This window comes from Paenibacillus aceris (assembly GCF_017874035.1).
Lineage (GTDB): Bacteria > Bacillota > Bacilli > Paenibacillales > NBRC-103111 > Paenibacillus_E > Paenibacillus_E aceris.
This window is the reverse complement of sequence record NZ_JAGGKV010000004.1, coordinates 346,030-403,700: the sequence shown is the minus strand read 5'-3', so window position 1 is coordinate 403,700 and position 57,671 is coordinate 346,030. Positions and strand designations below refer to the sequence as shown.

Annotated in this window: 47 protein-coding genes (2 of these 47 only partly in view); 38 read left to right on the top strand and 9 right to left on the bottom strand. The window is 44.5% G+C overall.

The window, feature by feature from the left end; genetic code table 11:
- From J2Z65_RS10670 to J2Z65_RS10655, 4 genes are all read left to right on the top strand, one after another.
- Positions 1-191 carry the 3' portion of an MFS transporter gene (locus J2Z65_RS10670; protein WP_167065396.1) on the top strand. 1,315 nt of this gene lie to the left of the window's left edge, so only the last 191 of its 1,506 coding nucleotides appear in the window; its start codon lies off the left edge, out of view; its stop codon occupies positions 189-191.
- A gap of 121 nt (positions 192-312) precedes the next feature.
- Positions 313-906: a DUF2238 domain-containing protein gene (locus J2Z65_RS10665; RefSeq protein ID WP_167065394.1), complete on the top strand. Its 594-nt coding sequence runs from the start codon at positions 313-315 to the stop codon at positions 904-906.
- A 706-nt stretch (positions 907-1,612) separates the two neighbouring features.
- Complete coding sequence (locus J2Z65_RS10660) at positions 1,613-2,491, top strand: oxidoreductase (protein WP_167065391.1); 879 nt, start codon at positions 1,613-1,615, stop codon at positions 2,489-2,491.
- Positions 2,492-2,591: 100 nt separating this feature from the next.
- Positions 2,592-2,927: an antibiotic biosynthesis monooxygenase family protein gene (locus tag J2Z65_RS10655; protein WP_167065388.1), complete on the top strand. Its 336-nt coding sequence runs from the start codon at positions 2,592-2,594 to the stop codon at positions 2,925-2,927.
- Between the two features lie 77 nt (positions 2,928-3,004).
- Here the strand turns inward: J2Z65_RS10655 and J2Z65_RS10650 are convergent, their stop codons facing one another.
- Together J2Z65_RS10650 and J2Z65_RS10645 are read right to left on the bottom strand one after the other, a co-directional pair.
- Positions 3,005-6,325 (bottom strand): discoidin domain-containing protein, encoded by a 3,321-nt coding sequence (locus J2Z65_RS10650; RefSeq protein ID WP_167065385.1) that lies wholly within the window; start codon positions 6,323-6,325, stop codon positions 3,005-3,007.
- 230 nt (positions 6,326-6,555) lie between these two features.
- A complete protein-coding gene (locus J2Z65_RS10645) occupies positions 6,556-6,936 on the bottom strand; it encodes a DnaJ family domain-containing protein (protein WP_167065382.1) in 381 nt (126 codons plus the stop codon).
- Positions 6,937-7,068: 132 nt separating this feature from the next.
- On the opposite strand from J2Z65_RS10645, the gene J2Z65_RS10640 reads away from it, so the two are divergent.
- Genes J2Z65_RS10640 through J2Z65_RS10630 form a run of 3 tightly spaced genes read left to right on the top strand, consistent with a single transcriptional unit; the run spans position 7,069 to position 8,486 of the window.
- The gene (locus J2Z65_RS10640) at positions 7,069-7,347 is read left to right on the top strand and encodes a hypothetical protein (protein WP_167065380.1); all 279 of its coding nucleotides are present in this window, start codon (positions 7,069-7,071) and stop codon (positions 7,345-7,347) included.
- A 24-nt stretch (positions 7,348-7,371) separates the two neighbouring features.
- Positions 7,372-7,869 (top strand): DUF3189 family protein, encoded by a 498-nt coding sequence (locus tag J2Z65_RS10635; protein ID WP_167065377.1) that lies wholly within the window; start codon positions 7,372-7,374, stop codon positions 7,867-7,869.
- A 26-nt stretch (positions 7,870-7,895) separates the two neighbouring features.
- Positions 7,896-8,486, top strand: coding sequence for a CBO0543 family protein (locus J2Z65_RS10630; RefSeq protein ID WP_167065374.1), 591 nt, complete (start codon positions 7,896-7,898; stop codon positions 8,484-8,486).
- 108 nt (positions 8,487-8,594) lie between these two features.
- On the opposite strand, the gene J2Z65_RS10625 is transcribed toward J2Z65_RS10630, so the two are convergent.
- Positions 8,595-8,993, bottom strand: coding sequence for a DoxX family protein (locus tag J2Z65_RS10625; protein WP_167065371.1), 399 nt, complete (start codon positions 8,991-8,993; stop codon positions 8,595-8,597).
- A gap of 23 nt (positions 8,994-9,016) precedes the next feature.
- The gene (locus tag J2Z65_RS10620; RefSeq protein ID WP_167065368.1) at positions 9,017-9,499 is read right to left on the bottom strand and encodes an SRPBCC family protein; all 483 of its coding nucleotides are present in this window, start codon (positions 9,497-9,499) and stop codon (positions 9,017-9,019) included.
- A 240-nt stretch (positions 9,500-9,739) separates the two neighbouring features.
- Between J2Z65_RS10620 and J2Z65_RS10615 the strand changes: the two genes are divergently transcribed.
- The 24 genes from J2Z65_RS10615 to J2Z65_RS10500 all read left to right on the top strand — a co-directional run bounded on the left by J2Z65_RS10615 (position 9,740) and on the right by J2Z65_RS10500 (position 43,920).
- Positions 9,740-9,967, top strand: a complete 228-nt coding sequence (locus tag J2Z65_RS10615) for an aspartyl-phosphate phosphatase Spo0E family protein (protein ID WP_167065365.1) — start codon at positions 9,740-9,742, stop codon at positions 9,965-9,967.
- Between the two features lie 362 nt (positions 9,968-10,329).
- Positions 10,330-15,714: a glycoside hydrolase family 2 TIM barrel-domain containing protein gene (locus J2Z65_RS10610; RefSeq protein WP_167065362.1), complete on the top strand. Its 5,385-nt coding sequence runs from the start codon at positions 10,330-10,332 to the stop codon at positions 15,712-15,714.
- A gap of 1,491 nt (positions 15,715-17,205) precedes the next feature.
- Positions 17,206-18,171 (top strand): prenyltransferase/squalene oxidase repeat-containing protein, encoded by a 966-nt coding sequence (locus tag J2Z65_RS10605; protein ID WP_205301066.1) that lies wholly within the window; start codon positions 17,206-17,208, stop codon positions 18,169-18,171.
- Positions 18,172-18,377: 206 nt separating this feature from the next.
- A complete protein-coding gene (locus J2Z65_RS10600; protein WP_167065359.1) occupies positions 18,378-19,217 on the top strand; it encodes a hypothetical protein in 840 nt (279 codons plus the stop codon).
- A gap of 132 nt (positions 19,218-19,349) precedes the next feature.
- A complete protein-coding gene (locus J2Z65_RS10595) occupies positions 19,350-20,333 on the top strand; it encodes a hypothetical protein (protein WP_167065356.1) in 984 nt (327 codons plus the stop codon).
- Positions 20,334-20,910: 577 nt separating this feature from the next.
- A complete protein-coding gene (locus tag J2Z65_RS10590; protein ID WP_167065353.1) occupies positions 20,911-22,572 on the top strand; it encodes a sensor histidine kinase in 1,662 nt (553 codons plus the stop codon).
- 47 nt (positions 22,573-22,619) lie between these two features.
- Positions 22,620-23,240 (top strand): response regulator, encoded by a 621-nt coding sequence (locus tag J2Z65_RS10585; RefSeq protein ID WP_167065351.1) that lies wholly within the window; start codon positions 22,620-22,622, stop codon positions 23,238-23,240.
- Between the two features lie 390 nt (positions 23,241-23,630).
- Positions 23,631-24,374 (top strand): YveK family protein, encoded by a 744-nt coding sequence (locus J2Z65_RS10580; protein WP_167065349.1) that lies wholly within the window; start codon positions 23,631-23,633, stop codon positions 24,372-24,374.
- Positions 24,358-24,999, top strand: coding sequence for a CpsD/CapB family tyrosine-protein kinase (locus J2Z65_RS10575; RefSeq protein WP_167065347.1), 642 nt, complete (start codon positions 24,358-24,360; stop codon positions 24,997-24,999). The genes J2Z65_RS10580 and J2Z65_RS10575 overlap by 17 nt, the downstream gene beginning before the upstream one ends.
- A gap of 31 nt (positions 25,000-25,030) precedes the next feature.
- Entirely contained in the window at positions 25,031-25,969 is a 939-nt protein-coding gene (galU, locus tag J2Z65_RS10570) for a UTP--glucose-1-phosphate uridylyltransferase GalU (protein ID WP_167065345.1), read from the top strand.
- Entirely contained in the window at positions 25,938-26,654 is a 717-nt protein-coding gene (locus J2Z65_RS10565) for a sugar transferase (RefSeq protein WP_167065343.1), read from the top strand. The genes galU and J2Z65_RS10565 overlap by 32 nt, the downstream gene beginning before the upstream one ends.
- A gap of 25 nt (positions 26,655-26,679) precedes the next feature.
- Positions 26,680-27,615, top strand: a complete 936-nt coding sequence (locus J2Z65_RS10560) for a glycosyltransferase (protein ID WP_167065341.1) — start codon at positions 26,680-26,682, stop codon at positions 27,613-27,615.
- 8 nt (positions 27,616-27,623) lie between these two features.
- Positions 27,624-28,961, top strand: coding sequence for an O-antigen ligase family protein (locus tag J2Z65_RS10555; RefSeq protein ID WP_167065339.1), 1,338 nt, complete (start codon positions 27,624-27,626; stop codon positions 28,959-28,961).
- Positions 28,961-29,746 carry a WecB/TagA/CpsF family glycosyltransferase gene (locus J2Z65_RS10550; RefSeq protein ID WP_167065336.1) on the top strand — a complete coding sequence of 262 codons (786 nt, stop codon included), beginning with the start codon at positions 28,961-28,963 and terminating at the stop codon, positions 29,744-29,746. Before J2Z65_RS10555 ends, J2Z65_RS10550 begins: the two co-directional genes overlap by 1 nt.
- Before the next feature lie 10 nt (positions 29,747-29,756).
- The gene (locus tag J2Z65_RS10545; protein WP_240159954.1) at positions 29,757-31,250 is read left to right on the top strand and encodes an O-antigen ligase family protein; all 1,494 of its coding nucleotides are present in this window, start codon (positions 29,757-29,759) and stop codon (positions 31,248-31,250) included.
- On the top strand, positions 31,192-32,559 hold the full coding sequence (locus tag J2Z65_RS10540; RefSeq protein WP_167065333.1) for a lipopolysaccharide biosynthesis protein: 1,368 nt from the start codon (positions 31,192-31,194) through the stop codon (positions 32,557-32,559). Before J2Z65_RS10545 ends, J2Z65_RS10540 begins: the two co-directional genes overlap by 59 nt.
- Before the next feature lie 27 nt (positions 32,560-32,586).
- Complete coding sequence (locus J2Z65_RS10535) at positions 32,587-33,423, top strand: glycosyltransferase family 2 protein (RefSeq protein WP_167065330.1); 837 nt, start codon at positions 32,587-32,589, stop codon at positions 33,421-33,423.
- The gene (locus tag J2Z65_RS10530) at positions 33,407-34,669 is read left to right on the top strand and encodes a glycosyltransferase family 4 protein (RefSeq protein ID WP_240159953.1); all 1,263 of its coding nucleotides are present in this window, start codon (positions 33,407-33,409) and stop codon (positions 34,667-34,669) included. Before J2Z65_RS10535 ends, J2Z65_RS10530 begins: the two co-directional genes overlap by 17 nt.
- Positions 34,638-35,783: a glycosyltransferase family 4 protein gene (locus J2Z65_RS10525; protein WP_167065327.1), complete on the top strand. Its 1,146-nt coding sequence runs from the start codon at positions 34,638-34,640 to the stop codon at positions 35,781-35,783. The genes J2Z65_RS10530 and J2Z65_RS10525 overlap by 32 nt, the downstream gene beginning before the upstream one ends.
- Before the next feature lie 30 nt (positions 35,784-35,813).
- Entirely contained in the window at positions 35,814-36,914 is a 1,101-nt protein-coding gene (locus J2Z65_RS10520) for a glycosyltransferase (RefSeq protein WP_167065324.1), read from the top strand.
- A gap of 4 nt (positions 36,915-36,918) precedes the next feature.
- On the top strand, positions 36,919-38,250 hold the full coding sequence (locus J2Z65_RS10515; protein WP_167065320.1) for a UDP-glucose dehydrogenase family protein: 1,332 nt from the start codon (positions 36,919-36,921) through the stop codon (positions 38,248-38,250).
- A 41-nt stretch (positions 38,251-38,291) separates the two neighbouring features.
- Positions 38,292-39,662, top strand: coding sequence for a sugar phosphate nucleotidyltransferase (locus J2Z65_RS10510; RefSeq protein ID WP_167065316.1), 1,371 nt, complete (start codon positions 38,292-38,294; stop codon positions 39,660-39,662).
- Between the two features lie 186 nt (positions 39,663-39,848).
- A complete protein-coding gene (locus J2Z65_RS10505; RefSeq protein ID WP_240159952.1) occupies positions 39,849-41,291 on the top strand; it encodes a glycosyl hydrolase in 1,443 nt (480 codons plus the stop codon).
- Between the two features lie 19 nt (positions 41,292-41,310).
- Positions 41,311-43,920, top strand: a complete 2,610-nt coding sequence (locus J2Z65_RS10500; RefSeq protein WP_167065310.1) for a discoidin domain-containing protein — start codon at positions 41,311-41,313, stop codon at positions 43,918-43,920.
- Between the two features lie 72 nt (positions 43,921-43,992).
- Here J2Z65_RS10500 and J2Z65_RS10495 read toward each other — a convergent pair whose 3' ends face one another.
- On the bottom strand, positions 43,993-44,676 hold the full coding sequence (locus J2Z65_RS10495) for an MBL fold metallo-hydrolase (protein ID WP_240159951.1): 684 nt from the start codon (positions 44,674-44,676) through the stop codon (positions 43,993-43,995).
- 362 nt (positions 44,677-45,038) lie between these two features.
- Here J2Z65_RS10495 and J2Z65_RS10490 point away from each other — a divergent pair, with 362 nt between their 5' ends.
- The 3 genes from J2Z65_RS10490 (at position 45,039) to J2Z65_RS10480 (ending at position 50,701) form a co-directional block, all read left to right on the top strand.
- Complete coding sequence (locus J2Z65_RS10490; protein ID WP_167065307.1) at positions 45,039-46,208, top strand: asparaginase; 1,170 nt, start codon at positions 45,039-45,041, stop codon at positions 46,206-46,208.
- 21 nt (positions 46,209-46,229) lie between these two features.
- A complete protein-coding gene (locus J2Z65_RS10485) occupies positions 46,230-48,797 on the top strand; it encodes an asparaginase domain-containing protein (RefSeq protein WP_167065304.1) in 2,568 nt (855 codons plus the stop codon).
- Positions 48,798-49,072: 275 nt separating this feature from the next.
- Positions 49,073-50,701: an ATP-binding protein gene (locus J2Z65_RS10480; protein ID WP_167065301.1), complete on the top strand. Its 1,629-nt coding sequence runs from the start codon at positions 49,073-49,075 to the stop codon at positions 50,699-50,701.
- A 33-nt stretch (positions 50,702-50,734) separates the two neighbouring features.
- Here the strand turns inward: J2Z65_RS10480 and J2Z65_RS10475 are convergent, their stop codons facing one another.
- Both J2Z65_RS10475 and J2Z65_RS10470 read right to left on the bottom strand, forming a co-directional pair.
- On the bottom strand, positions 50,735-51,157 hold the full coding sequence (locus tag J2Z65_RS10475) for an SRPBCC family protein (RefSeq protein ID WP_167065298.1): 423 nt from the start codon (positions 51,155-51,157) through the stop codon (positions 50,735-50,737).
- A 104-nt stretch (positions 51,158-51,261) separates the two neighbouring features.
- Positions 51,262-52,131: a LysR family transcriptional regulator gene (locus J2Z65_RS10470; protein ID WP_167065295.1), complete on the bottom strand. Its 870-nt coding sequence runs from the start codon at positions 52,129-52,131 to the stop codon at positions 51,262-51,264.
- Between the two features lie 152 nt (positions 52,132-52,283).
- Between J2Z65_RS10470 and J2Z65_RS10465 the strand changes: the two genes are divergently transcribed.
- On the top strand, positions 52,284-53,159 hold the full coding sequence (locus tag J2Z65_RS10465; RefSeq protein WP_167065292.1) for an EamA family transporter: 876 nt from the start codon (positions 52,284-52,286) through the stop codon (positions 53,157-53,159).
- A 61-nt stretch (positions 53,160-53,220) separates the two neighbouring features.
- On the opposite strand, the gene J2Z65_RS10460 is transcribed toward J2Z65_RS10465, so the two are convergent.
- Positions 53,221-54,114: a cation diffusion facilitator family transporter gene (locus J2Z65_RS10460; RefSeq protein WP_167065289.1), complete on the bottom strand. Its 894-nt coding sequence runs from the start codon at positions 54,112-54,114 to the stop codon at positions 53,221-53,223.
- 236 nt (positions 54,115-54,350) lie between these two features.
- Entirely contained in the window at positions 54,351-54,929 is a 579-nt protein-coding gene (locus J2Z65_RS10455; RefSeq protein WP_167065286.1) for a TetR/AcrR family transcriptional regulator, read from the bottom strand.
- A gap of 294 nt (positions 54,930-55,223) precedes the next feature.
- Between J2Z65_RS10455 and J2Z65_RS10450 the strand changes: the two genes are divergently transcribed.
- The 3 genes in view from J2Z65_RS10450 to J2Z65_RS10440 are tightly spaced (at most 20 nt apart) and all read left to right on the top strand, a layout consistent with a single transcriptional unit that may run on beyond the window.
- Positions 55,224-55,883: an HlyD family secretion protein gene (locus tag J2Z65_RS10450; protein ID WP_167065283.1), complete on the top strand. Its 660-nt coding sequence runs from the start codon at positions 55,224-55,226 to the stop codon at positions 55,881-55,883.
- 20 nt (positions 55,884-55,903) lie between these two features.
- Complete coding sequence (locus tag J2Z65_RS10445) at positions 55,904-57,220, top strand: efflux RND transporter periplasmic adaptor subunit (protein WP_167065280.1); 1,317 nt, start codon at positions 55,904-55,906, stop codon at positions 57,218-57,220.
- A gap of 11 nt (positions 57,221-57,231) precedes the next feature.
- Positions 57,232-57,671 carry the 5' end (the start) of a DHA2 family efflux MFS transporter permease subunit gene (locus J2Z65_RS10440; RefSeq protein ID WP_167065277.1) on the top strand. It continues 1,126 nt past the right edge of the window, so 440 of the gene's 1,566 nt are visible here — the first part of the coding sequence; it begins with the start codon at positions 57,232-57,234; its stop codon lies off the right edge, out of view.

Below are 57,671 nucleotides of genomic sequence, written 5' to 3'. Positions count from 1 at the left end.
CATCTGCGCTATTTAAGTTAAATATGTCGTCTCACAAAGTTCTCGTCAATGAAATCGAACGTCTCAAAAGCGGGGGCTCGATGAAGGATGTCACGCCGGAATCTCGTGCAGTGTTCGAAAAGTTAACTGGCTTTGACTATGAAAAATGCTGGGGAAACAACCGCATTGGGTATAAAAGCAAGCTTCAATAGAGTCTAAAGCAAAATGTGGCTCGAGATTATTGCAAAGGAGCGCATGATGTTTACATTTATGTCCACAATATGAAAATCAGCTTATTCGGTTTTCATTGTTGCTTGAAGAGAGGTGGACTTTATGCTTAAGCAATTGCAAGTCATACTCTTTGTGTTTGCCGTGTATTGGGGCATTTTGGCGATCTCGCCGACCGATCGGATGCAGTGGCTGATGGAGAACCTGCTGCTCATTGCCGTCGTGATACTTCTTGTATGCACATTCCGGAGATTCCAATTCTCCATGCTTTCCTATTGGCTTATCTTCGTGTTTCTTTGCTTCCATGCCTATGGAGCTCACTATACGTATCAAGGCACGCCGTTTGATGTTTGGTTGAAAGGGGCCTTGCATACGCACAGAAGCTATTACGACAGAGTCGTGCATTTCTTGTTCGGCTTGCTCTGGACCTATCCGGCACGCGAGTGGTTGACCCGTGTAACAGCTGTGCGGCGGGGAATCTGGTCATACGTTTTGCCCGTGGCAATCGTCTTCGGCTTCAGCGCGTTGTTCGAAATTATTGAAATGGGGGCGGCATTAGTTGCCGGACAAGCGGGGGAGGAGTACGTAGGCATGCAGGGCGACCCTTTCGACTCGGAAAAGGATATGGGACTCGGTCTGGCCGGAGCCGTCACAAGCATGTGTATGCTGGACTGGAAGCAGCGCCTGGAATCGAAGTAGCATTAGCTTCTTTGCGCCTACAGCCCCTTTGTGAAAAGATCGGTGTAAATAAAAAAGTCTGCTGCCGAAAAAGGCTGCAGGCTTTTTTTTGTGGTATTGACGCCGATCCCATTCCCTAATCATCCATAATTACCCTCAAATTTATATGCTACATGTAGAAGTCGCTATTTGTCTTATCAGTGTCACAAAAAAAGGAGGTATTAAGTTAGAAATTTTTTGTGGAGGAAATCAAAACAATTTTTCGATTATGTGATGAGTCATATCTCGGATTTCAACAGGGATGGTACCTGGAGATTATCAGCCAGCCGATACTAATTAATAGTTTCCTTGGAATAGTCATGTAAAAAACCCTTTGGAATTCAAGAGTCCTAAAGGGCTTTTTTTATTGTAATTGTTCAATGTGGCATCGGCTTTTCTTTCGCTTTCTTTAATTAACGAATCGGAATTTTAGAATATACGTTCCGAAACCGCTGTGTTCAGTAATGCATTTATGGAATGAATTTTCCAGAATCATGATATTCCGACTATCTAATGTCTTCTTAATACTGTGTGTTTAAACTGAATAATACAAAAAGTCTTCTTGGGAAATAGATTTGTAATATTTGCGCGGAATAAACATTCCAAAATCCATTGACTTAAAGGAGGTGTGGGACTATACTTATTTTGGAGTAAACATTCCAAACAAATATCGAGGAGGCAAATATAGATGTCAAAAGTTTGGTTAATTACAGGAAGTTCCCGAGGTTTTGGCCGCAGTCTTGCAGAAGCGGTACTGGCTAAAGGAGATCAACTAGTTGCAACGGCCCGAAAAACAGAGCAGATTGCTGATCTTACAGAACGCTATGGCAGCCAGGTTCGCATCGTCCAGTTGGATGTAAACCGGTTCGAGCAGACTGAAGCAGCTATCAAAGTCGCTTTCGAAGCGTTCGGACGCTTGGATGTCCTTGTGAATAATGCAGGGTACGGCAACGTCTCCTCTATTGAAGAAACTTCGATGGAAGATTTTCGTGCTCAAGTGGAAACGAACCTTTGGGGCGTCATTAACGTAACGAAAGCCGCGCTGCCTATGATGAGAGAACAAGGCAGTGGTCATATTGTTCAGTTTTCATCCATCGGCGGGCGTACAGGCGCTCCAGGTCTTGGGCCGTACCAAACGGCAAAATGGGCAGTGGAAGGATTCTCCGAGGTACTGTCCAAAGAAGTCGGCCCTCTAGGCCTCAAAGTCACTTTAATAGAACCGGGCGGCTTCCGTACCGATTGGGCAGGTTCCTCTATGCAGCATATCGAGCCTCGAGACGAGTACAAAGAAACGGTCGGGGGCCTGCTAAAGCATCTGCGAGACGTAACCGGCAAAGAGAACGGCGATCCGGATAAAGCCGCGCAAGCGATCATAACGATGGTCAATGAAGAAAACCCGCCGCTTCGCTTGCTTCTCGGAAGCGATGCCGTTGCAATCGCAAACGCGGTGGACTCTGGCAAGTTAGCGGAAACGAAGCGTTGGGAGAAGCTTAGCCTCTCCACCGACTTTGAAGCAAGAGAGTTGGACCCGGCAGTAACACGCATGTACGACGAGTTTGAAGAATAATAACTTGCACGTATAGAACGATGACAAGAATGATAAAGCTATACAAAGCAAAAATATCCCGTAGCAGGAGTTGGGGTATATGAAATGAGGAGCTAACTTTATGACTCAAATATCAATGGATCGCGTACTTACATTTATTAACGTGTTCACAGTTGATCCCGAAAATCAAGGTCGTTTAGTTGAGTTACTTACCAGTGCAACAGATGTCTCCGTTCGTTACGCTCCTGGATTTATTTCATCTAGCCTTCATCGAAGTTTAGATGGGACTAAGGTCACCATGTATGCTCAATGGAGAAGTGAGGAACATTATCAAGCTATGCGAAATGATCCTAAACCTCTTCCGTATCTTCAGGAAGCATTGGCTATAGCAAAGTTTGAACCTTGTATGTATGAAGTCGTCAAAATATTTGAACCATCGGAGGAAACTGAAAGTTAAAATAGGAAATGCAAAAAGAGTGGGGATTTTCCCCGCTCTTTTTGCATTTTAACTTTTTACCCTATTTACGAAGGTTATTATTGCAAAATACGTTGTGCAACAGCAGCTAAGTCTGCTAGATCTACCTTGCCATCTCTGTTAGAGTCGGCTCGTTTATACATTGCCCAATCTGCATCTGAAGAGGTTTTGCCATATGCCGCTGCCACAATAGCTAAATCGCCTACCGTGAATTGTCCGTCATTATTCAGGTCTGCTGGATCAGTTGTGTTGACGGAAGACGAGAATGATTGAAGGGCTGCAGTCAGTGCCGTAATCGCTCCTGCGACTTCTAGCTTCGTTGCATCTGAATTATTTGCTACATTATAGGCTGAAGTAATTGCGGCTTGCAGTGTTGCTTTCGAGCCAGCAGGGTATTGACCGGTACCAGAACCTTCTGTGGCTGCATCATGCTTCGTTTGTGCATCATTAATCAGCGTTCTCAGTTCAGTTAGATCTACAATGGCTTTTACGAGAACGACTTTCGAACTTCCATCCAGATTGGTTTCCGTTTGTAAATCTGCCAACACAAGACTGGAAAGAGCTATTGTGGTGCTGACATTATCATTTGTTTCTTTCGCTTTCCAATGCAGCGTCAATAATGAACCGTTCACATTGCCGCCGCCAATATTCGCAGTCAACAATCGCAAACGACCTCCAGCATTGGAATGAGCCGCAATAACGACCTTAGGCTGTAAGGATTCCGCCGAAATGAACTCCACCACGTTAGGATCGTAAGTGATAGTAATATCTTGGGCATATACATTTGACACCACACTGTCCAAATCAACGGTGGCATCAAAGTTTTGTCCGCTGGTCACTTTCGCGGGGACAGTTAAGGCAGCTGAAGCTGCTGTCAAGCCATATACTCTTAGCTCCCGAACTGACCACCAGTTCGAGACTTTACCCGTTTGGATGACTTTGAAATACCGGACAGTTTGAGGTTCAAAGTTGACAGTAACGATCGGACCGGAGACAGGAGTACCCGTTGCAATTGGACTGCCCCAGTTTACGCCGTCATTTGAAACATAGAGCTCATAACCTCGAGCATAGTCCGTATTGCTGCCTGTTGAATCCATCTCGATACTAGTGATAGCCGTTGGAACTTTCATATCGATAGTGAAGGATTGCTCCGGACTTGGCGCCATAGGTTTCCCCATACTAAATCGAGTGTTCATGTTACCATCCAAAAGATTCATTGGACCGTCTGTGCTTGTTGAGGTCGAAGTTGCCGTCCAGCCCGTTCGATCTAACGGTTTCTTTGGTGTAGTCACAGTTGCGGTATTACTAACGGCCGAAACGTTGTTGGCGCCATCTTTCGCTGTAACTGTGTAGCTGTAGGCTGTTCCAGGTTTCGTACTGGTGTCGCTATATGAGCTCGATGTTGTGTTTCCAATAAGACTGCCGTTGCGGTAAATGTCATAGCTCGCTACCGATACGTTATCAGTCGATGCTGTCCAAGTCAGATTAACTTGGTTATACGTCGTTGCAGTCGCTGCTAAATTCGTAGGAGCACTAGGTGGTACCGAATCACCAACATCCGTACCGACGAATTCATTAAGCGTTTGTCTCATCGCTGTACCTGAACTGCCGTAGACACGACCGCCAAGATTGTTAACGATGTGCGTGATTTCACTGCCTGGCGTTCCATTTAACCAAATGGACGTTGCGTGATGAATTTTGACCCCTGCGGTATTGGGTGCTTCAATTGCGCTATCCAGCTTCACAGCAGCATCCCTGAAGTAAGAATAAACGCCAAGCCCCCAAGCCTCATGTGTGGTTACGGAGTCCGCCACTTTATAGGACGCGTAGCCTTTCTTGCTTCCGTTCATCCAAGCCGCTTGATTTGGAACATCATACGGAATTTCGGATTGATAGAAATACAACCGACCGCCGTTCCCATTCCATATCGTCTGATACTCATTGTGATGCTCGTTGAATAATCCGTAAATTGTGACATCGGTTCCATTTACAATTAGTCCATTCGTCGATACATTACTGGTCCAACCTGCACCAGCACCATGGTCAGCGCGCCACATCCAGAAATGATCCCCGATGACGTTATTGCTGTTGATTTTCATTTGTGATGTGTTTGTCCCAGCTACGGCTCCACCTGTTCGGAAGAATAAATCGTGTAACGAGGTTGGATTCGTTGCGTGATTGTTTGTGCTTCCTGTAGGTCCAATTTCCAATAGAGTCGAGGTTGCATTTGGACCAGCCTCATAAAGCAGACCTGCTAATTTCACTCCGTCCACATCAGCAACCGTCATCGCCGGTTTATCTGTAGTTGGTATTAACGTTGGCATCCCTATTCCAAGTACAACTGTATTTGCATTATTGATACGAATTGTATCATCCAAACGATAGATTCCCGGCGTAAAGAGCAAATTCTTCCCAGCTGCTAATGCAGCATTGATGCTTGCAGCACTCGATGTACTAGGTTGATCGGAACGAACAATGTAGAATTGGTCGATCCCTATGGACTGACCTGGTGTTGCTCCCGTAGCCCAGCTTGCCCCTTGCGTATCCTGTGAGAGCGATGGAACAAACACTTGATATTGATTCGTATTGTCGATATATAAATAAGGCTTCTCCCGGATGACCGGCGTGTTGGGAACAACTGTATACGGCTGATCTGGGAATGTCCCCGCTGGTGTATTCTTGTCACCTACGAATAGCATGTTCCAGACCCCATTGGACCAATTCGACCACTGGCTGTTTCGAGAGAACCATTGCTGCTGGGAAGCTGGCGTTATCTGGCCATCGACAATGGAATCTGCTAGAAAGCCTCCGCTTGCCCATCCAGCATTCCAATTCGAATCAAAGTCAAACAAATTCAATTTACCTTTAATGTGTAACCGTCGGAGAGGTGCCGCCTGTGAAACGGCGATTTGCGTTGTCCCAGAAGAAATATGCGCTGGAGCAGGAATTGTGAGTGTCGGATTAATACTCAGGTTTTCAATACCGCGCCAGAAGTTACGCGTTGCATTCCCGTTATCCCAATCTGCATTCACATTGAGTCCACCGTTTATCAACACATCATCCGGATTTTGTCCCAAACCAGATACCTGCGTATTGAAGCCTACATAGAAATTAACATTATAGCTTCCTGGTTTAAACAAGAGGGCATCTCTTTCTGTACCAAACTCATTATTTTCCTGTCTGCCAAATATGGAACTAGCGGTGCTTTGAATATCAGCAGCTGGCATATCCGGGCTAAACACATAGACATTAGGGCCAAAAATCGTTGAATTCGCATCCGTAATCGGAGTTGCTGCTTGTGAAATTCCTGCAGGACTCCATAAACTGAGGACAATCGCCATCATGGATACGGATGAAACTATTTTCTTAAAACTACGCATTCGTAAACCTCCCTTAGATTAGAAAAGAAACCTCATGCATGATGCCATTAGGTAAGCGATTACATTTCTCTAGTGCCGATCACCCTCTCTTCTTTAAAGTAGTAGGATGCTGTCTCGTAGTTGGTATTTTTAGCATAGAATAATGCCACGTTCATTAAAAGAGGTAAACTTAAGAAGAAAGGGAGATTAATTTAAGGTATTGGTATTGGTATTGGTTTAGGTTCATTTTCCTAATCTCTCTCGGTCAGCTTTATGTTAATTTGACGTTCGTACTCGGTGAAAGCTTCTGATTCGATCCAACCGCGGTCTGACATCAGTGATTGATAGCGGAACCGCTTGATTGATAATTCACGTTGAAGTTTTTGGCGTTCAGCGCCGTCTCGGCAGACGGCTAGTAGATCACCTAGCGATAACATGTCTTTGCGAATCTGCATCTCTTCGGGAATCAGCCCTGCATTTTTTAGCAGCTTGAAACCTATTCGCAGTTCTTCTGGGACATTCTCCAAGTGGTCAGGGGGAAGTGGCTTGCCAGCACCGGGAAGATTGTCTAATTCTCCACGGCGTATAGCCTCCTGGATTCTATCTTCTGCCATCGTACGCATAAATTCCATTCGTTGATCAACTCCTCAAGATACCATTCTAACATACGACAGCCAGGTGAATAAACGCATACATGGTTTCCATCATATTGGACATAATACCCTGAAAACAGCAGTAACTGCCCTTACTAGGAGTTGGTAAAAATGTGGCATAACACATGCCGGGGCTCTACTTTTACCAATATAACAGGAAATCTATATATTGATTTGTTGATTATTATGTTGATTGGTTTGCTATTTATTGGTTTTAGTTTTTCTGGCGTCTATTCAGAGTATAAGGATGTCAAGCAGGAAGAGAAACGACTGTTGAAAATACTAGGGGCATTGTTAATGACGCTCTCTCCTCAGATTGGAGCATTTGCTTTTGGCTGTTTACTGTTCATAGTTCCGATTATAAGTATGATTTCAGAACTAACGTGCTAGCTACATGAAAAATGGGGGTTAATTATGATTTATATTTATAATGATTTCGGGGGAACGCATACTACAGCTTTGGCTGCTGCTTATCACCTGAAGAAACTGGATGAAACTCACGAGCCCACGAAAAATGAAATACTGAATACGCATAATTTCAATAAATTGGTGTACAAGGACAGAGGAAAGCTATACTTCCACGGGAAAGATGAGGATGGTAATAAGGTATATACAATGGGGAGAGGCAGGTCTAAGATTCTAGTTCCGGGCATTTATAATTTAATCGATATGTTGATTAAAGAAGAGGTTCTCGCCGAAAAAATTATTTTATCGAATACGTCTCCGACCGTGCCTTTTTCGATGACATGTGGTGGGATGCTGTCACGATGGCTAAAGATTGATTTTATAGGGGTACCTTTATTGGTTATAGGGGCGAAACAAGCGTACCAAGACATTGTCAATCTCGTTCATCATACAAAACAAGTCGCAAATACCTCGAATTCACAATTAATTATGCTAAACAATAAATAATTCAAATAAAGGGAATGATGCCAGATATGCCAAACGAAATCGAAGAATTAAACATAAAAGAGAACCGAATGGAGCTCGACTGGTGGCTGCATCATGACATCTTTTCGTTCCAGTGGTGGATCATCGTCATTACCAATGTGCTATTTGTTGTGCTGCTGCTCATCTATATGGATCGAAAGAGAACACTCAGCACAGCACTTGCCTTCATGACCAGTTTCATGATCGTCGGAACGACCGACCAACTTGGCAAGTTTTTCGACTTGTGGCGATACCCGCATCAGCTAGTTCCATTTACTGAAAACCTTAATACCGTCGACTTTTTTGTTGTTCCTTGCATTTATGCATACATATATCAGAAGTTTTCTGCCTGGAAATCTTTTTTAATTGCTGGTTTAGTGGCTTCGCTAGTCATATCGTTCGTCGGTGAGCCGTTATTCGTGTATCTTGACATGTATGACCTTGTGAGATGGTCCTATTGGAAGTCATTCTTATTATTGGTTCCCATTGCGGTTCTTGTTAAAGGATTCGTTGACTTAGCTGATGGCAAAATGGTCCATTTCGATATGAACCGCGAAATGGTTATAAATGTTAATCATAGAAAAAAGAAAATAAGATAAATCATATGGAGAGCTGCCGGTAGAGATTCCGGGAATATTTTAGAGGTGAGAAAAGAGCCCTAGCCATTTTCACGACTTTGGGGCCCCCACGGTTCAAACCTCTTGATTTCACGTCAGCCCAATACCTCTATCCGTTGATATGGCTAGTTTTGTTTTTTTATTGGCATAGATATATGAGCCGGCAATCAAAATGAAACCAATCGGAAATGTCATCCAATTACTTACCGGATCTCCGACCGCAATACTGGAATAAATAGCACCTGCCAAATCAAAGACAAATCCGGCATATGCCCATTCTTTCAAGCGCGGGAAGCCTGGCGTGACAATCGCGAGAACGCCTAATAGTTTAGCGATACCGAGGAAAGGAAGGAGATAGGCTGGATAGCCTAGGTGGTCAAATAAATCAACGGCAGATTGGACCGATAAAATATCTGGAATCGACCCCATGACCATAAGAACTGCCAACAATCCTGTGAAAATCCAGTACAGAACGAGTGTTTTTTTCATATCCGTTCATACGCCTCCTTAATTTACAGTTTCGCTAATTCTTCTGCCAGACGATCAAGTGTTTGTTTCGCGCCCTCAACAGCTCCGTAATTTTTCACGACATATTCCAAGTATTCAGCTGATTTAAACAAGGATCTCATCGTAAGTTCCGTTTGATTGCCACGATCCGCAAATGTAACATTGACTCGGAATTGTTCGTCTTCCTCAGCATCGCCATGTGAATACACAAGTGTCTCGGGGCGGTTAACCTCGATGTAGGAAATTTTATTCTCATAATCGGTTCCGTCTGGACCGTGCATCGTGTAGCGCCATACGCCGCCCGGTTTTACATCAATAGCATGAATCGTCAGCGTAAAGCCTTGAGGTCCCCACCAGTGCACCAAATGTTCGGGATCCGTCCATGTTTTGAATACGAGTTCACGCGGTGCGGATAAAGTACGAGTAACAATAAGTTCCGGGCCATTAATGGTTGCGGTCGTGTTGTTCGTTGCATCGTTATTAGTCATGTATTCATTACCTCCAATGTGGAATTAGGGTTGATTATTTCTAAGGCTTAATATACCTGATTGGGAATATTCCTGTCAAGGAATATTGTGAGCGAAATCACTAAGCAAAAACGAGAGATCAACGGTCTTTGCGTTTAGCGGTTTTTATTTCCAGGATTCCTTACAAAATCCTCAAACTTTCCTAAAATCAGTTTAATATACTCTCTGAGACAACTTGATAATGGCAGGGGGAACTTAGAGATGGGAATGAAAAAGCAATTGCTGTTAGAAGAGATTGAGCGATTACGGCATAAATTATTACGCGATCCAATGAAGAATAATTTCGACTTTCAAGAAAATCAAATATACCAGCTAAGTCGGAGACTTGATGATTTACTTGTCCAGTTTATTCGAGAAGAAGTACCAGAAAATTTATTTAAGGTGATAAGCTGCGACGGAGTACCAAGTGCTTCAGATATGATTAACTAGAGTATAAATAATTCTTGTCAGCGTAGCGCTATTGGAGAAACCCAGTTGCGCTTTTTTCGCGCTTATTACGTGAAGAAAAATCAAAATGTAGAAAGAAAATATGAGGATTTTCAAGTTTTTATAGGAGTATTCTTAAGTAGAATCTGGATATTATTGTGTTATTATTGAGATGTTAGGTATTATGTTTAATTTAACAATTATGTACTGGAGGGGGGATCCCCAGGTGAAAAAATAGATTATGTCCACGGAGATACATCTCGTATCATGATGCTGTTTGTAAACGCTGTCAATTTCTTAGACAACATAAGTGAATTGCTTGATGAGTCGGATATAACCTAGTGAAATCGATTTGGAGGGCATTTATGAATTGGAAAAAGAAAATATCGTTGACTCTTATGCTCCTTATGACGGTCAACAGCTTTAGCGCTTTAGGGGCATCGGCTGCCCCTGCAAACGGGTATCCGGAATGGAATAACAATCCCGATGTTTTCCAGGTGAACCGGGAGCCTGCACATGCCTCCTTTATTCCTTATGGTGATGTGCCCTCTGCCTTGCAGGGAGCCGACATGATATCTGCGATGACGGAGCATCTGTCCCCTTTTTACGAATCTCTCAACGGTCAATGGAAATTTAACTTCGCGAAGAACCCTGATGCCCGCCCTTTAGACTTCTTTAAGGATAGCTATGATACGAGTTCATGGAATGAGATTAAAGTGCCTGGCGAATGGCAAATGCAAGGGTATGATTTCCCCATTGATGTCAATATTACGTATCCGTTCTGGGGCAATGGCAACTCCACCAATGTTCAGCCGCCTGTAGCTCCTACGGAATATAATCCGGTAGGATCGTATAAGCGCACATTCACAGTTCCAGACAATTGGTCCGGCCGGGAAACCTTCATTTCCTTCCAGGGAGTAGAAAGCGCATTCTACGTGTGGGTTAACGGCCAAAAGGTCGGATACAGTGAAGATAGCTATTCACCCAAAGACTTTAACATTACCCCTTATCTGAAAGCCGGCGAGAATACGCTTGCTGTTGAAGTGTATCGCTGGTCGGACGGCAGCTGGCTCGAAGACCAGGATTCCATACGGCTTAGCGGCATTACGCGCGATGTGTTTCTTTTCAGTACGCCGTCGGTTCATATGCGGGATTTTAGCGTCGTTACGGATTTGGATTCTTCGTATCAGGATGCTGCTTTAAATCTTAAAGTAAACGTCAAAAATTATAACAATGACACCACGCCGGCCAATCATACTGTAGAAGCGATGCTGTTTGACGCCAACAATCAGCCGGTATTTAACGAGCCGGTCAAAATGGAAACAGCGTTTGGCGGCAATTCGGAGGTTCAGGTCAGTTCTTCCAAACTAGTCGCTAATCCTAAGAAATGGTCGGCTGAAGATCCGAACCTGTATACGCTTGTCCTGAGCTTGGAAGATTCTTCCGGCAAATTAATCGAAACGGCCGGTACACGAGTCGGTTTCCGGGAGTTTGAACTTAAAACGATGTCCGACGGCACTGGCAAGCAGCAAATGATCCTCAACGGCAAGCCAATTATGATCAAAGGTGTTAACCGTCACGATACAAGCCCCGATACGGGGAAAGCGACCAATCTGGATATGATGATCAAAGACATCGAATTAATGAAACAATACAACATGAATGCGGTTCGAACCTCTCACTATCCGAGTCATCCGTTCTGGTACGATCTGGCGAACAAATACGGTCTCTATGTGCTAGACGAGGTCAATTTGGAAACGCATGGCGTCAGAGACACAGTTCCGGCCAGCAAGCCTGAATGGGTGGAAAACGTGAAGGATCGCGCTAACAGCTTGGTCCAAAGGGATAAAAATCATCCATCTGTCATCATCTGGTCATTAGGCAATGAAGCGGGCTCCGGCAATGATTTCAAAATCGAATCCGATTTTATCCGCAGTCTCGATCCTACCCGTCCAATTCATTACGAGGGCTATAATGACAAGGCCGTAACCGATATGGTCAGCAACATGTATCCGGCTGTTTCGACCTTGGAAACGTATGCCAAGAGCAGCGATCCTAGACCGTATATTATGTGTGAATATGCTCACGCCATGGGTAACAGTAACGGTAATTTGCAGGAATACTGGGATATGATCAAAAAGTATCCGAATCTCCAGGGTGGATTCATCTGGGATTGGGTCGATGAAGCGGTACGCATGAAATCGCCAGCGGAAAAACTGTATTTGACCGACGCAGGCGAAACTTATAAAGCTGATTACACGGGAACCGTTGTAGACAATGACGGTGCTGTAAGCGGCGTTCTTCAACCGAAAGATATAGGAAGCGCTACAATGACATTGCCAAACGATGCGAAATACAATATTACAGGACCGTTCACGCTGGAAGCCTGGGTTAAACCGTTATCGACTATTTCGGACAGTCCGATTATTGCCAAAGGGGATACGCAGTTCGCTTTGAAAATGGCGGGTACGACCAAATTGGAATTATTCGTTTATAAAAATGGCACCTGGACATCAGCCACCGCGGCTTTGCCTGCGAACTGGTTGAATAACTGGCATCATATTGCGGGCTCCTATGACGGAGCGAACTTAAAGCTTTATGTGGACGGTACTGTCGTTGGAACGAAGGCTTTCACAGGCAGCTTCAGCTCCAATATCTACCCGCTTACGATCGGTATGGATAAGGAGAAAGGCCGCACTTCCAAAATGAGCTTCGATAAAGTCCGCGTTTACAATCGTGCATTATCGTTGACGGAGCTAAACGATGATACGCGCACAGCAGATGCATCCGCTGTCTTGTGGCAGGATTTCAATAAAGAAAATGCCCAATCAAGCCCACTTGAACAGCACGAATTCTTTGGCTACGGCGGAGACTTCGGGGATAATCCGACTGATCATCAAACTTCGGCCGATGGTCTTAACCTGGCAGACCGTACGCCAAAGCCACAGCTTTCCGAAGTGAAGCATGTTTATCAAAACATTCTCGTGAAAGCCGTAGATCTTGTGAAAGGCAAGGTCGATATCCGAAATGAATTCCTGTTCACCAATGCCAACGCCTACGAGGCAAGCTGGGAATTGCGAGCGGATAACAAAGTCATTCAGCAAGGCACTTTGGACAATTTGGATATTCCGGCTTTGACAACGAAACAAATTACTGTTCCTTACAGCTTGCCGACGGCTGAGCCGGGCGTTGAATACTGGTTGAATGTCAGTTTCAAATTGAAGTCGGATACGCTGTGGGCGAAGAAAGGCCACGTGATCGCGAGTCAACAGCTAAGCCTACCGATGAATGCTCCTCATCAACCGTCCGTGGATCTTTCTGCATTGCCTGTGTTGAATGTCCAGGATCAAGGTACACAAGTAACGATTAATAATACTGATATGCAGATCAATTTCAACAAATCGACAGGCACGATCGATGCTATCAAGTATCAAGGTAAAGACTTAATTAAAAAAGGCCCGACACCTTCCTTCTGGAGAGCGCCGATCGAGAACGATAAAGGCAATGGCATGCCTAGCAGAACCGCAACCTGGAAGAATGCCGGGAAAAACAGAAGCGTAACCAAAGCGACTGTCACCCCAATCGGGGATAAAATTGTACGTATCGATGTGGAAGGAACGCTGCCAACGACGACGGTTTCCTCCTATAAAATGTCTTATACAATCTTTGGCAATGGCGACATTACAGTGTCCAATTACCTGAAGCCGGGCGCAAGTACATTACCGGAAATTCCTGAGGTCGGAAACATGTTGACGATTCCGCAGGAATTTGAGCATATTACCTGGTATGGCCGCGGACCGAACGAAAACTATCAGGACAGAAATTCCGGTTCCGATGTCGGGATGTATAACAGTATCGTAGAAGCGCAATTTTTCCCTTATATCATACCTTCGGAAACGGGCAATAAAACCGATGTGCGTTGGGTTACTCTGACGAACGACGATGGATCTGGTCTGATGGCAATCGGAGCTCCTTTCATCGAGACTAACGCGCTGCATTACACACCGGATGACTTGGATGGACCGGCGCATCCGTATCAAGCGACTCATAGCGATGACATCACGCTTCGCGTCAACTATAAGCAAATGGGTGTTGGCGGTGATGACAGTTGGGGAGCTAAGCCTCATGCGCCTTACATGCTGCTAGCGAATAAGGACTATAGTTACAGTTATACGCTTAGACCGATTGCCGCTCATACAGCGGATTTGATGCAGTTGAGCAAAACCGTGACGACGATCAATCTGGTGAAATCCATCCAAGTAAATGGCATAGCGTTGGACGGATTTGATCCGGAGAAATTAAGCTACACGTACAATATTCTGCGCGGCAATAACAAAGTGCCGACGGTTGACGTGCAATCATCAAACAACACGGTAAAAGTGCAAGTGACTCCAGCTGCAGATGTAAACGGTAAAACTGTCATTAACGTATCCTCTGCAGACGGCCTCATCACCAAGACATATGAAATTCAATTCAATGTGGTTGATCATTATTTGAGCAACATGGATTGGGCAAGTGCAACAGTCGGTTGGTCCTCGATCAAAAAGGATCTGAGCATCGACGGCAATCCGCTGCGCCTGAGAGGTCCGTCAGGAACCGTCACCTATGCCAAGGGAATCGGCACGCACGCGAACTCGGAAATCATTTATAACCTGACAGGTAAAAATTATGAATCCTTCCAGACGGTCGTTGGCGTTGACCAAGAGGTTAGTGGCACAGGAGTGAACAACACGATTGTGTTCCAGGTGTTCTTGGATGGAGTCAAGGCTTTCGATAGCGGTTTGATGAGAGCTACGACGGTTTCCAAAGCGGTTAACCTGGATGTAAAAGGCGTGAAAGAACTGAAGTTGGTCGTCAGCGATAATGGTGACGGCAACGCTGAAGATCATGGAGATTGGGCAGATGCCAAGCTCATTCCAGGCAAAGATCCTTTTGCAGTTCTTAGCGGTGTAAGCTTAGTAAAGGCTAACCAGCCATTTGACCTTGATTTGCAGCTGAACAATGTTACACAAAACGTGTATGCGCTTGACTTTGTCGTCAATTATAATCCGCAGCAAGTCCTTCTCAACGATGTTACTTCCATACAAGATAAAGTAGACATCGTTGCGAAAAAAGAGTTAGAGCCTGGCAAACTCAGAGTGCTGGCCGCAGCTCTTGGATCCAGCATTCAATCAGGTGAGAATCTGTTAAAACTAGCGTTCACTACAACAAATGAAACGGTTACGCAATCAACCTATACGGATATTTCCGTAAGTGATTTGGTCGTTGCTGACAATCAAGGAGCAGAAGGGAACGTTATTGGTACTCAGTTTAGAGTCCAATTTGAGCAAATTCACAAAGATGCTTTAATCACAGCGATTGCTGACGCACAAGCCAAATACGATGGGGCTGTAGAGGGCAGCAATGCTGGACAATATCCAGCTGCAGCGAAAGCAGCGTTCTTGGCTGCAATTCAGAAAGCTGCTGCAGTTGCGAACGATGCGGCTTCCAACCAGTCGCAAGTAGATCAGGCTTTGATTGACCTGACGGCTGCCGTTCAAGCTTTTGAATCGTCTGTCAATACGAGCATCCCTGGCGATATGAACGGTGACGGCAAATTTACAATTGGCGATCTGGCTATGGTCGCTAAGGCATACGGTAAAACGTCCTCTGATTCAGATTGGGATCTCTACAAGTATGCAGATCTCGTACAGGACGGCAAAATTGATATTGCAGATCTGGCCTATATGGCAAGAAAAATTATCGAATAAGCTTTAAAAGAAGAATCCGCAACCTCGGTTGTCGGATTCTTTTTTTAGTAGATAAGAAAGTGCAAGGTTTTTTACTTTTGCTTCGCATCTACCTTGACAAACGCGCTCGTCCTAATAGGACGACGAAGTCGTTTATCCTTGCATACAAGAATAACGATGTTTGTATGGGAACTACAGGGCGCTATTTTGCCAAAAAGATCCCTATGCGTGAGGGAGAGGGAACTAGGGACCGCTATTTCGCTATTTTGATAGATATTTGGACGATGGAGGTTGAATAAGAGTCTGTAGTTCCCCTCCACCCCACGTATCTCGGCTATTCGCATAAATAAGGGAATGGGGTTCCCTGTAAGGGCGGGTCATCCATGTTTGGGATAAGCGACACCAGCGTTGTTACTACTGATTTCGCGACGAAATCGGGAAATACTCCCCGCAGTTTGGATATATTGCAATTGTCCGCGGCAGATGTTTCCCATTTCCATTGAAATAATGGCAGGATAATGTGGGAATATCTTGAATTAATAAGCGATACTCATTCAATTTCGAAGGGGGGAGTTGTTTTGGGATTGAATAATACAGGACCTCCAAATATTTATAACAATCAGGCTCAACAATATACGAATGGGATTTTTGCATGGTAATTATTTGTGGCAGCTAAAGTGGCATCTTCAGAAGATCAAGCAAACGGAAAACAAGAGCTCAATAAATAAGTGTATGAAGCTACCGTGCGAAGAAACGGCAGCTTTTTGGGCAGTTTCAGTACCTACCAAATGTGCAAAATGACTATGTGACAAAGAAAGAAGGGGAGCTTCATAGCATTTACCCATCTCATAGTGGAACTACATTGTTTATATGGACTCGGTGAAATAGAAGAAAACGATAATGTCCCTACTTTTTGCAAGTATGGTATCAAGAAGCCAGGTTATCATTGTTTAGCAAACGGTTGTCAATTCGCTGGGCATGCTCCCGCACCACATGAAATTGCCTACTCTGATGAGAATGGGGAAGTAGGGCATGATGCGTGGATAGGATTTGGTGGTGATATGAAGCCCGAACCGTATAATAAAAATAGGGTTGCCAAGCTTAAAGATACATGGAAAAAAGGTGTGCAAAGAAAAAGTTGAAGAAGCATATGATGCGTATATGCAGCGAAGCAATTTAAAAGAGAAATAAAGAACCCTAACAAGTCGCATTTAAAATTCCATATACCGGGCTTGGAAGAATAATAAGCCTACCGTTCACAATTGTATTTAATGCAGTAATTATTATAATGGGCATTACATGGATTGTTAAATTAAAATACCAGTATTTCGCAGTGAAATGGATATTAGTAGCGTTACTAACTATATTCGTTGCATTGATATCTTACCCCCAAGATTATGGGCCACACATCATAATAAAAATATTGAATGATTTAAAATGAATCAAAATCCGGCATGGAATTTCTTGGATAATATGACGTATGAACTTGACCAAATTAGGGAGGATCATTAGATGACTATAAAAAAACCCGAATGGCAAATCTCGAAACAAATGGAATCAGTAATTGAGTGGTTGCTTGGCGGGGACCCTGCGATCCGTTGGCAGGTTATGCGTGACTTAACCAAAGAGACCGATGACTGTGTTGCCGCAGAGCGGTCTCGGATTGCCGCGGAAGGTTGGGGGGGCCAGGTCCTCGGCCTACAATCTTCCGAGGGTAACTGGGGCGGTGAGGCCGATGCACGGAACTGGCTATGCACGAGCTACACTTTGCTGCTTTTGAAGGAGCTAGGCTTGGATCCGTCCGGGGAGGAAGCCCGCAGATCGATCGGTCTAGTACGTGAGCGCATCACCTGGCCGCAACAAATGGGCGGTCAGCCCTACTTTGACGGCGAGACCGAGCCCTGTGTCAATGGTTGGATCCTTGGAGTGGGAGCCTACTTCGGTCAGGCAAGCCGTCGGCTAGTCGATCGACTCCTCGGTGAGCAGCTTGAGGACGGAGGCTGGAATTGCAACGCTCCTCAAAGTCGACGATCCTCATTCCACAGTACCATCTGTGTCTTGGAAGGATTATTAGAGTATGAGAAGGCTAAGGGTGAAACTGCTGAAGTGACCGAAGCCCGCGTCCGGGGACAAGAGTACCTTCTGGAGCGTCGAATGTTGAGGTCCCTGTCATCCGGCGAAGTGATCGATCCCAATTGGACGCGCTTCTCTTTCCCGACCACGTGGCATTACGATGTACTGCGGGGTTTGGATTACTTACGCAGCGCCGGTGTCCAGCCCGATGAAAGGGTCAGTGAGGCCGTCGGTTTGGTGGCGAAGAAACAAGACCAAAACGGGAAGTGGCCGCTCGAGAACTCCCACCCCGATCGAGTTCATTTCGACATGGAAGGTGTGGAAGGCGAGCCAAGCCGCTGGAACACTCTCCGAGCCTTACGAGTGCTGGACTGGTATTCAACAAGACTCGAATTTAAAATGTAACAAAGTTGAAATCTATTTTTCATCCTGCATTAATAAATTATGCCTATAATAATAACTGACCCCCTTTAAAATATAAAACTTAGTCCCGCAGCCCGTGCTGTGGGTCTCTTTTTTTCCGTAGGTTAACTCCATGAAAAGGATTTCGGTAGCCATCAACGAAATAGAATATATTGTAAAATCGTTCGTTCGAATGGGAGGGTTAAGGATTGAGAAATATGCATCTCGGAAAACCTCATAATGCTTCAGGAGACCGAGTCCTGCAGAAAGCAGCAGACTCGCCTAAAACGGAAGAATCCCCGTCGTTCAGTACCTTTTCTCCGACAACTATTGCCCATCTGCAGCGTTCCATAGGAAATCGCGCGGTAGCTAATCTAGTTACCCGAACTGAACCTGGTGTTATTCAACGTGTGAAGAAAGAAAACTTGACGTTGACGAATAATAATATATTTGGGTCCATGGTTAGTTGGGTAAATGCCCGGCCTAACCTCGCAAAGGTGTTGGATATGGAGAAAGCCTTATTGCATGCCCCCAGTTTTGATATATTTAGAACATTTTTAATAAAAATCAAAACAGACACTACGGACCCTCTGCCCAGTTTCAATGATTCCGTTTATTACGCCAAGGCAGTAAAAGATTACTTTGATCAGAATCCTGTACCGATAGAGGATGGGAAAAAGTCATTATCTGAACTTGTCTCTGGGGGAGCGACATCTAGTCCTCCAGAAGCCAAAGAGGAGAAAAAAGCAGTTGTCTACACGCCGGTAAATAGAAAAGACCAAATTTGGCTAGGGCCGTCTGCCAAGAAACACTATGATCATATGAAGGGGACAACTGCTCTGCCGCGATCGAATAGCACACTCTTGGCATATGTAAAGGATAATGCCTCATATTTTATCGAGGTGGATGGTCACTGGACATTACAGTTGGGTGAGTTCCAAACGAAGCAAAAAGGGGGCGGTACTGAACTGAAGCCGTGGTCCATCCTCATAGACAGTAGTGACTGGAAAGTTTTTCATTACGGACCTACGGGGGAGGAAACGGATTAACTTGTAGTTGAATAGCCTTTTTTCTCACCGGGAAACGCATCCCAGTCGTCGGAAGATGCTTTAGCGCTCAATGAGGTTAGCCTCGGTTTCGGTGATGAACTTCTGGATAGCATACAAAAGGTGGGAATGCCTATGGGACAACGAGCTAACCTAGTCATTGTAAAGCAAGATGGCTATGATCTTTATTACAATCATTGGTGTGCAAATACACTTCCTTGTGAGTTATTTTGGGGGCCAGAACATGCAATTTCATTTATCCAGGCTCAGAAGAAAGTTGAACAAACAGATTGGTTAGACGATATATGGGCAGAAGGTGGAGCTGTCATTGACGAAGCTAAGAAACTGCTTTTATTTTATGGCGGCGAAGAAGAGCAATCTAATATCCCATTTAGAAGGCTTTTCTTAGAAGTAATGCAAAAGGTTTGGGGAGAATGGGAAATCAACTGGGCGCATGAAGGTATTGTCGACCTTGCGGAATACGTAGGCGTCCCAAGAGAGCGAGTTATTTCAGGTAATGATGATGATTTAGCTTATATAAATTTGAGACCTCCAAGTGCAATGAATTGGATTGATACGATTGCTAGCATAAAATTTGAGGATGAAGAAACACTGATTTTTCCACTAGATGGAGGTATCGAAGGATACTTGCTGCATGGACCAGAGCTCTTGCAAAACTGTAATAAATCTTTTGGTTATAAACAATTTCATATGGAAGAATGGGGATCAGACTTTCCAACTTCCGGTTTTCATATTGATACAAAAAATAAGCAGATCGAAATATGGTATGCAGATGGTTTTTCAAACATCGTTCAACGACTTCAAAAGAAATGGCCGGATTGGAAGGTGCTCGACCATTGTGATCGATATGAAACGCAATCTGAAATTTTAAAAGATAGACTGCAATTCCAAACGAGGCATCGTAGTGAAATGTTATCGGAAATGAAAGCATTGCTTCTAAGGTCACCGAAAAACCCACTGGACATCATATCTTCATTAGTTACAAGATTGCAAAAAGACGGTAAAGAAGTTAATGTCAATCCCAGGGCTTACATGCATGGAAATTACTGTGTTCCAGAGGCTACCCGTGAGGAAATCATTCGATTTGCTTTTTCATAAAGGAAGCCTCTCGGCTGCCGAGAAGGCCTTTTTCGCTTTCTCGCACGGCAAATCTCGCCGCGTGGTGAAGTCTTTTGGTTTGTTATTATACTAGACGTAGGCAGGACTAAATAATGTTGCAGTTTTATTATGAATTTTATGATTCATATTTTGCAAACTACATTTTGTTAGTTAGATAGATGATCATAAAAAAGCAACCAAAGGTGTATCAACCTTGGTTGCTTTTTTTATGATCATCCTATTTGTACGTGGTTTTAATCGATGAAGACGAATAATTCCTTTTTTTATAATTTTTTCTATAAATTTTATGGTACAAAAGGATGAATTTTAATTTGGTCTATTCAATCCCTTTTGCGATTTTTTTCGCCAAAAGGTTAGGACTATATAATCAATACACATAGACCGTATTTCCTGTAATTCGCTATATTACGTTTTATAGAGACACAAAACTACAAATTCAACGAAGTGTATAGTCATATAGTGCTCTTTTGACTGTAAGTTTTTAACTGTTATGATTATGGTAAACTTTGGTTTGAAGAAGCTAAATACAAATATCGGTTAAGGGATGATTGCACAGATGAGAAAGATGTTCTCAGGTGAGAGTAGAGTCTTTTACTTGTACCGGTTTATTTCGCTTGCTGGAACTTCGCTAGTGTACGCTATTGAGGATCGTGGTCCTCCGTTAGGCATCAAAATTGGCATCATCCTCGTGTTGTTCATCTTTGCTACTTGGATTACAGACTTGTATACCCGAAGTGGCACAGCCTCTCGCACAATTAAAATAACCGTAGGCTTAGAAATGACCGGGATGATGGTCCTCCATCTTCTAAGCGGCGGTATGGACAGTCCGTTCCTTTGGTGCGTTTTCAATCCCGCTTGGATGGCTGCCAGCTATCTTTCCTCTGTCTACTGCTGGTTTATGATGCTGAGCTACTTTTTATTCATTACCGCATTTACTTATTTATTTACCAACGGACAAATGCAGACAATTGGCGAAATTCTTCTGAATGACAATCGCTTTTACCTGATGCTGCTATTTATGACTCTCACCATTCAACTATTAGCTGGGGTCAAAAACAGGCTTGAGATTGCGAACGCTCGAACCACAGAAACCATGGAGCATATGAAGTCGCTGTATCAGATCGTAGAAGCAGCAACGCACAGCGATTCTGAAAACTTGAAAATTATTTTTGCTGAATTTGCTTTGAAATTGACCAAGCTAAAGATGTCCTTTTTCTGGGATGTCAACGAAAATGAAAGACCCGATCATCTGATTACGCAAGGTGTCTCACCGATTGGCATTGAAGCATCCCTTTCTGAGGCTATTGACTTGCAGGAGGCCGAACTCAGACAGCTCGATTGCTGTAGGGTGATGAGTCTGGCGGACTATGGTGATTTTCTTGTGATTCCTATCAAATCGTCAACCCGATTTTGGGGAGTGATGGGAGTTAAGATTGAGTTTGCCTGTTACGAAGAGGGCAAACATGGGTATATTACACAGTTGAGTTTTCTATCTGAGCTTTGCTCCGTCATTTTGGAGAGGCACCAGCTGGAACGAATCGAGAATCAGTTGATGATTATCGAGGAACAGAACCGAATTGCCGATGAGATGCACGATAGTGTCTCGCAGTACATTTTCGGAATTGTCTATGCCGTGCATTCCCTGAGTCGCAAATGGAAGGAGATTTCAAAAGATCAGATCAAAGAGCAGCTGCAAATCATTCAAGAGTCTTCCGTAGCCGCTTCTCAAGAGCTTCGTTCCACCATTTATAGTCTGAGTTCCAGGAAAAATGGCGGTGATTTTTGGATTACGACCGTCAAATCTCATCTGGATAGCTTGTCCAAGCTTCATGCTGTGAAAGTAAATCTCCACGTGACTGGAGATGATCATCGTCTGCACGTTACTTATCAAAAGGCTTTGTTTCGAATTATTTCGGAATCCACTGGAAATGCCATTCGTCATGGGCAAAGCACAATCATCAAGGTAGATCTCAGCATAAAGTCGGATGAGGTGAAGCTTTCCGTTCTGGATAACGGAAGTGGCTTCAGTGTTAGTGAACGATTATCAGATCCAAAGGCTGTTGGACTAGGTGTCAACAACATGAAACTGCTTGTTCAGTCATTAGGCGGAACGATTAGCATTCAGAGTACACAAGGAAAAGGTACACATATACAACTGACCATCCCATTTCAACCACAGGACAACAAAGAACTAAATGAACTTCAGATGATGGGCTAAACAAGGTCATATAGGCAATTCCCATTCAAACGAAAGCAGGTGGAACTTTGAAAGTTGTTATCGTAGATGATCATCCGTTGGTACGTAGAGGGTTGTCAGCTGTGCTAAAGCTTGAAGCAAACATCGAAATTTCTGGTGAATCGGAAACGGTGGAGCATGCATTGGAGTTAATCAAGGAAACGAAACCGGATTTGGCTATCGTGGATCTTAAGCTGGGGCAACGCTCTGGTCTTGAAGTGGTTGAAAATATTAAGGATACATCGTGCCGAAGCATTATTTTGACTTCATCGACTTTGGAGCAGGATGTAAGAAGGGCAGAAGCTGTAGGCGCGGATGGTTATGTACTTAAAGAAGCGCTGCCAGAGGAATTGCTTTTGGCCATTAAATTGATTTTCAAAGGGAAAAAGTATTATGATCCAGGTCTCATGGAAATGTTGTTTAAGAAAGAGGAAGAGGACAGCTTCAGCAAGCTAACGCCAAAGGAGCGAGAAGTGTTAATTGGTCTAGGAGAGGGTTTATCCAATCAAGGAATGGCTAAGAAATTAATGGTCACTGAGTTTACAGTCAAGAAGCATGTTAGCCAAATTTTAAATAAGTTGTGTGTCAACGACCGTACACAAGCGGCTTTGTTAGCGCAATCCAAAGGATTAGTCAGCGGTTTTCAGTGAGCCATTACAGCAAATATGGTCCGAAAGTATACCATCGCTTTATTACATATAACCAAGAGTGGATACACGAAATAGACCCAAAAATTATAATATCGGGTAATATCATAATTTTGGGAATTCATTTAGTATTTGACTATAACCAACTAACTGACAAAAAGCGGCATTCTTCATTCCATTTTGAGGGTAGAGTGCTTCAACTAGCTGGCAGGCTAGTTATCACCGTCGAATTGAGATTGTAGAATGCTCTGTATAAAGGAGTGATTGAATGTCGTTTCGATAGGTGGGGAAGAGAGAAATAAAACGCTTTCATTACAAACATCTTAACTGAAACTAGTAGGAAAAGCAAGACTGTATTTCCTCGATTTTTAACTATTTTTTCGGGAGGGTACCATGGAGAAATCTATCTTAGATTACTTTGTACTCATTCGCAAAAAGTTGTGGATGATTGCACTTTTCGTTCTTCTCTCGTGCCTGACAACTTTCTATGTCAGTAAAACTTTTGTTGAGCCTGTTTACAAGGCGAACACACAAGTGCTGGTAAGCAGTACGTCTAAGAGTGAAGAAGCGATAGATTTGAATGATGTGTCGATGAACTTGAATTTAATTGAGAGCTACAAAGAAATTATCAAGTCGGATCAGATCATTCAAACGCTTCTGCAGAGTCATCCCGAATTCGGATTGACGCAGAAAGAGCTGCTGAAGAACTTGAAGGTGAGCTCTACAGATAAAACACAAATTATCAAGATTGAGTTGGAAGATCCTAGCTATGAGAAAGCGGTAGTGATAACCCAAGCACTTGCGGATACGTTTATGAGCAAAGTGCCATCCTTGATGAATATGAACAATGTAAAAATACTTTCTAGCTCAGATGTGGCTGTAAAGCCTTTACCGGCAAATGCCAGTATCGTAATTAATTTGGCTTTGAGCTTTATTTTATCGGCGATGGCAGCCATTGGTGTGTTCTTCTTTTTTGAAAATATCAATGATACGATTCGCTCTGAAAAAGAGGCTGAATATATTGTGGGCCTTCCCGTTCTTGCTTCCATCGGGACGATAAAGAAAGGCAAAGCGACAACAGCTTCGAAAGCGCTGAGCAGAGAGGTAGGGGAACAGACGTATGTTACAGCTAAGTAATGTGCTTGTGGCTGAATTAGATCCCATTTCGCCAGTTTCCGAATCCTATCGCTCGTTGCGAACAGCGGTGCGCTTTAAAAGGGTTGTGCCGGCTGGTCAAGGGATCGGAATGGTGCTGATGATTGCATCTCCCAAGGCGCAAGAAGGCAAGACGACCACGCTTGCTAATCTGGCGGTTACCTATGCTCAGGAGGGCAAATCTGTCGTAATCATTGATAGTAATTTGCGCCAACCAGCGCTGCATAAGATTTTTGGAATGACGAATACAAAAGGATTGCTCCACTTTTTTCAAAAAGGACTTAACGTAGATGATGTCATCACACCGACTGGGATCATCGGGCTTGATCTCATCGTTGCCGGCGGTCAACCGGTAAATCCGTCAGAATTGGTTGGCTCCTCCCAAATGATGGACCTGATGAAACAGCTGAGGCAGCGATACGAGGTTATCCTCATCGATTCACCGTCAACGCTTGATTATACAGATGCTAGTTTGCTCACTGAGTATAGTGATGGTGTACTGCTAGTCACTAAGAACGGTAGAACGAAGCGCGAATGGGCGAAACAAGCGAGAGCTCAGCTCGAACAGTCCGGGGCCCGCATGTTAGGTATGGTTTTCAACCAATAATTGAATATGTACGCTTAGGAGGATGAGAAGGATGAAGACGGTCAAGAAAGCAATTATTCCGGCTGCGGGTTTAGGAACGAGATTTCTGCCTGCCACGAAAGCAATGCCCAAAGAGATGCTCCCAATCATCAACAAACCAACTATTCAATACATCGTGGAAGAAGCCATCGAATCCGGTATCGAAGATATTATTATTGTAACCGGTAAAGGGAAGAGAGCGATCGAGGATCACTTCGACAATGCGTTTGAGCTTGAAAACAAGCTGATGGAAACAGGGAAGCTGGAGCTTTTGAAGGAAGTTCAGCGTTCCTCCAAAGTAGAAATTCATTATATTCGTCAAAAAGAACCCAAAGGTCTTGGACATGCCGTCTGGTGTGCAAGAAGGTTCATTGGGAATGAACCGTTCGCTGTGCTTCTTGGCGATGATATTGTCACAGGGAAGGTACCCTGCTTAAAACAGCTGATTCAGCAATTTGAATTATCAGAAAATTCTGTTATTGGCGTGCAAAAAGTTCCGCCTGAACTAACGAATCGTTACGGTATCATTGATCCAGGTGAGCAAAATAACCGCCTTTATCAAGTGAAAGATTTTGTGGAGAAACCGAAATTAGGTACAGCCCCTTCCAATCTTGCCATTATGGGGAGATATGTGTTCTCTCCTAAAATCTTTGAATTTCTGGAGCTTCAGGAGAAAGGCGCTGGCGGTGAAATTCAGTTGACCGACGCGATTCAGAAGCTTAATCAGATCGAACGTGTACTTGCGTATCATTTTGACGGCATTCGATATGATGTGGGTGAACGACTCGGTTATATTCTTACAACGATGGCTTTCGCACTAGAGAGCAAAGATCTTCGGCTGGATGTGCTTGACGCAATGGCTTCACTTCTCATAGAGGAGCAATACGCACCTATCTTGAAGCACTTGGGAGGTGAAGATTATGAGCTTGCGCGAACTGCAGGAGGAATATGAGTACTTAGGATCTCAGAATATTACCTCAAAGCGCTACTATTCTTCTGCTGCTACGAGATTACAGGAAAGAAAGAGTATAACTACGTATTCTTTTATGAAGCGTATGCTGGATATTATTCTATCCCTGGCAGGAATTATTTTCTTGATACCGTTATTTATTATTGTTGCCATTTGCATCAAGGTGGAAGACCCAGGGGGCTCCGTCTTCTTCAAACAAAATAGAGTCGGCAAAGATGAAACGTTGTTTCCCATGTATAAGTTCCGCTCGATGGTGTCTAACGCGGAAGCGTTGAAGCAGCAGTTAATGAGTCAAAATGAAGTTGAAGGCGCGATGTTCAAAATGAAGAATGATCCTCGTGTTACACGCGTCGGAAAATTACTGCGTAAAACGAGCATAGATGAGATGCCACAATTGTGGAATGTACTTATCGGAGATATGAGCTTGGTCGGGCCTAGACCGGCTTTGCCAAGTGAAGTTAGCGAGTATACGTCATATGAGAAGAAGCGCTTGACTGTAACACCTGGTTGCACGGGATTATGGCAAGTAAGCGGACGAAGTAATCTAAGCTTTGAACAAATGGTAGAGCTTGATTTGACGTATATCCGTGAAAGAAGCGTTTTCTATGATTTAAAAATAATGACGAGAACCGTTTCGGTTCTTCTCGGTTCCAAGGACGCCTTTTAAAAAAAAGTAGGAAAGGAGTACCGCTATGGTGCATAATCAGCCGAAACCGAGGGTATCCATTGTCATCTGTACCTATAATCGCGCGAATTTGCTGCAAATGACGCTGGACGCGCTGCCTGCTTTAGCTGCAAGAGAGAAGGCTGAGATTCTTATTGTGGATAACAACTCCACGGATCATACGCGTGAGATAACCAAGTCATTTGCCCTTCGTCAAGCCGGGGTAATGAGCGTTCAGTATGTATTTGAACAAACGCAAGGCTTGTCAGCTGCGCGAAATAGGGGGATACAAGAAGCAAAGGGTGATATTATCGCCTATCTCGATGATGATGCTGTTCCTTGTTTGGAGTGGATTCGCACGATTGTGGACACCTTTGATCATCGGCCTGACGTTTGTGCCATAGGCGGTAAGATTCGTCCGAGGTTCGAAAGCGAGAGGCCGGCATGGCTGATTAGCGCGCTTGAACTTCCTTATACGATTGTAGATCGGGGAGAAGCTGTGCATGAATATCCGATAAATAAGCATCCCTTCGGTGCGAATATGGCTATTCGGAAATCATTTCATGATACCTATTTGTTTCCAACTGATCTAGGAAGGAAGGGGACGCTCCTGTTGTCTGGAGAAGAGTCTTGGCTTTTCGAGCAGATGAAGCAGGAGAGGAAGAAGATTCTTTATCAGCCTTCCATGGTTGTTGATCACTTCATCCCCGACAATCGGTTAACGAAGGATTGGATCAAGCGGCGCTATTATTACCAAGGGGTTACGAACGGCTCCATGCCCAAAGGATTTATAAGTAAGTCAGTTTTGCTCTGTAATGTTGCTTGCAGGCTGCTCTACATTGCTGTAGATGCCTTGTTCGCACATACAGAAGGAAAGAAATTACTCATTGCTTGTCGCATGCAAAGCATTAAAGGCACACTAATCACGATGCGTAGTCGTGTGAAAATGCGCTTAACAGGGTGAGGATATTTATGTCGGCTCTTTCAATACAGCTCAAGAAACCGATGTACTATGCTGTGTTCTATGTACTGTTTGCAGTGATGATGGGCATAGCAGCTGTTTATCAACCTCTGATCAGTATGTTGGGATTGGGCGTATTTTTCTTATGTATGTATGCCATCTACCAACCGGAAAAGATGAGTTATCTTGTCCTGCTTTCAACTGCCGTCTCCATTAACTACATTGTGGAAGCGAATGTCCCTGGACTGGAGATCCTTTCTCTTTACAAGCTTGGGATTCTAATTCTACTAGTTCCCTGTATGCTGCAAAACGGACTCCGGTTGAAGTTCATCTATCCTATTGCAGCTATTGCCGGCATGTTATTCCTTACCTTCTTTTTCTCAGAGTGGCATCCAAGGCTGACGCTTTCCATCACCTTGAAAGCATTCATCGGACTAGCGCTCCCTTTCTTTTTTCTCATGATCAAATGGAATAAAGAATCGGCGCAAAAGCACATCCGGATCATTTGCCTGCTGCCACTCGTAAGTGTAGGGGTTGGGGCGATCCTTCAGTTGGCTCATCTGTATGCGTTTCTCAATGTGGAGTTCACGGGAGCGATTCGGGTGCAAGGGGCGAATATCGCCCCCCATTTGGCGATGCTAGCTTTTCTGGGCATAACCGTTGCATTAATTGAAACCAAACGCAATCCGCTGCATGCCAAATTCTATTATTGTACGCTGGCTGCAAACTTTGCGATTCTGATCGCTACGGGCACTAGAGGACCTATACTCGCCATGCTGGCCATGGCTGCGTATTATTTCTTCGATATGGTTAGGCAGTATATCAAAGGGAAGCTCATTTTATTAATCCCGCTGATCTGTTCCTTGGCCTTGATTAGTGGAGCCGTCTATGTGCAGTGGGACAATATGACAAAGCGTTCATTCGAACGCCAGACCGGCACAGGTATCGATTTGTCAGGAAGAACGGAGGCGTGGAACTACTTTTTAAAAGGAGTGAAAGATTCCCCGCTGGCAGGTAGAGGGCTTGGCGCGGTTACTGTAGCGAATGACGGAAGTTTATACAGCGGCTTTGTGGTTCCGCATAACGAATACATTCGATTTTATTATGACGCTGGTTATATCGGCTGCATCCTGTTGTTTTTATCATTACTCGTCTTATTTAGAATGATTTATCGAGTCATTCCGCAGAGAATTAAAGTTTATTATGCAGCATTCATTCTGGCGTTCTTTCTATACTCCTTGTCGGATAACACGTTATCCACGATTCAATTCATCATTCCTTTTTGCTGGTATTTGAATGGTTTGTATATTCTCTCGACGACAAATTCGAAAAAAGAAGATGTGATCTGATGAGTAGAGTGACTATGTTCGATGTTCATTTTGATAATTATGATTTTCTGGACTTGCTTGCCTATATGGATGAGGTCATTCGCCAGAATCATCATTCTTACATTTTAACCTGCAATGTCGATCATTTAATTAAGCTCAGAAAAGATGCTGAGTTTCAAAAAGTATATTCGGATGCGGGGGCCATTGTTGCGGATGGCATGCCCATTATATGGGCATCTAGGATGCTGCGTAAACCGCTCAAGGAAAAGGTATCCGGATCTGATTTGTTCGCCAAATTAGGTAAAGCTTTCGCAGAGCGCCAATATAAGCTCTTTTTCTTAGGGTCTGCAGTTGGAATTCCGGAGCAAGCGGTTAAGAATCTGAAGCTCATATTTCCAAATTTGAATATTGTGGGTTGTTATTCACCCTCCTATGGCTTCGAGAAGAAAAAAGAGGAGAATGAGCGTATTGTTCAAATGCTGATTGATACACAGCCAGATATCGTGTTTGTCGGCGTTGGCGCACCGAAACAAGAAAAGTGGATTTATCAAAATTATCTGCAATATAAAGTGCCGATTTCGATAGGCGTTGGCGCAACGTTCGATTTCATTTCGGGCACCGTAAAGCGCGCCCCGAACATTATGCAGAAAACAGGATTCGAGTGGTTTTGGCGCCTTGCTCAAGAACCACGAAGGTTGTGGAAGCGTTACTTGGTACACGATGCGATGTTTGCGGTCCTGCTATGGCGCGAGGTTGTTAAGCAGTTCAAGCTGAAACGGGAGGGGACGGGAATCAATAGTGGATGATTTCAGCAAAATGAGTAAGCCCCCTTTGATCATGACACAGACGGGTCGCATGACAATGCTATTCGCTGCAATGGCTTTGGCCGTCTCCGTAGTCATTGGTTATTCAAGTGCAACTCTGAATCCTGATCTTAGTATGCAAATTGCAATCTTGTCTATGCTGCTATTTCCTGCCTTTGTATTGGCTTTATTCGATTCACGCCGATTAATTCCATATATCCTGCTGGTCTGGGTTATTTGCCCGGAGATCCGTAGAATACAGGATTGGATGGAAGGAACTTACCATTCGGTTTCGTTATTAAGTATTGCTCCTTTGTTAACAAGTGCTGTGCTTATTATTCCAATTCTGGCTAAGTTTCACCAGATGGAATCTAGAATCTACAAGCTGCTTATTTATATGGCAATCGTGCTGCTATATGGCTGCCTAGTTGGCGTAACGAAGAATGGGAGCGGGACCTTTTACGATTTAGCGAATTATGTGATTCCGTTGTTGTTAATTCCTTATGCCGCTTTAAGCGAATTAGACAATAAAGCGTTGGACCGTTTAATTGTTGCTTTCTCTAATACCGCCATCCTAGTCGCTGTTTATGGCATTATTCAATATATCCTCGTGCCTCCATGGGATGCATTTTGGATGAATCATGTGGAAATGACGTCGATTGGCCACCCTCTTCCCTTGGAGATCAGAGTATTCTCTACGCTGAATTCCCCTGGACCTGCGGGTATGTATATGGGAACTGCGCTTGCCCCGATGATTCTGGAAAAAAGATGGCGGGGACCGTTAGGCTGGATCGGTATTATCCTTGTTACGGTTGGACTGCTGGTCACGTTAGTCCGCTCTGCTTGGGTCATGCTATTCATCGATATCGCGATTTATACAGCTGTATCAGCCGGCAGACAAAAGTGGAAACTGATTGCTCAATTAACAGCTGTTATTGGGGCTATGTATGTCATCATCCCGAAGCTGCCGGGTGCACAAGGTCTTATCGCTCGATTAGACACGATGACGGCCATTCAGGATGACCACTCTTATAATGAGAGGCTCGATTTCTTTCATACGGTTTTCCCGATGATGTTTTCGAAACCGCAAGGATTAGGGCTAGGGAGTATTGGTGTAGGCACCAAGCTAAGCAACGGAGGAGCATTGGGGGAATATGGCATTTTTGATAATGGATTTGTTGCCATTTTTCTAACCTTTGGCATTCTTGGAGGCTTGTTGTTCCTGTGGACTCTATGGCTTGTCACCCGTTATCTGTTATCTCAGAAAAAACAGCCGGGCGGTATAACCGCTTACGGCAAGCTGGGACTTTCCGCTCTGCAAGGAAGTATCGTTTGTCTCGTTTTTGAAAATGGATATACGGGTTTGAAAGGCTTTCTATTATGGATGGTCGTAGGAATTGGAATTATGGCGCACCGAACGATCGTTCAAGAGAGGAGGCAAATTTCGGATGCAGCAGCCAGTCAACTTGAAATTAGTCCGCATAAAGCCTCTATTCGGCTTCATTAAAGCTTTCTTTTCCAGCAAAAGTCATTTGTCATCTTCCGTTAAAACGATGTTTTTCAGTGTGCTTATCTTAGTGATCAATATGCTTACAGGCATTTTAACAGCGCGATTTCTTGGGCCATCCGGCCGAGGAGAGCAGGCAGCTATGGTTTTATGGTCACAATTCCTAGCTTTTAGTTTCACATTTGGAATGCCCTCCGCCATTATTTACAACGTGAAAAAGAACATGAAGGATTCCGCCAAGCTTTATTCGACCGCTGTTCTCATGGGTTTGACAGCAGGCTTGCTTGCGATGTGCTTAGGGATATTGGTTTTACCCTATTGGCTCCGATCGTATTCAGACAGTGTAGTCCTATTCTCGCAATGGTCCATGGCTATTGTACCTCTAATCGTCTTGTCGCAGATCAATAATGCAATGATGCAGGTAAGAGGCGAGTACAAACTATTCAACCGTCTGCGATTTCTTATTCCGCTGAGTACACTCATCGGCCTTGCTCTGCTAATCCTGACTAAAACCATGACTCCTTACACGTCAGCTGTAGCTTATCTCGCTCCGGCGGTTCCCTTTTACATATGGACGACTGTTCGTTTGCTTAGACAGTATCAATGGGTGATCAAGGATATTTATCGCTCCTTTCAGACATTAATCAGATATGGTATTGGATCCTACGGCAACGATTTAATGGGCAATGTATCCTACTACATCGATCAAATTGTTATTATCGGGCTGCTGAATCCCACTGAACTTGGACTTTATGCGGTAGCGGTAAGTCTTTCCCGTGTGGTTAATATTTTCTCAACATCCATTATCGTGGTGCTGTTTCCCAAAGCGTCCGGCTTGCCCAAGGATAAAGTCGTTGATATGACGTTCCGTGTATACAGGATCAGCACATGCGTGGCCTTGTTATGCTCTCTGATGATCATGCTGGTTGCTCCTTTCGTTATGCCTCTCTTGTATGGCCCTGATTTTAGAGAAGCCATTAGTGTATTTCGAATGCTGCTTCTTGAAGTGTCCATTTCAGGTGGAACAATGGTCTTGGCTCAAGCGTTCATGGCTTTAGGCAAACCCAAGATCGTTACAATTTTGCAAGGATTAGGGCTGCTAGTTGTTATCCCATTGCTGACAGTACTTATTCCAAAGTTTGGACTCGCCGGTGCGGGAATGGCCATTTTGTCATCGGGTATACTGCGATTTATCTTTATTTTAATCAATGTCAAATTCACCTTGAAAACGAAACTTCCTAGATTACTGTTGAATAAAGAGGATATCCGTTGGTTGCTTTCAGCAATAACAGCATATAAGGCCAAATAATTGGACATTGGGGGAGGGGCGAACGAAATGAGTCGCTATCGTGACGCTGTGGGAGTGAATCGAATTTCTGTTGTCATCATTGCGCAAGACGATGAATCGAGAATAGCGAATGCGATCGCCTCCTGCAAGCCTTTTGCAGACGAAATTGTTGTAGTCGATGGCGGGAGCAAGGACGGAACCGTTCGGGTATCCGAGCAATTAGGCTGCAAAGTCTATGTGAACGCATGGCCAGGTTACGCAAAACAGCGAATCTATGGCAGTGATCGTGCTGCACATGACTGGATATTCGTAATCGACACGGATGAGGTTGTTAGTGAACAATTATCTACTTCCATTCTGAAGCTGAAAAGTGGACTATCCGATCCGAGTAAAGCTTATTCGGTTCTGCGGATTGGAGACTTTCTAGGACGCTGGATGGGGAAAGGTGAGAAGCTCGTCCGATTGTATAACCGTACACAAATTCAGTATAAGGAAAGTCTAGTGCATGAAACACCGAATGTGGCGAATGAGGATGTCATATTTGTGCCAGGTGTCTTATGGCATTACGGTTTCCGCAGCATTCACGATCATATTCAGCGGTTTAATAAATATACCGATCTGGAGGCAGAAGGCGCAGTGGCAATGGGAAAAAGATTTAGTCTGCTGCGGATGCTCGTTCGTCCTCCCTTACGCTTTGTTCAGAAATATATCGTCCATGGCCTGTACAAAAAGGGAATCCCAGGACTTGCCGTGGCACTTTTCTGGGGGGTATATGAATTCCTGATCTGTATGAAACAGTATGAGCTTGGATTAGCTCGTAAACGTGTGAAGCAGTCCAAAGATGGGTCAATTAAGGAGGGGAAAGCTTATGCAACGATACAATGATTTACGAATCTTGTGCACCGGAATGGGCTGGCCCTCTGCTCAGCCAGGCGGATTAAATACTTATTTCAAGCATATATGCGAAAGCTTAGCTGCACATCATGAGCTTGAAGCATTGGTATGCAGCTCAAATAAGCCCGAAGTTAAAAGCGGTCTTCGTGTCACCAATGTGGCTGGTACTGATTTGAAGTTGAGCAAAAGGCGTGATGCTTTTCGCAAGCAAGCCGCAGAAATAATGAACGGGCAGCATGTTGATGTCGTTTATTCTCACTTTGCTCCTTACAGTCTGGGTGTGGCTATGGAGGCCAAAGCGCGAAATATTCCAGTTGTCATGACATTTCATGGTCCGTGGAGTGAGGAAATCAGGCTTGAGGGTAAGGGTTTGAAGCATCGGTTTAAAACAATGATCGCAAAAAGCTGGGAGATGAAAGCTTACAGGCTGGCGGACGCATTCATCGTGTTAAGTGAAACTTTTCGCGATATTCTTCATCGCCAGTACGGCGTCCCGCTTGCCAAGATACACATCATACCTGGCGGGGCTGACGTAGCTCGATTTAAGCCAGCTGCGAATCGTTCATTAATAAGAAAGAAGCTGCAGCTGCCGGAAGGGAAAACCGTCGTGTTGACTTTGAGAAGGTTGGTCAATCGAATGGGTCTGCTTCAATTGCTGGAGGCTTGGAAAGAGGTTGTACGTTCAAAGCCAGATGCAGTGCTGTTTATAGGCGGCAAAGGTCCGCTGCAAGCTGAACTGGAGAGCCGAATTGCCGAGTATGGGCTCCAGTCTAGCGTTAGAATGTTGGGTTACATCCCTGATAGTGAGCTTGCTGATTACTATCAGGCAGCCGATCTGTTTGTTGTACCTTCTCAAGCTTTAGAGGGCTTCGGATTAATAACCGTAGAAGCGATGGCAGCCGGGGTTCCGGTCATGGCAACTCCGATTGGAGGGAACCGTGAAATTCTTGAGAAATACCGGCCTGATATGTTGTTTGCGGGAACTAGCAGTAGGGATATAGCCTCAGGATTAACTCGTATATTGAAGCATCCTGAGTTGTGGCCTACAAGTGAGCAGTGTAGGAGTCATGTGCTAGAGCATTATACGTGGAAGAAAGTTTCCGAGCAGGTGAATGAAGTATTTCATTCCGTTATTGATCTTGATAGTCATGTCTACGTCAGGAATCAATCGGTTGCGGCAAGGAAGAGAGGAGGACGTGAACAAGATGAGAGTAGCTTATCTGGATCATACCGCTAGATGGAGCGGGGGAGAAGTCGCACTTTATAATCTCATTACGAATTTTGGCAATGAGATTGATCCGCTAGTTATTGTGGCTGAAGAGGGAGCGCTTGTTGATCGGTTAAGGGCTAAGGGGATTGATGTTCGCGTTTTACCTTTAAGTGATAAGGTGCGTAATCGCAATCGGAATGCTGTGAATTTTCAAGCGGTATCGGCTGCATTTGAGCTTCTGAGCTATGGGAAGAGGGTAGCCAAATTACTGAAAGCAGAGAAAGTAGCTTGTGTACATACGAATTCGTTGAAATCAGCCTTTTATGGGGCTGTCGCTGCGAAATGGGCAGGGATTCCACTCATCTGGCATATCCGGGATCATATTGGCGTTCCGTATTTGAAACCAATCGTTGCGCAAGCGATTCGCTTGATGTCCCGATTGCTGCCTAACGGAGTGATAGCTAATTCAAATTCTACGTTGAATGCTTTGAACTTGCCGAAGTCCAAGAAAACATTAGTTGTGTATTCGGCGTTCGCGAATTCCAAAACCAAAGGCCTGACGATCGTCGAGAAAGCATGGAGAAAGCCTTATGTCGTCTTACTTGTTGGCCGATTGGCGGAGTGGAAGGGACAGCATATTCTGCTCGAAGCGGCTAAATCTTTTCTACCTGACGAGCAGGTTCACTTCTGGTTAGCCGGGGATGCCCTGTTTGGCGAAGATGCCTATAAGAAGCAGCTGCTGCAGCAAATCGCCGATAATCAACTGAACAATGTCACCTTACTAGGTCATGTTGAAGATATTCAGGCTTTAATGCAGAAAGCGGACCTTTTGGTGCATACTTCCATCACACCTGAACCTTTCGGTCAGGTTATTGTTGAGGGCATGGCTGCCGGTTTGCCGGTTATTGCTTCTAACGAAGGCGGTCCAACTGAAACTGTAGTACATGGTGAAACAGGGCTTCTCATTACACCAGGGAAACCAGCCGTGCTTGCTGATTCAATTCGCTATCTGCTCGAGCATCCTGAGGAACGACGCCGAATGAGTGAGAATGGCATCAAGCGCGTGGAGCAACACTTTGTTATCGAACGAACCGTTACCCAAATCACTCATTACTATGCAGGTTTCATCGCTAATTCGTGATGACCGCTTAGAGAGTAAAGGATGGATCAAATGAAAATAGCAATTGCGCATGATTATTTGGTTCAAATGGGCGGAGCCGAAAGAGTTGTTGAAGTCTTTCACCAAATGTACCCGAGTGCTCCCATTTATACGACCATGTTTAGCAACAATCGTCTGCTCGATGAACTGAGAGATGCGGATATACGAGCCTCCTGGTTACAAAAAATGCCCGGTGGAAAGAGCCATTTTAAAGAAATGCTACCTCTATATCCGTTTGCGATTAAGGATTTTGACTTTCGAGAATTTGATATTGTGCTTAGCTCAAGCAGCGCCTTCATGAAGAGCATTCAGGTGCCGAAGAATACGTTTCATCTCTGTTACTGCCATACCCCGATGCGCTTCGCTTGGGATTATGACACCTATATGGAGCGGCAAACCAAATCTAGTGTAATGAAGCGTCTTCTAAAGATTTATATTGATCAGCTCAAGCAATGGGATCAAAAAACGTCTGCGAATGTGAATCAGTTTATTGCGAATTCCTCGGTCGTCAAAAACCGCATACGAAATTATTATCAACGCGATTCCGATGTTATTTTTCCGCCGATTAATACAACTCGTTTTCACAGCTCGTCTAGCATTGATAATTATTATTTGATTGTATCGAGACTTGTGTCCTATAAACGAATTGATCTGGCTGTAGAAGCGTTTAATCGAAATGGACTGCCTTTGCACATCGTTGGAGAAGGTCCTGATCTGATGAGACTGAAGGCAATGGCCAAAGGAAATGTTCGTTTTCTTGGAAGACTGGATGACGGTTCCGTGACCCAAATGATGGCGCAGTGCCGAGCGCTAATCTTTCCTGGCGAGGAGGATTTCGGCATTACACCGCTGGAAGCGAATGCGGCTGGAAGACCCGTTGTTGCTTATCAGGCTGGCGGTGCGCTAGATACGATTGTGCCGCAAGTGAATGGTGTGTTTTTCAAACGGCAAGAGGTCGAGGATTTGCTGCTCGCCATTGAGGAATTGGAAAATCATGCATGGGATGTGAGGAGAATCGTACAGCACGCCCAGAAATTTGATGAGAAAACTTTTATGGACAAATTAAAAATCTACATGGCTAAAGCCTATCAACAATTCAGAGAGGGGCATTGATCGTATGGATATAGCAGTAATCGGAACAGGGTATGTGGGATTAGTTTCCGGGGTGTGCTTCTCTGAAGTGGGGAATAACGTTATCTGTGTGGATCAGGATAAACAGAAAATCGAAAAACTGCAAAATCTGATTTCTCCAATCTTCGAACCTGGCATTGAACAGCTTATGGAGAAGAATCTGAATGCGGGACGGTTAGCCTTTACAACGGATCTGGCTCACGCCATCAGCCAATCTGAGCTCATTATCATTGCAGTAGGCACACCCTCATTGCCTAATGGCGAGGCTAATCTGTCCTATATCGAGCAGGCAGCTATGGAAATTGGGAAGGCAATGAACGGCTATAAAATTATTGCAACGAAGAGCACAGTTCCAGTAGGTACGAATGAGCATATTCAAATGATTATTGGCATGAATACGCAGCACCCTTTTGACGTCGTATCCATTCCAGAGTTTCTGCGTGAAGGTTCAGCGATTGATGATACCCTTCATCCAGACCGAATTGTGCTTGGGCTGGATAACCAGAGTTTGGCTGAACCGCTCACAGAGCTGCACCGTGCCTTCACGGATCAAATCTTCGTCACAAGTATCCGGAGTGCCGAGATGATCAAGTACGCTTCGAACGCTTTTCTAGCGACTAAAATTTCGTTTATCAATGAAATCTCTAATATTTGCGAGAAGGTGGGCGCTGATGTCACGGAGGTTGCCAAAGGGATGGGGAAAGATAAGCGAATTGGTTCGTCCTTCCTGAGTGCCGGTATCGGCTACGGAGGCTCTTGCTTTCCGAAAGACACAGACGCTTTGATTCAAATTGCCGGCAATGTCGATTATGAGTTTCAATTGCTCAAGTCCGTAGTAGAAGTGAATAAATCGCAGCGCTACAAGGTGATTTCTAAGTTGGAAGCTTCTCTTGGCATGCTTAGCGGCAAAGTTGTGGGCATTTGGGGGTTATCTTTCAAGCCAAATACAGATGATATTCGTTATGCGCCTTCGATTGAAATTGTTGAAACCCTGATCCGAGCAGGAGCAACGTTGAAGCTGTACGATCCCATTGCGATGGATAAATTCAGAGAGCGTATCGATCATCCAGCGATTCAATGGTGTGAAAATGCCATGGAAGCGGCAGCCCATGCCGATGCGATTTGCTTGCTAACGGATTGGGAGGAATTCAAAAACCTTTCCTTGTCACAGCTTATTTTCATCATGGAACAGCCTATTCTCATCGATGGCCGCAATGTGTACAGCCAAGAACAAATCCAAGGAACGGGGCTCAAATATTATTCCGTTGGGCGTCCTGATTTGATTGGTGTGTCCAGGCCTAAAGCACTGGTTAGATAATTTGCTTGTATCCAAAATAAATCAAATGGAGCGTGGTTTTCATGAAATTGGTTCTTCTTTCAGGCGGTTCCGGTAAACGACTTTGGCCATTGTCCAATGATTCCAGATCCAAGCAGTTCTTAAAGGTACTTGAGGATGAGAAAGGCAAAGATGAATCCATGGTTCAACGTGTGTGGAGACAGCTGCAGAATACAGGCCTTGGCGAAGATGCGTACTTAGCGACGAACCGCTCGCAGGTCGAAATGATTGTTAGCCAACTTGGCGGAGAAGCTCCTCTTATTATTGAGCCTGAGCGCAGAGATACCTTCCCTGCTATCGCGCTAGCTGCTGCTTATATGTATGATGTGGAAAGTTTACCCCTGAGCACAGTGATCACGGTGTTACCCGTAGACCCGTATGTCGATGAGGCTTTCTTTCAGAAAATTAAACAATTAGAGGATGTTCTATACGAAACAGAAGCGAATTTAGCGCTAATGGGTGTTGTTCCGACGGTTCCGTCTGAGAAATATGGCTATATTGTTCCATCGGAGGAACGCCGAGAAGGGACAGAAGCGCTGGATGTCCAGTATTTTTTCGAAAAGCCTAACCGAGAACAAGCAGCTGTTTTGATTGATCAAAAAGCACTTTGGAATTGCGGCGTCTTTGCTTTCCGACTCGGCTATCTCATTGAGGTCATGATGGATAAGGGAATCCCTATCCAGTACGAGGAAATGCTTAAAAATTATCATAAATTAGCGAAAATAAGCTTTGACTACGAAATTGTGGAAAAGGAAGCAAGTTGTGTTGTCGTCCCCTACGACGGGTTTTGGAAAGATCTTGGCACCTGGAATACCTTGACAGAGGAAATGGGACGTTCCCAAATCGGAACAGGCATCGTAACGACAGATTGTGATAATACGCATTTGATTAATGAACTGGACATCCCTGTCACCGTCATTGGTATCCATGACGCCGTCATTGCAGTGAGCCCGGATGGCATTTTAGTGACGAACAAGTCGGAGAGCCCCCGCATTAAGGAGGTTATGAATAAAATAGAACATCGCCCGATGTATGAGGAGCGCAGGTGGGGACGATATCGTGTAATTGATTACGTTAAATATGCCGAAGATAATGAGGTGCTCACGAAACGGATTCTCGTACATGCCGGTAAAAATATCAGTTATCAACTGCATTATAAACGAAGCGAAGTATGGACCATCGTGAGCGGGGTTGCGGATATTGTCATTAATGACAAACTTTATCAGGTCAAACCCGGTGATGTTGTCCGAATTCCGGAGGGGACTAAACACAGTATACGAGCAATCACGGATGTTGAATTTATCGAGGTGCAAAGTGGATCCGATTTAGTTGAAGAGGATATAGTTCGTATTTGTATGGCCTGGAAGGACATTCCGCTTCACCAATTTATTTAAGTTTTGTTTTGAAACAAAGAACCGCCTTCTGTTCGATTCGGGGAATGGAAGGCGATTCCTTGTTTGAAGGCATAGCTAAAAATAGCAAATAAATACATTTATTGTTGATATGGATTTTATTTTTCAAAGAAGATGGTGACTTTTATTTTGGGAGAGGTGGGTGTACGTAAGAAGGTGGTTTACTTATTGTTCTTACTTTCTTTGTTAGCGCCGAATGTCTTGTTTCAACCACACACCGCTAATGCGTCGTCTGTTCCTATCAATTCACAAGCGACGATCGAGGCTAAGACGGTGCTGCAGCAATTATATACCGTTTCGGGTGTGGGCACGATTAGCGGGCAGCATGATTACCTTGAAAGTCCAGATGAGTGGACGAATCAAATAAAAGGGTGGACAGGTAAATTTCCTGGTCTACATGGCTATGAATTCGGTGCCGTTATGGATCAATCCGAAAGGCAATTGGCGGCGCAAAGACAAAAGGTAGTGAATAGTGCGATCGCATGGAATCAGGCTGGAGGCCTGATTACCATTTCCTTCCATCAGAACATTCCCGGAACGTGTCTGTGCTGGTCAAATGTGCAGAAGGAAATGAGCCAAGCGGATTTTGATAAGTACGTTACGCCAGGCACTCCCCAGTATGCGAAATTGATTGCTGAACTGGATAAAGCGGCAGTTTACTTGGAGAAACTGAAAGAAGCAGGAGTTCCTGTTTTATGGCGTCCTTATCATGAAATGAACGGGAATTGGTTCTGGTGGGGTAAGAAGAACAACTTCTCATCGTTGTGGAATATCATGTACGATCGCTTCGTGCGTGTGCACAAGCTGAATAACCTGCTTTGGGTGTGGAGCCCGAATGCGCCGAATGCCAATGCCGACCCTTATACGGCCACATATCCAGGAGAAAATAAAGTGGATGTTCTCGCGGTGGATATTTATGATAATGATTACCATCCGGATTATTATAAGAAAATAGTCCAGTTGGCGGATGGCAAGCCTGTGGCGATAGGGGAGAATGGTGAGCTGCCAAGTGCCGCTATATTGAAAGAACAACCCAAATGGGCCTATTTCATGACATGGGGCAAGTTACTGTCCGAAAATAATAAAAAAGAAGAGATTCAAACCTTCTACTCGAATTCGAAAATATTTAGTAGAGAATCTTTTCGGCCTATTAAACAACCGCAAATACAGCCAGTCTGGGGAGAAACTAAACATGGCCTGCGAGCGGAATATTTTGATAATAAGGATTTGACCGACCTAAAGGAAACGAGGGTGGATGCCAAGATCGATTTCAATTGGTTGAGCTCAGCACCTTTTCCATCTATGCAAGCAGATACGTTCTCGGTGAGATGGACGGGGAAGCTCGTACCCGCATATACGGAAACTTATCAGATATCTACCCTAAGTGATGATGGGATTCGAGTTTGGGTGAATGGTAAACTGGTTATTGATAGTTGGGTTAATCAAAGTTGGACGGAACGTACTGGAGCCATTGCACTTAACGCAGGCGTACCGGTTGATTTGAAGGTTGAGTATTATGATAATCTGAATGGTGCCGCTGCGAAAATGATGTGGACGAGTCCGTCCCAAGCAAAAGAAATTATTCCAGCAAATGCCCTATTACTTCCTTGAAGGTTGAGAGGTATCTAACATGATGAGATATGTGATTGTGCCATCGGCCTTATTGATCTTACTGATCCTGATTTCGGCCTCGAGTAATTACGGTGCATCTGCAAAAACAGAGTTAGTAAAGGTGATGACAGAATCCAATCAGATCGGCAATCAGATCTGGATGCTAGGCAAACCAAATGATTCCTATTCGGAGTTTGGAAAAGAGAGCGCAGGACAGATCAGTTATACCGTGTCAGCCGACTTAAAGCAGCCGGAGATTTGGAACTCGCTGCCGCAAGGTCTTAATAAATCGTTAAATCCTACATTGTCGATCAACTATTCATTAGCTGAAATACCTGAATATGGGGTTCATTTCCGAGTGAAAATTTTGGATGCGTATAAGTCTGTTCCTCAAATGGCGGTGTTTTCCAACAAAATGCTTTCGGGTATCATCCAGATTGCAGGAGTGGGAGGGACGACTAGCACCTACGCATATAAGAAATTATATGAGCTTTATATTCCTAAGGAGCAGCTGCAGCTGGGAAATAACGAATTGAAGCTGTCAGCCGTCGGCTGTTTGTATTGTAAGTCAGATGAGAATAAATTTCTTTGGTGGAAATGGGACTATCTCTCGCTTGATGCACTTGCTGCACCTGCGTTAGAACCTATTCATGGGCGATATGTGGAATCTGGAACTAAAGTCAGTAATTTGTCATTTTACTATGACCAGGGAGCAGTTAAGCATCTTCCCTATGTATTAAAATGGCTGGGAATTGCGTATAGCGGCAACGTGATGAGAGTGGATTGTGCCACAGATGTAAAAGAGGGATGTTCCGCAATTAAGCCTTATTACGAAACGCTGCGTGATTACAACACACAAGCGGTAGCTCTGCATTTGCATACAGGAAATATTAAGCTAAAAGCGGACGGAACACTGCCAGCAGATGCAGAAAACAAATTACTGGACTATGTGAAGCAGTACGGCTCCCTGTTTCAGTATTATGAGATTGATAATGAACCAGGCTTGTTTAATCGATCGAAAAGCGTGAATCTAGCCATTGCACAATGGCTCAAAACCAACCTGCCAAAGCTGGCTCCTCATGTGAAAACAGTTGCTCCAGGTTGGGCATATGCGCCCGAGTACAGCATGAGAGCGTGTAGAAATCAAAACTCATCAGGAAGATTTAGTTGCGGGGATCCTGATGGCTGGGAAGGCGATCCGAATCAGCGGATGGAGCTTGAAGAGATGACAGATGTAACGAATGGACATGCGTATGGGACCTCTTACGTAAACAATAAGGATGGAAGTTTTGTGGAGAATCTGCGAACCTTTGGAGGATCTGAGGATGGCCTGCAGAAGCTGATGTTGAATACGGAGTACGGAACTTCGGATAGTCATAAGGATCCAAAAGAATATGGCGCGGCAGAGCCGCAATCGGCCGTCTTTGATCGCATTATGCGAGCTCATATCGGTTATGCCGATATGTTTATGCAGCATGCGGCATTTTACCCGCAATATGCCTTGTTTGAGTCGGGGATTGATTTGAATGCACAAAACCCCGCACAGATGAAGATTCATAAGAATTTACTGGAGAATGATACGCGAGTCGGGGTGATGCGGCGTTTAAATCTAGCCTATGCGACGCATGGAAAGCCGCTAATATACGAACTAACCAATAAGTCGGAGCTCTCGGATAAGCTTGTTTATTTTCGGGGAGTAGACACGTCGGCTTTACCCGCACTTCCAGGCTCAGGAGGGAAATCGGATAAGATTTTGCTTAACTTCGTAAATTTTGAATCGAGTACGCAAACGATAGAAGTCAAAGTAACGATGCCTGAATCTGCCATGTTCGAGGGTGAAAGGTTCGGAGCGGGTGATACTTATGAGACGGCTCGTACCTATGTAAGCGGATTGCAGGCAGCGCCTGAGTTAGCATTCAAGGAAACGCTAGGTCCGGGTGAAGCCGTACAGTATATCCTGACGCGAACCGATAGGGTGAAGCCAATTGCACCAGCGTGGATTGAAGCTAAGCCCGCGCCGAATCATGCGATTGAGCTAAGCTGGAAAGAATCTGAGGGAGCAACCAGTTACGATATTTTACGTAAACCAGGTGCGGGTGAGGACAGCTACGAAGTGATTGCTGAGCGAGTGCAAGGTACTGAGTTTGTAGATACGAGTACGTTGATAGGAGACCAATATCTGTATCAGATTAGACTTTCAGGTACAAATGAGATTTCACAACCAGCAGCTGCAACCGCAACAGATAGTGTGGCTCTGGATCGAACGGGATGGGAGGCTACCAGCAGTTCAGGTAAACCTCAGGGTGCGATCGATGGCAACATGTATAGTCGTTGGGACACAGGTGTCGCTCAAGCTCCCGGGCAATTTTATCAAGTGGATATGAAAACTGCGTACACGATCAACCGTATATTGCTCAGGTGCGAGGGCTCGCCTAATGATTATCCAAGAAAATATGAGGTATATGTGTCTACGGATGGGAATCATTGGTCTCAAGCGGTTGCATCCGGTACTGGCTCAAGCGTACTAGACATCCGTTTTAGTCCTCAGTTTGCAAGATTTATAAAGATTGTCCAGACAATGAAAGCAGGGAATTATTGGTCCATTCATGATCTGCAGATTTATGGCTAAGAAATCGAATGAAATAACCTCCAAGTCCACGAATGAAGTGGATTGGAGGTTATTTTTTTCTGGTAACGTTAATTAGCTATTCACTACCGGTCCGGCAGTCACAATTTCTTGCAGACGCTCTTGCAGGTTGTCCGTGCAGACGCCGCCGTGGAATGTGATGATCGCTTCGAGCTCCAGCTCTTGGAACTTAGCAATGGAAGCCAGTGCCGTGTTCTGATCCGGTGTGTAGGCCGGGTTATAGGACTGCAGAACGCCATCCTTCGACGTGAGAGCATCGCCTGCGATTAAGGTTTTGCTCGGGATATGGTAGTAGGAGGTATGGTCCGGCGTGTGGCCTGGCGTATAGATAACTCGAATGCCGCCGGCAAACGGAAGGATATCGCCGTCCCGCAGGGCAACGTCAACCTTGACAGCGGGGGCAAGCCTTTTGCTCTTGACGAGCGGGATTTCCCCAGCCAAGTACGGCACGGCTGTTTCGTGGGCCAGCACTTGGACTTGGTCTCCAAAGGCTTGAACCAGAGCCGGAAGGCTGCCGATATGGTCCATGTCTTGGTGGGTTATGATAATTTTGGTCAACTTCTCGAAAGGAATCGACGATTCCTGGAACGCGGCACGAATCAGCTCTAGTTGGCCGGGGATGCCGGTATCGAAGAGAATGACATCTTGATCGTCCCACAGGACAGTCGGAATGAACGGATTGCTGTTGTTTGCTGCACCTAGCTGAATGGTTGTGATGCCTGAGCCCAATTGAACCAATTCGAACACCGCCTTATTAAGATGGGATACTCTCTCATTATTCCTTTACTTCCGAGGAAAAACAAGTCCTTTCTTCATGTTGCCGGGCTGTCCGAACGGCCGTGAGTTGGTGTTAGGTTTATGATATGTATGTGTTATATTATTGTGTTTTATCTCTAAAATACCAAATTTTCCTTGGTAAACTAAATATTAAATAGATAGATAATATAGCAATATCATGAGGAATTCATCGATAATTATTAATGTAAACGTTTTAATCATTATGTTATGTATTTGATAAATAATATAACATTTAATAGAATTCAATTATGTTTAAACGTTTTAATTTTCGAAAAAATACATAATAATGGAGGTTTTCTTACATGGCATTTATTCACGAAAGTAAGTTCAGCAAAAAGATCCTCATCCCATTGCTTGTCATGGCTCTCTTCAGCATGATGTTGGTATTTATGAATCCAACCTCTGCAAGCGCGGCTGCGGCAATCCCTCCGCTATCTGACAGCAGGAATCCTCAACTGCCTAACGTTGTCGTGATCGCAACCGGTGGAACGTTGGCAGGTAAAGCAACGGATGCAACGAGTTTTCAAACTTATCAAGCAGGAACGTATCTGATGTCTGATTTGGTAAATCAATTGCCTAATAAAGATAAGATTGCTAATGTGAATACCTATCAATTTGGAAACAAAGGATCAGGCAGCTATTCAATGGGAGACTTGTACGACCTTTCACTTGCCGTAGATCAAGCATTAGAAGTATATGATGGCGTGGTCGTTACTTCCGGGACGGACACGATGGAAGAAATCGCCTATTTCCTTGACCTCACGGTGAGAAGTGAAAAGCCGGTAGTCGTCACAGGTGCCATGAGACCTTGGGATGTTATCGGAACGGATGGACCAGCTAACCTGTATAACGCTATTAAGCTTGCAGGCAGTGGAAAGACGAAATCGTTTGGGACTGTCCTTATGCTGAATGATACCATTCAAGCAGCAAGAGAAGTAACCAAAACGAACGCTCACCGCATGGACACTTTTGAAACGCCAATCCTTGGTGCGCTTGGTTACATCGATGAAACGAATATAAGTATCTACCGTGCGACAGCTAGAGCGCTTAAAGCAGGTGAAGCTGACTGGGCGACTCCATATGACCTGAAGACGATTACGAAGGATAAGCTCCCAGCAGTAGAAATCGCTTATGCGTATCAAGATGCTGGAGGCGGTGCGATTAACGGAATGGTAGCCGATGGCGTCAAAGGGATTGTGACTGCTGGTACAGGTGCAGGCGGCATCTCGTCGAAGATGAGCGCAGCACGCAGTAATGCTATCAAGCAAGGTGTGATTTTCGTAACAACGACACGAACTGGCTCAGGTACTATGTACCCTAGTTCAAGTAACGGCATTATCGCTGGGGATAGTCTTAATGCACAGCATGCCAGAATAATGCTTCTACTTTCGATAGCTTTTTCAAGCGACTTTAACGTGATTAAAGGTTGGTTTGGCACTTATGGTACGCAAGATGTGGAAGAGGCATCATAATTCAGCGGGAGGTAAGGTTTAATGAACTATTTCTATCATCCAATTCTCAAAAGAAGCCTAATCCCACTCCTTTTCTTGTCTCTGGTACTCTTAATCGCCGTTTTGTTTATTCATCCTTCCAATGCGGGTGCGGCGGAACCTTCGGGAACTTCATTTCCAATTCCCCCGCTATCTGACAGCAGAGATCCTCAACTACCTAACGTCGTTGTGATCGCGACCGGTGGAACGTTGGCGGGTAAAGCAAAGGATGCAACGAGTTTTCAAAACTATCAAGCGGGAACGTATCTGATGTCTGACCTTATAAATCAACTGCCGAATAAAAACAAAATTGCCAATGTGAACAGTTATCAATTCGGAAATAAAGGATCAGGCAGCTATTCGATGGGCGATTTGTACGACCTTTCACTTGCCGTAGACCAGGCATTAGAAGTATATGACGGTGTGGTCGTTACTACCGGTACGGATACCATGGAAGAAATCGCTTATTTTCTTGACCTCACGGTAAGAAGCGAAAAGCCGGTAGTTGTAACGGGCGCTATGAGACCATGGGACGTCATCGGAACCGATGGTCCAGCGAATCTGTATAATGCCATTAAGCTTGCGGGCAGCGGTAAAACGAAATCATTCGGCACAGTTGTCATGCTGAATGACATCATTCAAGCGGCAAGAGAAGTAACCAAAACGAACGCACAACGCATGGACACATTTGAAACGCCGATTCTCGGTGCACTTGGTTATATTGACGAGACCAACATACGTATTTATCGTACGACTGCGAAACGGTTTAAAGCAGGCCGAGCCGATTGGGCGACCCCATTCGACCTGAAGACAATTACGAAGGATAAGCTTCCAGCCGTTGAAATTGTTTATGGTTATCAAGACAGTTCAGCCGGCGCTATCAAAGGATTTGCCCTAGAAGGCGCCAAGGGGATTGTGACCGCTGGTACGGGCGCAGGCGGCATTTCATCGAAGATGAGCACAGCGCGTAGCAATGCCATCAAACAAGGTGTCATTTTCGTCACAACGACAAGAACGGGTTCAGGCACGATGTATCCAGGCGGTGGCAACGGAATTATTGCTGGAGACAGCCTAAATCCACAGCATGCCAGAATCATGCTTTTACTGTCCTTAGCCTTTTCCAACGATTTTAATACAATCAAGAACTGGTTTGGAACTGTGGGGACTCAAGCTATTCAACTCAAGACGCAAGCACCAGACAATGAAGCTCCGGTGTGGCCGCAAGGCAGTACGCTTGGTGCTGCGAACGTTGGACAGAATAGCCTAACCTTAAGTTGGCCAGAAGCGAAAGACAATATCGGAGTGAAGCAATACCGTATTTATGATACAGGAAGAGGCACGGTGGTTGGAAACGTCTATGCTTCGGTTACTAACGGAGTCTATGCTTCCGTTTCTAATGTCGTCTATTCCTCGGTTACCGGTAACGTCTATTCCTTTAATCTCAGTTCTCTTACAGAGGGTACGACTTACACGTTTAGTGTTACAGCGATAGACGCTGCAGGTAATGAGAGCATTGGGCTAAGCAAGACTATTCAGACCAACTCCCCAAGTAGCTCATCGGGTTCAGGTTCGAGCTCGAGCTCGGGTTCGATTTCGGGTTCGCCGTCCATACCCGACAAGCTGGATGTAACGGTTCCAGCAGGCAGTAAACACAGCGTAAGTTGGAAAGACGCCATATGGATTACCATACCTGAGGGAGCAACGAGTCAAGAGCTTCACTTAACGGGAGAGGCATTAAAAGATGTGAGTGGATTGGTTAGCGATAGCAGCAAGCTTGTCAGTTCTGTTTTTGAGATATTGAAAAATTTCATGCAAAACTTCAACAAGCCGGTAAGTATCTCTCTCTTGTTTGATCCTGCCAAGTTAGGTCCAATTCAGCAGCCGTCCGTTTTTTACTACGACGAAACCAAAAAAGCCTGGATTGAAATCGGCGGAACCGTCAGCGATAACAAAATAACAGTAGAAGTAGAACATTTTACGAAGTTTGCCGTATTTGCAGTGGACAAACCGAAAAGTCCTGAAAGCACGGAAGCTTCCTTCCTGGATACGGCTGGACACTGGGCGGAACAGGACATCAAGAAAGCTGTAGCACAGAACATCATCAGCGGTTATCCGGATGGAACGTTTAAACCGAATGATCCAGTTACAAGAGCTGAATTTGTAGTCATGCTGATGAATGCGCTGAAAGCGGAAAAAATAGGTAAAACATTTGACTTTACAGATAAGCAGCAGATCCCTGTTTGGGCTGAAACAGCGGTGTCTCAAGCGGTAGACATGGGTGTCATTGAAGGCTACGAAGATCAAACCTTCCGGCCGGACAACAGGATTTCCCGCGTGGAGATGGTGTCCATGATCTCAGCTGCTTTACGTACGGCGCCAGCATCGCCGCTGGCAACCGGCTTTGCCGATGATGAAGATATCCCGGCATGGGCGAAAGGCGATGTTGAAAGTGTTCGCTTATTGGGCATTATCGACGGACGCAGCGGTAACAAGTTTGAGCCTGCGAATACAGCTACACGGGCAGAGGCCGTGACGGTACTCATAAAAATGTTGCAACAAGCCAAGAAATAAAATCATTCTCGAAACAGAGTGTTCCCAGTCTTTATGACTTTGAACACTCTGTTTTTTTTACGTAGATAAGAAAGTATAAGTTTTATACTTTTGCTTCGCATCTACCTTGACAAACGCGCTCGTCCTAAAAGGACGACGGAGTCGTTTATCCTTGGTTGAATAGACGTTAGCACAAGAAAGTGGCTATCGTTACATTTATATAGAAATACTTACCATCATGGTTTATGATAGTTATGAATATTCATGAGAAAAACGAATATGAGGGTGAGGGTATATTGATTCTTTATGACTACGTTGTTAATCTCTCCATATTTTCACTCTTAGTTAGTACGCCACTAGTTATCCGTTCGTTCATTAATCACAAGCCACTTAAGCAACTGCACCTCTGGGCAGGCGTATATGCTGGGCTAGTTTCCGTCATCCTGATTATGTTGTCGGTCAAGCAGCAAGGCTATTCTTACGACATCAGATATGCCCCCGTAATTCTGGTTTTCGCCTATCTTGGACCGGTACCTGGATTAATTACAGGTTTGTTTTCCTTGATGACAAGGCTGCTTTCAAGCGGCAATTGGTTTCCTGCCATCGTGGGGTGGACATTCATCATGGGTGTTTTCTCCGTTTTACATCTATATATATCACGATTCACCCCCCTTAAAAAAACCGCAGCTCTTATGGGAACGTATATTGTTCTCTATATCATTACGGTACTTTCTTTTCATATTTTAGTAAACCAGCCACTCTTTCACCTTCAGTATTTATTGTTCGTGGTGTTAGGAGTAATCCTGGGGGGCTTACTTATTGAATCCAATGAGAGGCTTCGTAGAATCATTACAGAGAAAAAGCTGATGGAAAAGACTCTTGAAGCAAGTGAATCGAAATACCGGCTAATCGCTGAGAATACATCGGACCTGATCATGGTCATGGATAAGGATCATTCGGTTAGTTACTTTTCACCTTCTCATGAGCTTGTTTTAGGATATAAAGGCTTCGAATTAGAAGGTATTGAATTATGTAAGCTGGTACATCCAGACGATGTGGCAAATTTTAAATGTTCGATCATGAAAATGTTCGAAGATAAGGAATCTCACTCCATGGAGACCCGCTTCAAACACAAAGATGGTTGCTGGATCGAACTAGAGTCTCGTTGCAGGTCAGTTAGGGGAGAAGAAGGTACGATCAAGCATATCGTCATTATTAGCCGTGATATCTCCGAACGCAAAAAAGCGGAAGAAATTCTTTTGCAATCTGAGAAGTTGTCCGTTGTCGGGGAGCTGGCAGCAGGAGTGGCGCATGAAATTCGAAATCCACTCACAACGATCAAGGGATTTCTCCAGATCTACAAAAGGGAGAATCATTCGATAAAGTTCAGTGATTTGCTCCTTAGTGAACTTGAACGCATTGAGACCATTACGAGTGAACTTCTTTCTTTGGCAAAGCCTCAAGCTGTTCAGCTTGTCTGTACGGATGTAGAGGAACTGATTGAATATACGCTCGAATTTCTGTCTCCTCAGAGCCTGCTGAACAATATTGAATTCAAACGTAATTATGAAGAGTCAAAATTGCCCATTACATGCGAAAAAAATCAATTAAAGCAGGTGTTTCTCAATATTTTAAAGAATGCCATAGAGTCTATGCCTAATGGCGGGGAGATCGACATCCGTTTAGGAAAAGTAGGAGAAGATGTATGTATGATTTCCATAAAAGATCAAGGCTGCGGGATCCCTGAGGAGCTGTTGCCTCGCCTGGGTCAGCCTTTTTATAGTTTGAAAGAAAAGGGGACAGGACTCGGTCTCATGATCTGTCACAGAATTATTAAACAACACCGAGGCAGCATTACGTATAAGAGCAGGGTTAATGAAGGGACCTTGATTGAGATTAGACTGCCCATGACAAAACGTGAATAAAAAAACCTTCCGAAAGGAAGGTTTTTTTGTGTATTAACGTGAAGTTTCACTATACTTTTTGAAATTGTCAAGAAATGCCTGCCAGCCTGCTTTTTGCATCTCAACGGGATTGGTGGTTTCCGCGTCAAAAGTTTCAACTACCTTCGTATCGTTTTCTTGACGTATAAAAGAGATTGCAACTTTTCTTCCATCTCCCATCGTGTAGGAAATGAATTCATTTTCTCTCACTTCATCATAAACGCCACCTAAATCAAATCCAAAGCTTCCATCCTTTGCTTCCAATCTTGTAACAAATTTTCCGCCAACTCTTAAATCATTTTCAGCATTAGGTGCATGCCAGTCATCAGAAGCAAAAGACCATTTGGTTATATGCTTTGGTTCTGTCCAATAGGCCCACACTTGTTCAACTGGTGCATGAACGGTTGTTTCTACGGTTACTGTATTGCCTGTTTCCATGATCATTACCGCCTCACTATTTTAGATTTGGATTTATGGTTAATTATACCATTAAACGAACGGAGAACAAAATTATCTAATTGATCGGATACGAGATTGATATTTTAACACTTCAACCATTGCTGCACATGATTGACGAACCGTTTGGTGGCCGGCGACGCATCTTTCATGGAATGAACGGCAATACCCAGGAAACGGTAACTATGATTCTCCAACTCCAGCGAATGAACGTTGTGATTCCTTCCCTGAAGGACCAGTTCAGGAAGTATGGAAATGCCCAATCCGTTCTCGACCATCGCGATAATGGCATAATCATCTCCTGACGAGAACTTTATGTGGGGTTTGAGTGACGTTTGATCCAAGATGCGCCTGACATCGTAATCCGATCCATCACGCTGAATGATGAACGGCTCCTTTTCAATTTGCGATAGTGGAAAGAAGGGGAGTTGACTCAGGGGATGCGTCAAAGGCAAAATGGCCAACATCCGGTCCTTCTTCAGTGGGACTACATCAAAGCTTCCCCGTGCGGGAATCGTAATAAAACCGCAATCCACTTCCCCTGCGGCGATCCAGTTTTCTATCTCTTCATAGTCACCTTCCATCAGTTTAAATTCAATATTCGGATAGTCATTCTGATACTGTTTCATCATGCCCGGAAGCCAGTGAACAGATACACTGGTAAAGGAGCCGATGCGGATCGTTCCTGTTTCCAAGCCGTGGATCGAGGTTACAACCTGCTTCAATTGTTCGTTCCAATTAAGGATTTCGCGGATCGGTTTTAACAACTGCTCGCCGTTCGCTGTTAATTTAACACCGGAGCGGCCGCGGAGCAAAAGGGTGAATCCAAGCTCCGATTCCAGACTGTTAATCGTATGGCTCACTCCCGATTGGGTGAAGCCCAGCAATTCGGCAGCCTTGGTCAGGCTTCCCTGCTCGACCACTTTCATGAAGACCTCATATTTTGCAATGCTCAATGGATCCGCTCCTTCTGTTTTACATGAGTAATTCTCATGTTTAGTATAATAAACATTCAGTATTCTTGTACATGAAGATTTAGTATACTGTGTTAGCAGCGGAATTGAAACGGTAGCCATTTGAGCTAAGATGAGAAATAGGAGGATCGGAAGTGAAACGTGAAAAAGCAGAATGGTTGTTGATCGCAGTGACATTATGTTGGGGATCCTCGTACCTGTTCATGCAAAATGGACTGAATAGTATCGATGAGTTTAATTTAATCGCTTTACGTTTCGGGTTTGCTTTCCTTGTCACAGCAGCCCTCTTCTTTAAACATTTACGGAAAACGGATTTCCGCACTATCCGATATGGAGCTTTACTTGGGTTCCTGTTGTTCTGTATTTTTACATGCATTACCTTTGGCTTGAAAACGACAACGACGTCCAATGCCGGTTTTTTGGTTAGTCTAACGGTCATTTTTGTCCCATTAATTTACGTTCTTGTGTTTAAGAAAAAGCAGCATCTCAGCCTTATCATTGGCGTGTGCCTCTCCTTCATCGGGATGGGACTCCTTACGCTGAACAGCCAATTGCATATATATCCGGGTGATGTCCTATGTATTCTGTCCGCGTTATTTTACGCCGTCTATATCATCATTACCGGAACCGCAGCGAAAAAATCGGATTCGTTGAATCTGGGCATATGGCAATTAGGTTTCGCCGGCGCCTTTGGATTGCTCTTTTCGTTTATCTTTGAAAAGCCTTCGCTTCCAGCCACTTTAAACGGATGGATCTCCATTCTGGTGCTTAGCCTCGTATGCAGCGCCTTTGGTTTTGTTGTTCAGCCTTTGGCTCAAAAGTATACGACACCTACCCGAACCGGTTTAATCTTTGCGCTCGAACCCGTGTTTGCCGCTCTATTTGGGTTCTTGTTCGCCCATGAAATATTGCCGTTAAGAGGCTATATCGGTGCGGCGCTTGTCCTACTTGGTGTAGTCGTATCCGATTGGCGCGGAAGCAGGAAGAGCCGAGAGCAGATTATGGGCTAATTCATAACCGAAAGCAAAAGCCGAGCAGGAGAGATTTCTCATGACTCGGCTTTCGTATGTGTTAACCCACTTGATAGTAAGGATTTAGATGTATGAGTACTTCATCAACGTCTTTATGTCGGGTCATGATAGCTTGTTTAATATTTCGGGAGATGTCATGCCCTTCTTGGACGGTCAATTCTGCCGGGACGCTAACACGGACATCCACGAGAATATAGTGTCCATGTTCCCTTGCTCGAACTCGATCTATGCGTTTGACGTTATCAACGGATTCAATCAGTTCAATATACGCATCAAGCTTGTTTTGATCGACATTCTTCTCCATAAGAATATCGGCGGCTTCTTTGGCCATAGTCACTGCTAATTTTAAGACAAAAAAAGCAACGATAATCCCTGCCACCGAGTCTCCGAAAGACAAATAAATAATCCCCCAATACTCTCCGGCTAAAGAAAGACCTATTCCGATTACAGCTGCGATCGAGCAGTATACATCCGCCAGGTGATCGTATGCTGTTGCAAGCAATCCCTTTGAGTTGATTTCTTTTCCAATCCGAATGGTATAAACATATAACCACCATTTCCATACTAACGAAATACCTGCAGCTATTAGCGCAACTGTGCTTGCAGGATGTGATTCTTCAAATAAGGCTAATACAGAATGATAAGCGATATACAGCGCCGCAAGAAATAAAATAATGGCTACAATCCCGGAGCCTAGAACTTCTGCTTTTCCATGTCCGTAAGGGTGATCTTCATCCGCCGGTTGCTGAGATATTTTCATTGACCCTAGAGCCGCACCTGAGGCAATGACATCCCCGGCATTATGAACCCCATCAGCCAATAATACCTGGCTATTAAAGAACAAACCCACAAAAATTTTACCAACCGTAAGAAAAAGATTGCTTATTAAACTGATCCATCCAGCTAAAAGCGACCGTTGATTCCCCGCAGTCATCCAAACTACCTCCACTCGTCTGTCAATAAAACTATCGATCTTTATGGTGCATTGATTACTATACCTGATGGTAGCCGAGTGGGTCTAGAGAAACAGTTTTGCGAAAGTCCTTAAGATTTTGTGAGGGTAAATATTGTTGTGCGCGTACAAAAGATGAGGGTTAGGGACTTCGGCATAAGCTAATCATAGAAAAAGAAAAGTGCAGCCCCCTAATAAGGGAGAACTGCACTTCATTGTTAGTTTCGAATTCCTTTATAAATAAAATCAATAACCTCTTTCTCTATAGGGTAGTTGGAGTCATCTGTCGGTCCAATGAGGACTTCGAGCATCTCGACTCTTGAGACGGAGGACATGTTCAAACACCCAAGGATAAAGCGCACGTTGTTCGATAGGGACTCGAATTGAAAGATACCTTTGTCCCGACCGTTTTCCAAAATACGTTTTAATTTATCTGTCGTGGCTTGAATAAACGCAATGATCTTGTCCGATCTTGCACTATTCATGGCTAGTTCTTGTCTTATGATTTGTGAAAGTTCTCGTTCCTGCTGATAAAAGGCAATATAGACCTCGAGATAATTCTGCAGATCTTGCTTGGGATCCCCCGTCTCGGGAAAATAAGGAAGTCTGCTTAGTGGCTCGAGTATGGCCAGAAATACGTTTTCCTTGCCTCCGAAATGATACGAAACAAGCGGCAATGAAACTCCGGCTTCGTCACAAATTTTTCTAACACTCGTTCCATCGTAGCCAAGTTCGGAGAAAAGCTTTTTCGCAGACACGATAATTTTATGTTTCACATCAATTTCCTGTTTGCTCATATAGGAATCAACCGCACCTCCGTCTAACAGTTGTTAGGAACACCTGTTTTAACGAATTTTAAAGGAGATTATGACTTTAGTCAATTTTTCGGACATTAGCCTGCGACTCCTTACAAGGGGGCGGAGGCTTTTTGGATTGGGACCATAGCAGGGATGGAAAAATTTTAATTGACTGGTTAATAAGAAGGTCATATAATTTCCATCATACAGATTTTAACGATTGTTAAAAACGTTTGTTAAGAATGATCGTTAAGAACAATTGTTAAAAACGAAAAAGGAAGCAGAGGAGAAGCCATGAAACGAAAAATTATGTTGTATGTCATTTTAACCGCTATGGTAATCGGTGGCGGATCGATCGCCGGTTATTTCTGGTATCAAGGCCAGAATTATATTTCTACCGAGGATTCCCGATTGGCTGGAAATATATACAAAGTGATGCCGCGTATTACCGGCAAGGTGACTTCCTTGCAGGTCGACGAAGGCGAGCATGTACTTGCCGATCAGATTATCGGGCAGCAGGATATCAATAATTTGGCTATGAGCAGTATGGATCAAGCAGCACTTCGAGCACCGATAGATGGCACAGTGATCAAGACCATGATCAAGGCAGGAGAGGTAGCGTCGGTAGGTCAGGCTGTGGCTATGGTCGTAGACACTAGCAAACTGTATGTGTCGGCCAACATTGAAGAAACGGAGATTAATAAAATCCGCGATGGTCAAAAGGTTGAAATCAGAATGGATAATTTCTCAGGCAAGGTTCTGACGGGGAAAGTGCAAGAAATAAGCAAAGCAACGGCAGCGACCTTCTCACTGCTTTCCTCAACGAACACAAGCGGCAATTTCACAAAGGTGACACAGCGCATTCCTATCAAGATATCGATTGATGACAACCAAGGACTTGATCTATTGCCTGGCATCAGCACGACCATCAAAATTCACTTGAAGAGCAATTAAACAAGAAGGAGCCAGTTCCTATGAATCGATTAAATAAATTAATTGTTCCAGCCGTACTTGTGCTTACTGCCGTCGTTATTCTTCCCGCATGCGGGGCGCAGGTGTCAGGAGAAGCGGGTACGACAGCCGTTCCGGTACGAGTGATCAAGCTGGGGTACCCTGCAGCTGCAGGCCTGAACGGTAAAATAATCCCGGACCAGAGCATCAATATCGTCTCGAAAGCATCCGGTAAAGCAGCAGTCGTCAATGTGCAGGAAGGCAGCAAGATTAAAAAGGGAGATGTACTCGTCCAATTGGAGACAAGTGAATTGATCCAACAGGTCAAGCAAGCCGAATATGCAAGCAGTGCAGCTCAAGCGAAGCTAGCTGATACGCAGGCAGGCGCCCGTAAGCAAGAGATTACCGGACTTCAAAGTTCCGTAAATGGAGCCCAAGGTTCCTACGAACAGGCAACTGCCGCCATGCAACAGGCTAAAGCTGGGTTGGATCTTTCTACAAGCACGTATAACCGTCTTCGCAATGCATTCGAAAGCAACTCCAGTGTAACGCAAGAAGATATGGATAAAGGCAAGTTCGATTATGAGAAAGCAAAGGCAGCTTATGACCAAGCGATGGGCGCGCAAAGAGCGGCTGAAGCACAGCTGCAAGGAGCAAAGGCGAAGCTGGAACTGACTCAAAGCGGTCCGACTGACAATACGCTCAAAGCGCTGCAAGCGGATGTCGAGCGTTTGAATGCAAGCTTGGAGCTTGCAAGCAGCGGGCTGAGCAATGCGACAATTACCGCTCCGATTGACGGAGTCATCGTGAAAAAAAGCATTTCGCCGGGTGAGCTGGCGCAAGCCGGGGTGCAGATCCTTTCGCTTGTGAATATGGATCAAGTCCAGGTGGAGCTGAGTGTTGCGGATAGTCAAATTACGCAAGTGAAAGAGGGCATGAAGGTAGACGTCGCTATACAAAACATAGCGGATAAAAGCTTTCAGGGCGTAATCTCATTCGTCAGCCCGGTCGCGAGCACAAACAGCAACTCATTCCCTGTGAAAGTAAAGGTTGACAATAAAGACGGCTTGCTGTTCGCCGGCATGGTGGCAGAGGTGAAACTGGAAGCTGCCGGGCAGAGCCGCCTGGAAGTGCCCAAAAGCGCCGTCATCAAAAAGGATCAAAAGGAATATCTGTTCAGCATGGACTCCAATACGGCACACCTCGTTGAAGTGAAAACAGAAGAGAAAAACCAGGATTGGCTGTATGTGCTGCCTAACGATAAGATCAAGGCCAATCAACAAATCATCGTGAATCCTGCAGACAATTTGTCTGAGGGTACGAAGGTAAAAGCCGAATAGGAGGCACTCTTATGGCCGATGAATCGGTGGTTACACAACAAAAATCAGAAGGCAACAGTCAAATGTGGTTTTCGCTTATTGCCATCATCATAGGCACCTTTGTCGCTGTGTTGAACAGCAGCTTAATGAACGTGGCCATGAACAAGTTCGTCGCCGTATTCGGTTCGGATCTCACGACCATGCAGTGGATCATTACAGGCTATACGCTAGCTTCCGCCATGGTCATTCCGATGAGTGGATATTTGGGCGCGAGATTCGGGAATAAGAACTTATTTATCTACTCCGTAGCTGGGTTTACTGTGTTTTCCGTACTATGCGGTTTGGCCTGGAGTGCCAACACAATGATTATTTTCAGGATTATTCAAGGGTTCGCGGGCGGCTTCATCATGCCGGTCGGGATGTCGATTATTTTTACGACCTTCCCAAAGGAGAAAACAGGAACGGCTATGGG

What these genes read in the sequence shown, in the direction of transcription:
- J2Z65_RS10665 (WP_167065394.1), top strand. Translation starts at nt 313, where the DNA reads ATGCTTAAGCAATTGCAAGTCATACTCTTTGTGTTTGCCGTGTATTGG.
- J2Z65_RS10660 (WP_167065391.1), top strand. Translation starts at nt 1,613, where the DNA reads ATGTCAAAAGTTTGGTTAATTACAGGAAGTTCCCGAGGTTTTGGCCGC.
- J2Z65_RS10655 (WP_167065388.1), top strand. Translation starts at nt 2,592, where the DNA reads ATGACTCAAATATCAATGGATCGCGTACTTACATTTATTAACGTGTTC.
- J2Z65_RS10650 (WP_167065385.1), bottom strand. Translation starts at nt 6,325, where the DNA reads ATGCGTAGTTTTAAGAAAATAGTTTCATCCGTATCCATGATGGCGATT.
- J2Z65_RS10645 (WP_167065382.1), bottom strand. Translation starts at nt 6,936, where the DNA reads ATGGAATTTATGCGTACGATGGCAGAAGATAGAATCCAGGAGGCTATA.
- J2Z65_RS10640 (WP_167065380.1), top strand. Translation starts at nt 7,069, where the DNA reads ATGTGGCATAACACATGCCGGGGCTCTACTTTTACCAATATAACAGGA.
- J2Z65_RS10635 (WP_167065377.1), top strand. Translation starts at nt 7,372, where the DNA reads ATGATTTATATTTATAATGATTTCGGGGGAACGCATACTACAGCTTTG.
- J2Z65_RS10630 (WP_167065374.1), top strand. Translation starts at nt 7,896, where the DNA reads ATGCCAAACGAAATCGAAGAATTAAACATAAAAGAGAACCGAATGGAG.
- J2Z65_RS10625 (WP_167065371.1), bottom strand. Translation starts at nt 8,993, where the DNA reads ATGAAAAAAACACTCGTTCTGTACTGGATTTTCACAGGATTGTTGGCA.
- J2Z65_RS10620 (WP_167065368.1), bottom strand. Translation starts at nt 9,499, where the DNA reads ATGACTAATAACGATGCAACGAACAACACGACCGCAACCATTAATGGC.
- J2Z65_RS10615 (WP_167065365.1), top strand. Translation starts at nt 9,740, where the DNA reads ATGGGAATGAAAAAGCAATTGCTGTTAGAAGAGATTGAGCGATTACGG.
- J2Z65_RS10610 (WP_167065362.1), top strand. Translation starts at nt 10,330, where the DNA reads ATGAATTGGAAAAAGAAAATATCGTTGACTCTTATGCTCCTTATGACG.
- J2Z65_RS10605 (WP_205301066.1), top strand. Translation starts at nt 17,206, where the DNA reads ATGACTATAAAAAAACCCGAATGGCAAATCTCGAAACAAATGGAATCA.
- J2Z65_RS10595 (WP_167065356.1), top strand. Translation starts at nt 19,350, where the DNA reads ATGGGACAACGAGCTAACCTAGTCATTGTAAAGCAAGATGGCTATGAT.
- J2Z65_RS10590 (WP_167065353.1), top strand. Translation starts at nt 20,911, where the DNA reads ATGAGAAAGATGTTCTCAGGTGAGAGTAGAGTCTTTTACTTGTACCGG.
- J2Z65_RS10580 (WP_167065349.1), top strand. Translation starts at nt 23,631, where the DNA reads ATGGAGAAATCTATCTTAGATTACTTTGTACTCATTCGCAAAAAGTTG.
- J2Z65_RS10575 (WP_167065347.1), top strand. Translation starts at nt 24,358, where the DNA reads ATGTTACAGCTAAGTAATGTGCTTGTGGCTGAATTAGATCCCATTTCG.
- galU (WP_167065345.1), top strand. Translation starts at nt 25,031, where the DNA reads ATGAAGACGGTCAAGAAAGCAATTATTCCGGCTGCGGGTTTAGGAACG.
- J2Z65_RS10565 (WP_167065343.1), top strand. Translation starts at nt 25,938, where the DNA reads ATGAGCTTGCGCGAACTGCAGGAGGAATATGAGTACTTAGGATCTCAG.
- J2Z65_RS10560 (WP_167065341.1), top strand. Translation starts at nt 26,680, where the DNA reads ATGGTGCATAATCAGCCGAAACCGAGGGTATCCATTGTCATCTGTACC.
- J2Z65_RS10555 (WP_167065339.1), top strand. Translation starts at nt 27,624, where the DNA reads ATGTCGGCTCTTTCAATACAGCTCAAGAAACCGATGTACTATGCTGTG.
- J2Z65_RS10550 (WP_167065336.1), top strand. Translation starts at nt 28,961, where the DNA reads ATGAGTAGAGTGACTATGTTCGATGTTCATTTTGATAATTATGATTTT.
- J2Z65_RS10545 (WP_240159954.1), top strand. Translation starts at nt 29,757, where the DNA reads ATGAGTAAGCCCCCTTTGATCATGACACAGACGGGTCGCATGACAATG.
- J2Z65_RS10540 (WP_167065333.1), top strand. Translation starts at nt 31,192, where the DNA reads ATGCAGCAGCCAGTCAACTTGAAATTAGTCCGCATAAAGCCTCTATTC.
- J2Z65_RS10535 (WP_167065330.1), top strand. Translation starts at nt 32,587, where the DNA reads ATGAGTCGCTATCGTGACGCTGTGGGAGTGAATCGAATTTCTGTTGTC.
- J2Z65_RS10530 (WP_240159953.1), top strand. Translation starts at nt 33,407, where the DNA reads ATGCAACGATACAATGATTTACGAATCTTGTGCACCGGAATGGGCTGG.
- J2Z65_RS10525 (WP_167065327.1), top strand. Translation starts at nt 34,638, where the DNA reads ATGAGAGTAGCTTATCTGGATCATACCGCTAGATGGAGCGGGGGAGAA.
- J2Z65_RS10520 (WP_167065324.1), top strand. Translation starts at nt 35,814, where the DNA reads ATGAAAATAGCAATTGCGCATGATTATTTGGTTCAAATGGGCGGAGCC.
- J2Z65_RS10515 (WP_167065320.1), top strand. Translation starts at nt 36,919, where the DNA reads ATGGATATAGCAGTAATCGGAACAGGGTATGTGGGATTAGTTTCCGGG.
- J2Z65_RS10510 (WP_167065316.1), top strand. Translation starts at nt 38,292, where the DNA reads ATGAAATTGGTTCTTCTTTCAGGCGGTTCCGGTAAACGACTTTGGCCA.
- J2Z65_RS10500 (WP_167065310.1), top strand. Translation starts at nt 41,311, where the DNA reads ATGATGAGATATGTGATTGTGCCATCGGCCTTATTGATCTTACTGATC.
- J2Z65_RS10490 (WP_167065307.1), top strand. Translation starts at nt 45,039, where the DNA reads ATGGCATTTATTCACGAAAGTAAGTTCAGCAAAAAGATCCTCATCCCA.
- J2Z65_RS10485 (WP_167065304.1), top strand. Translation starts at nt 46,230, where the DNA reads ATGAACTATTTCTATCATCCAATTCTCAAAAGAAGCCTAATCCCACTC.
- J2Z65_RS10475 (WP_167065298.1), bottom strand. Translation starts at nt 51,157, where the DNA reads ATGGAAACAGGCAATACAGTAACCGTAGAAACAACCGTTCATGCACCA.
- J2Z65_RS10460 (WP_167065289.1), bottom strand. Translation starts at nt 54,114, where the DNA reads ATGACTGCGGGGAATCAACGGTCGCTTTTAGCTGGATGGATCAGTTTA.
- J2Z65_RS10455 (WP_167065286.1), bottom strand. Translation starts at nt 54,929, where the DNA reads ATGAGCAAACAGGAAATTGATGTGAAACATAAAATTATCGTGTCTGCG.
- J2Z65_RS10450 (WP_167065283.1), top strand. Translation starts at nt 55,224, where the DNA reads ATGAAACGAAAAATTATGTTGTATGTCATTTTAACCGCTATGGTAATC.
- J2Z65_RS10445 (WP_167065280.1), top strand. Translation starts at nt 55,904, where the DNA reads ATGAATCGATTAAATAAATTAATTGTTCCAGCCGTACTTGTGCTTACT.